Consider the following 54,359-nt stretch of genomic DNA (forward strand, 5'->3'; position numbering starts at 1 on the left):
GGCGGCCTCATTTTGGAGGCCTTGCTGCAGTACGGCGCCCGCAGTCACAACGCGACGCAATTGCGCTTTTCCGGCGCGTATGAAAGTGACGACGACGGCACCGTGTCGGCGGTCGAGGTGGTCGTGCGCGGTCGCCACAAGGAAGTCGACATGGGCAGCGCCAAGAGCGGCGACGACACCAAGCAAAAATATACGACCACCTGCAGCTACTACAAGCTGACCGTTGATAACCGGCCTATCTTTGAATTTGATTTTATCAATGGCGTCGAGAAGATCGGCGGCGAGGATCGTAACGCGTCTATCCGTCGCGCTATCGGCCTGTAACAGCAACCCCAACCCCTTTTATTTTTTTACTCTTAAAACCTTTTGAAAGCCTTTATGAAAAATACACCAGTCACTTCCAATGCCGCTACTGCTGTCTCCAAGCCGATCATGCTGGACGAACCGATCAAGCGCGGCGATACCGTCATCAGCGAAATCACCATCCGCCGCCCGAAGTCGGGAGAGCTGCGCGGCGTCTCGCTGATGGACTTGGGCAATCTGAGCGTAGCCGCCTTGCAGACCGTCTTGCCGCGTATCACACAACCGACCCTGACCGCCCACGAAGTCGCCGGCATGGACCCGGCGGACCTGACCGAAATCGGCGCGGAGGTGGCCGTTTTTTTGGTGAAGAAAGCAGATCGGCTGGCGGCCTACCGGTCCGAGTAGAAGATCCGATGGCCGACATCGCGGTGGTGTTTCACTGGCCGCCGCAGGCCATGGATGAACTGGACATATCGGACTTGATGGCCTGGCGCGAACGCGCCAGGGTGCGCAGCGGCGCGGAAGAATAGGAAACCAGGATGAGTGACAAGCAATTGCGGTTACAAGTGGTCTTTGCGGCGCTGGATAAGCTGACCGGACCGTTGAAGAAAATCACCGGCGAATCGTCCGCCCTGGGCCGCGTCATCAAGGCCAATAATGACCGGTTGAAGGAATTGAACGCCCAGCAGAAAGATGTTGGGCGCTTCCGTGAACTGAATGCCGGCTTGCAAGCGAGTTCAGGCAAGTTGCGCGAGACGCAGCAGCAGATTGCCGCCCTGGCGCAGAGGATGCAGCAAACGGCGCAGCCCACGCGTGCCATGACCCGCGAATTTAACGCCGCTGTAAAATCGGCCAGCGCCTTGAAGCAGGCCGGCCAGCAGCAAGGCGAACAAATGCAGATCCTGCGCACGCGCTTGTCCGGCGCCGGCATCGACACGCGCAAGCTGGGTTCCGCACAGACCTGGCTCAAGAACAGCATTGCCTTTACCAATGCCGAATTGACGGCCCAGCAGAAGAAGCTGGCGGCGGTCGGCGCGCAGCAGCAAAAGGTTGCTGGCGCCCGCCAGCATGCCGACAAACTGCGCACGACCGCCGGCAATGTCGCTGCCGCCGGCATCGGTGCGACCGTCACCGGCGCCGCCGTGGGCGCGCCAATAGTAAAGGGCTTGCACGAAGCGAAGCACTACCAGACCGAGAGGGGTCGCATTACGGCCCTGGGTCTTGGCCCCCAGGTCAGCGCCGACGCCGAGAGTTACGCCCGCAATATGAAAACCTACGGCACCAGCCACGCCGAGAACCTGGAGTTAGTCAGGGACAGCATGTCCGTGTTCGGCGATCTGCCGCATGCGCAGATGGTCGCGCCCATGCTGGCAAAGATGAAATTCGCCAACAAGGCGTTTTACGGCGAGGAAGCCGGCGGCGAGAACGAGCGCAAGTTCATGGACATGTTGAAGGTCATCGAGGTGCGCGGCGGTACCGCCAGCTCGGAGAAATTCCACGAACAGGCCAACATGGTGCAGAAGGTCATTTCTGCCACCGGCGGCCGGGTCGGTCCTACCGAGTGGCTGAACTTAATAAAAACCGGCGGCATCGCGGCCAAGGGCATGGATGAAAAATCCTTTTACTACGAGCTGGAACCGCTGGTCCAGGAGCTTGGTGGCTTCGGCGTCGGTAACGGCCTGATGTCGAGCTATAACAATCTGTACCAGGGCCGCACCAGCAAGCGCGCTGCGATGAACCTGGACAAGCTGGGTCTGATTGGCGACCATACCAAGGTCAAACACGACAAGGTGGGGCAGACGGCGCAGCTGGATCCTGGCGCGCTGCTGGGTGCGGACCTGTTCAAGAAAAGTCAGTTCGAGTGGATGGAAAAGATCCTGTTGCCGCAGTTGGCGAAGAACGGCATTACCGGCAAAGACAAGATCCTCGACACCATCGGCAGCCTGTTTACCAATCGCAAGGCCGGGGACTTGATGGCGAACATGTACTTGCAGCGCGCCCAGATCCACAAGAACCGGAAGTTGAACGAAGGCGCCTACGATGTGGACCAGCTCGAACCGCTGGCCCGCGAACAGGCGGCTGGCCGCGAAATGGACGCACACGCCAAGCTGGCCGACCTCCAACTGACGATGGGCGAGAAGATCCTGCCGCTGTATTCCAGCGCCATCGAGACCGTGACGAAAGCACTGGAAGGCTTGAACGGCTTCATGGAACGCAACCCGGCCACGGCCAAAGCGATGATTGTCGGCTTCGGCACACTCGCGGCCATCCTGGTGGTGCTGGGTCCGTTGATGCTGGGCCTGGCCACCTTGATCGGTCCCTATGCCATGCTCCACGTCCTGTTCGCCAAGATGGGCATTGCCGGCGGCGTGCTGACACCAATATTGCGCGGCGTGGCAAGCGCCTTCGGCGTTCTGGGAACTGCGGTTAAGGCCGCAGGCATGTTTTTCTTAACCACCCCTCTTGGGTTGATCATTCTGGCGATTGTTGCTGCTGTCGCAGCGTTAGCCGGTGCCGCTTATTTGATTTATAGCAAATGGGAGACGATCAAGGGATTTTTTACGGGCTTATGGGCCGATGTGAAACAGGCGTTCGCAGGTGGTATCGTCGGCGTGACCGCCCTGGTGCTGAACTGGTCGCCGCTGGGCTTGTTTTACCAGACGTTTGCCGGCGTGCTGCGCTGGTTCGGCATCGACATGCCGGCCAAATTTAGCGACTTCGGCCTGAACATCATGCAAGGGTTAGCCAATGGCATCACCGGCGCGCTGGGGACTGTCCGCACCGCGATTGCCGGCGCCAGCGACAGCGTGGTCGGCTGGTTCAAGGAAAAGCTGGGTATCCATAGCCCTAGCCGGGTATTTGCGGAGTTAGGCGATTTCACGATGCAAGGGCTGGCAGTCGGCTTGCAGCGCAGCCAGGACAGCCCGCTTGACCAGGTCGGTGGCCTTGCCAAGCGCTTGACCCAGTTGGGTGCCGGCATCGCTATCGGTGCAGCGACCATGCCGGCGCTGGCCTTCGATACACGTCCACCGATTGCGCCGCGTGCCGCTGGCGCCGGCGTCGTGGTCCAGGGCGACACGATCACGATCTCCGTCACTGCGGTGCCCGGCATGGATGAGCAAGCCATTGCCCGCGCTGTGATGCTGGCAATAGAGCAGCGAGATAGGCAGAAAGCAGCGCGGATTCGCTCCAGCCTGTCCGACAACCACTACTAAGGATTTTTATCATGATGATGGCCCTGGGCATGTTTGTCTTCAGTCTGCCGACCCTGGCGTACCAGGAGCTGCAACGCAAGACCGATTGGAAGCACCCGAGCACGTCGCGGGTCGGCGCCCGCAACGCCCGCCAGTACACCGGCAAGGGCGACGACACGATCACGCTGTCCGGCTGGATCGCGCCGGAACTGACCGGCAGCGTTTATTCGCTGGATGCTTTGCGCCTGATGGGCGATACGGGTAAATCGTGGATCCTCATTGCAGGGACTGGGCGCATTTACGGTTCGTTCGTCATCACCGGCATGACCGAGGGCCGCACGGTGCTGGCGCAGGACGGCGACGCCGGCAAGATCGAATTCTCCATTACCCTGGAGCGTACCGACGAATCGGTGCTGGGCTTGCTGAATACCCTGGGCGACCTGGGGAGCATCAAAAATATGCTGAGCCTGGAGGGCATCAGCAACAGCGCGAACAATGCGATGAATGCCGGCATGTCGACGTTCAACAATGTCGCCAACAGCATGCGGAGCCTATTCTGAAGGACTACCCGATTCCCGCATTTAAGATCACCCTGGACGGCCGGGACATTACGGGGAAATTCGCGCCGCGCCTGGTCAGTCTCGACCTAACCGAGTGCCGCAGCGACAACGCCGACGAACTGAGTATCACCCTGTCCGATACGGACGGTCAGCTCGCGCTGCCGGCCAAGGGCGCCAGGATCAATGTGCAGATCGGCTGGCAGGAATCCGGCCTGATCGACAAGGGCGTGTTTACGGTCGATGAGATCGAACATAGCGGCACGCCGGACGTGCTGACCTTGCGCGCCAGGACGGCTAGTTTGATCGATACCTTCCGGCAGCCGATAGAGCGTAGCTTCCACGACACCACACTGGGCGCGGTGATTGAGGTGATCGCATTTCAGCAGGAGCTGAAAGCCGGTATTGCCGAAGCGCTACGGGGTGTAAAGATTGCGCATTTGGACCAGACCCGCGAGAGCGATGCGGCATTCCTGCGCCGGCTTGGGAAGAAATACGATGCTGCTGCGACGGTGAAGAACGACACGCTGCTCTTCATGCCGGCGGGCCACAGCAAGACGGCGTCGGGCCGCGACTTGCCTGTGATCCGCATCACGCGCAACCTGGGCGACCGGCACCGCTACCATAGCGCCGAGCGCGACAGCTACAGCGGCGTGCGCGTGTTCTGGCATGACGACCGGCACGGCCTGCGCCGCAGTGTCGTCGCCGGCGCGCCGGGCAACAGCAAGCGACTACGCACAACCTACGCCAATGAGGCCGACGCCCGCACGGCGGCGGTCGCCGAATGGCAGCGCATCCAGCGCGGTGCGGCGACGTTGGAATTATCACTGGCAATTGGCGACCCGGCGCTGATGCCGCAATCGCCAGTGGAAGTCGTGGGGTTCAAAACCGATATCGACAATCAGGACTGGCTGACGGCCAAGGTCAGGCACAGCATCAGCGACGCCGGCTTTACCAGCGGTATCGAGCTGGAGACACGCACCGAGGAAGCTGCGGTCGAGCGGGAGGATCAGGTGGATCCGGATCCGGGCATTACTGGCGTGTTTGCCAAGTGGCGCAACGTCGCTACCAAAAAGACAGGCCAGGAATTCGCACCAACAACCGGCAAGGGCAAACATGCCACGCCGGCGGCTGGCGCGACGGCCAGCACAAAGACACTGCGGCACGTCTATGCCAACAAGCAAACCGCCGCACGCGCTGCAAAACTTGAATGGGGAAAAATTCGTGAGCGGCGCGAGATCATTAAGGAAAACAGCTCGATGGAGAATTTTAATTGATCTGTTTTTTGGCTACGCATTGCCATTATTTTATCGTGTCACACAGCTTACGAAATGTTGCACTTCGGTCGTTGACAACAATATTCTGGATACGGTTTACTGCCCCCATCCTCATGTCCTTAACGGTCGTGGAGATGCTGAAATAAATATTATCACTGCTAACTTTTCACAGAAGAGCATGTGCGCATCACAAAACATTTATCCGATAATCTACAACACTACTAAGAGCTATAAACATGAAAAAATTTATTTCGGTACTGTGCGCCATGACGATGACTATTACGGGCTTTGCGTATGCACAAGGCGGTACTCATTTGATGATTCGTAATGAACTAGGAGGAGACCAACTTTGTATGGATGCTGATCGTGATCATGGTATCGGAGATGGATCCCCAGTCTTTGTTTATCGCTGCCACGGACGCGAAAACCAACGTTGGACTGTAACTCAAAGTGTAGGCGGTCAAAGTGCATTGGTAGGTGTTGATGGATATTGCCTGGATGTGCGCGGCGCCTCGCGTCAAGCAGGAGCACCGGCTGAGTTATATCAATGCCATTTTGGAAAAAACCAACGATTCGTCGTTCAGCAGGAAGGTCACATCAAAGAGGTCGGCAGTGGTAAATGTTTGGCTTCAGTCGGCACCAGGGATCGGTCGCCCATCGTGCTTGATTATTGCCAAAATTCGCCTAATCAAATCTGGCTATTCGGGAGATAAAGTTGTTCCTAGCCCCCCAGTCGAATGATCGATTGTAGAGAGTTAATGGTCATTCGGGGGGCTATCTCAGATCCGCAATTATCAAAGTAAAGTGGATTGCCAATTTCTCCATTTTTGGCAGATTCCGGTTTGAACAAATCGTTAGCTTGAAACTTGCCAAGCCCAATGAACGACTGCCGCTCCGTCTATATCAATGAAGGTATGCCCTCTTGAGAACCCTAGTCGATCAACCACCTTCGAGGATGCGACGTTCCCAAGAAGTATGTGTGCAAAGACCTGCTGCACGGCCCCGTCGGAGGCTGCGAATTGCAATAATTGTCGTACAGCTGAAGTTGCAATACCGCGGCCCCGTTGACTCCTGGCCACGCCGTATCCGATCTCTACGTTGCCGTTAAGATGCTAAAGGAATACATAGTTCATTCCATGTGAAAAATCATTCAAAACCAATGCTATCGAAGTCGTGATCGTTCAACTTTGTGCCACCGTGGCGGTGCGTTTTTGATTGGGGAGAGACATTCAAGGATTTCACCTGACACCATTTTTTTTGCACTGCCGACTGAGTAACCTTTTCCATCGACGTAGCAATAGGTTTGTGTGACTGTTTCGGCCACTGCATCTGGCGGCAACTGATATAGCGACCAGCCACAAACTCCGGTCACTACAGCGAGGGCCGCGGACAATTGTCTGTGAAGCGTGGACGCCTCATGTACATCGCCCATCACAACCTGCTCGATATCACCTTGAAACGCTATTGCCTTCCTTGATCGCCACCTGGCAATCACTCCGGTAATGTTTTTTTCTTTTTCTTCTCACCCGCACCGAAGGTCAACGGGCCATTAACCGTTTGACCTCCCTCAACAACCTGTTTGACTTTGCCGGCATATTTCACGCTTGCCGTAGGTGTCGGCGTGGTGCCGACAACGCCGAGCATGCCAAGTATGTTTGCTTTGCCGCGAGCATCCAAGTCACGATATCCCGATAGTAGTTCTTTTTCGTCCTCTGTCAGCACAGACGACTTCTCGCCGACTATGTACAGATGCATCTCATTAGTCAGTTGCGATCCCTGCTTGACGTTGCCGATGACGGCTTGCGCTACGTCACCGGTGAATTCTGTTTTTTCGGTCACTCTGTCAAATCTCCCTGATGTGGATGCCAGCAATCAAATCGGCGCGCAATTGTTGAGAACTGGGCTGACGAGGATTTTTCCGCCGCCTACACACTGCCAGGTGATTTTGCCGCCCTTAGACAGCGATGCCGCCAATGCCTCGTGCTTATCATCCAACTTTGCCATTGCAGGCATGAATTCATTCGTCGTCTTCAGGTGAACCACGATATTGTTGAACACATCTTTGTCGATACTTTGGACGCTACCGGAAACACGTAGCTTTTTCCCTTTATATTTTTGATCCGCCGCCACTTCGTTTGCATCGTAATCCTTGGCAAGTTGGACCGCCGTCACAGCAAGAATAGTTTCTGCTGGCGCTGCTGGTTTTTCAGCCAACGCAGCAACGGGGCTTGCGGAAACGGCCGATGCTGACGCGTCCACATTTTGGACAGCAACCGGGGTATCCGCTTTCTTGCCCGGACCGGCAATAGCCGCGACGATTATCAATGCAACAAAGCCCCCGGCAAAGCCTGCGATATGGCGTACAAATCCCCCTTTGCCCTTGTTCTTGAAAAAACGCGCCAATGCCCACCAAACTGCGACAAAACTTGCAAATGCAATTGCTGCTTCCATTTGAATCTCCATTGTTAAGATAATTGAAATATTGTGTTTATTACATCTAATTGGGCGAACTAAAACTTAGCCCCGATGCCCATCGAATGATTTTTATGGTTTTGGTTTCTTCTTACCGCCGCCCATATGGAACGTCTGCGGCGCGTCGATATTGCCGGTAACGCTTTGACCTACCTTGCCGTGGAATTCGACATGTGGGGCACTTTGCTTGGAAGTTGTGGCCGCTGGTGCTGCGCTCATGCCATCGATCAAACCGAGTACGCCGGCTTTGCCCCGAATGTCCAGATTACGATACCCAGACAGCAATTCTTTTTCGTCTTGCGCAAGAGCTGACGAAGATTTCTCACCCGTCAGAATGTATTGCACGTCGACACCAATAGCGGCGAGCGCTCGCAAATAAAGCGCATCGGGCGCACGTTCATCTTGTTCATAGAGAGTTTGAGCGCGCCTCTTTAAACCCCCGACAGCAGCAAAATCATCTTGATTCATGCCCAGCCGCTGGCGTTCTTCCTTTAATATTTCGCCAATTGATCTCATTTGTACTCAATAATTTCTTTACATGCTCCCAAATAGGAGCTATATTTACGCCATCCCATAGCGAATACACATCATAACATCATGGAAACATTGCCCAAAGTCAGGCGTATCACCAAGGGAACAACTTCGCGGCCAAGTGGCGTGCGTTTGATGCCCGCTGAGTTGGCGGAAGTCGATCAATACGCCTTGGCCCAGGAGCGCTCACGCGCCTGGTTTCTCCGCTCCCTGATCTTGCGCGGCCTTGCCGACTACAAGCGCGAACTTGCCTCTCATCAATAACAGGACGCCACCATGTATCCCGACATCAAGCGCATTCGTACTAACCGGCTCACCCTCCGGTTTGACGATTATGAACACGATCTCATCACGGCGCTGGCCAACTATCAAGGCGAACAACCGTCCACACTGCTGCGCCAACTGGTGCTGCGGGAAGCTGCCATGGCACTGGGCATCGCCGATAGTCAAATAGTAGGCGCAAAAGCTGCATAAGCCCAGACCGCAATAAGCAGACAAAGAGCCGACGAAAAGATGCCAGATCACGAAATCACCATGAGCGAAGCAGAAACCGACTTGCTGGAACGCGTGCGCCAGCAGCAGGGGTTGGCCTCGATACAGCAAGCAGCGGAATGGCTTGCAAAGTCGCGCTTGCGCAAGCAGTCGCGTCAAATATCCGGCAGAGGTCGGGCGCTGTATCAGGTAGACAGGAAGCCGGCATGAGAGTCATCAGCATTCCTTGCCCGCATTGCCGCCACCGCGTGCGCGCCGCCAAAAGCCGCACGATGTCGGACATGATGAAGGAGATCACCTACATGTGCCAGAACCCCGATTGCGGCCATGTTTTCGTCGCCAGTTTGGAAGTGCTGCGGACCTTGTCGATGTCGGCGACGCCGAATCCTGATGTGCGCATTCATGTATCGCAGCATGTACGCAACGCCTGCGCCAATCAGTTGGCGCTATTCAAGAATGATTGAGAGCCAACTATGATTACTCACCACATCCTCGCACCACCGTAGTCGTCCGCTAGTCGTTTTACTTCCCCCGTTGTTACCTGCAACGCCTGATTTCAGGCGTGCGGGATTCGCTCACCCAGAAGAAAGGCAAACATGTCAGCTGAAACAGTTTTTATCAATATCAAGAACATCGCCATCAAGCCGCTAAAAACTGTCCGGCATGAAGATTCAGCTATCGGCGTGTACTCAACGCAACGGCTAGTCGTCCATCTTGACGATGGTGGGAAACATGAATTGGTGTTTTTCCTTGAGGCCGGCATGAACGCATTAGCCGTGGGCGACGTGGTAACGAATGAGCAGGTGACAGCATGAAAAAATTCCTGTTCGATTTCGCCGTGATGACGTTCGGCTGCCTTCTGATAATGGCAGGCCCATTGCTGCAAGCCGCCGGCATCATTGCGGGGTAATCACATGACACCATCATCTCTACAGGCGCACCAGGACATTGCGCAAACACACCTCCAGCACGCCTACGTTGTCCTGGCCGGCGACAAGGAAAGCGTCCGCGCTGCCTATTGGAAGCGCGTCTCGCAACGCGGGCGCAAGATGATTCTGTGGTCGGCAGGGCTGGACGTCAAAAAGAGCGAAGGCACATTGCAATCCTTCGACGCCCTGGAGCGCGGGAGGATGCATTGCGAGGCCCGCCGCATCATCAAGGAAATGGAACTCATCTTGCGCTGCGCACAGGGTGGTGAACTGCCTAGCCGGTTTCCACCGGCCTGTCACGAATCGGACGGTATCGCCGCATGAGTTATCGTTTCTATTCCACCGAGGCCATCACCGGCCTGCCTAAGCGCATGGGTCGCGCCCTGCGTGCGTTGTTTGAGCGCGACGGCATGGCGAAGCACGAACACAAGATCGATGTCATCGACGAAATCTGGTCCGACGACCACTTGCCGGCGCTCGATGCTTCCGACGAAGCGCTTTACCGGGCCGCCGACACCGCCGCCCGCGAGTGCTACCAGTTCTGCGCCGAACTGCAATCGCTAGACGCGATTGTGTCCGCGATTCGCAACCATTGCGACCTTCACGGCGTCACCGCGCCGGCAGGCGAAGAAGAAAGCGAAATTATCCGCCGCGCCCTAGACAAAGCGTGGTGGCTGCGCGGGATCCGCAAAGCCCATGCGCGCCGCTGCGAGCATATGGCCATCCGCCTGGGCTTTACCCACTTCAGGGCCGGCGCGTATGTCAGCAATGAAACCGTCTATCGCCAGCGCCGCCGCAACAAGCAGAATGCCAAGTTGCTTGCATCGATTGAATTGCAGAATGAAAACGGCCAGATCTATAGCCTGGAAGCGTTGGCCGCTTTAGGTTCGGCGAACAAGACCATCCGGCACGCTGAATTGATGACGCGAATCCGTGGCTTCGAGGAAATCGCCTTTGATCTGGGGCATGTCGGCGTCTTTGCCACCATCACCGCACCGAGTAAATATCATGCGGTCCTGAGCAAGAACGGCGAGCCTAACCCGAAATACATGGCGTTCGGTGAACCGACGCCACGCGATGCCCAGGCGTATCTGTGCGACGTATGGAAGCGGATTCGTTCCAAACTGCACCGCGACGGTATCCACGCCTACGGCTTCCGCATTGCCGAGCCACATCACGATGGCTGTCCGCATTGGCACATGCTGATGTTTGTGCCGCCTGAACATCGAGAGCGCTACGAAGCCGTCATCACAGCCTATGCATTGATCGAAGACGGCGACGAACGCGGCGCCGACAAGAACCGCGTCAAGCTGGTGCGTATTGAAGCCGGTAAAGGCACTGCTGCGGGCTACATTTCCAAGTACATTTCGAAGAGCATCGACGGCGAACATGTCGGCGACCACCACATGATGGAGGATGGTCAGACGCATATTGTAGTGGACGATCTGGTAGGTGATGAATTGATTACGCCGAGCCAGCGCGTCTGCTACTGGGCGCAGACCTGGGGCATTCGGCAGTTTCAGCAAGTCGGTGGCGCGCCTGTCGGTCCCTGGCGCGAGCTGCGGCGTGTCAAAAGCGAAACCATTCACAAGGCACCCGAGGCGGTCAAAGCTGCTTGGCATGCTGCGCAGAGCATCAAGGCGACGGAAATCAATATTGTCGACGGCAAGCGCGTCAAAACCGTCAAGACCATCAAACAAGCCTCCTACCGCGATTACCTGCGGGCGCAAGGCGGCCCTACGGTCGGGCGCAAGGGGCTAGTGAAAATCGCCACCCGCGCTACGGTGGTCGAAGGCAAGTACGCCACCTATGAGACCGACAAGCCATGCGGGATTTATCACGCATGGAATCCCCACGCGGTGTACGAATCAGTCCGTTATCAATGGACAGTGGTCGGCGCCGCCAAGGCTGTGGCTTTTGACCTACCTTGGACTGGTGTAAATAACTGTACGCAAAAAACCAAAAACCGAAAATCCACGTCTGTTTTAACGCCGGAAGAATCAGCCGCAATTGCCGTTCGGCTGGCTAAATTCATCGAAAAGAATCCACAACCCGCTTATCAGCCGACCGACTGGACGGCGATCGAACAAAAATCAAAAGACCTTGAGCGGGAAACCAAGAAATTTGCAGATGCGTTGAACGCGCAATGCGAAAACACGCGCCAGCAGGAAGTGGCCGCGTATGAAAACAACGACATGGCGGCACGCAAGCGCCTTGTTGCGTCCTGGGCCGCGCTCGATGCCTGCCCCTATCCACGCATTTTTATGACGAAGAAAGACCTATGAAAATACTCATGCACGCATGCCTCAATTCGCTAATGGCCTTCGCCTTGCTTGGCATCGCCGAGACTATCCAGCCGACATTTAAGCGCTTCCAGATCCGCTATCACGGCGTGCTGTCGTTCTTCGCGGCCCTGGTTATTTTCGCCGCTCTGATGGTCGGCTTGCTCCTGGGAGCCTTCCATGAATAAGATAGATCAACCTATCACCGTGAAGGTGCGCGACCGTGTGACCTTTGACACCGACGAAGGCATCCAGGCCGGCTACGTCAACGACCTGCGGCGCGACCTGGGCAACGGTGAGTTGCATGCCTGGGTCGAAGTGGATCACTTCATGCCTGGCTGCTTTCGCGCTGTACCGGTATCAGACATCCTGACTTCCGATCCTGTCGGCTCGCCTTCGTTCATCGGGACGGATTGGGCTGCAAAGCTATCGGATTTCAGCGCCATCAGATTTGCAGAACTGTACTTAAGCAATTTCGAAAATGAGCCGCGATTTCAGTGTCCCGCCTGCGGTCAAGTGAGCGCCATCGAATCTCAGTTCAGCAACTGCTGCCAAAACGATCGATGCCGCCGGATAAGCCCGCGTCAGACTCAAAGCCATATCGCAGATACCAACACGCTAGTGATGCTCGAAGCCACGGCAAACCGCCTTGCACGTGCCGAGCGTGCTTTGCTGCGCGCTGGGTTCGAAGACCTCGGCGGTCAGGAATGGAAACCGCCAATAGGACCGGCGCCGATTGTCATCATCGACAGCGAAGAGATTGCGAACGCTCATCAATCGGGCCTCGATGATGCACGGAGCGGCGGACACGAATTATTTTCGGGTAGCCGGATTAACGCGTGGAAATTGATATGAATGAACAACTTCAAAAAATGGGAGCCCGTGTGGAAACTACCGGCAAGAGTGTGCTCGACCCATGCTGCGGAAGCCGCATGATGTGGTTTGACAAGCAACATCCATCCGCCATGTTTGGCGATAAACGCAATGAGACGTTGGCGGTTACCGACCGGTCGCACCACGAGGACGGCACGCGCACCTTGCGCATCGAACCTGACCATATCATGGACTTTCGCACTATGCCATTTGAGGATGGCGTCTTCCGACTCGTGGCTTTTGACCCGCCCCATTTAGAGCGTGCAGGTCCTAAGAGCTGGCTGGCAGCCAAGTACGGGAAGCTGTCCGATGACTGGCGCGCGGACCTGCGTGCGGGCTTTAGAGAGTGCTTTCGCGTGCTGGAGTCGGGCGGCGTCTTGGTGTTCAAATGGAACGAAACACAGGTCAAGCTAAGCGAAGTGCTCGCCCTGACTCCGCACCAGCCTCTGTTCGGTCAGGTGTCCGGGCGAAGTGGTATGACCCACTGGCTCGTGTTCATGAAGCCGGTTGACGAACCAGGAGCTAATCATGTTTGATTCCCAAAGTCGCCAGGCAGTGTCCGCACAGAACAACTCGCTTCTGTTCGCCCTCACGTGCCAACAGGGTGATGTGCGGGCTGTCAAGCGGCGTCCTTCCGAACTCGATGCAGCTGTTCTGACACGTATTACCAGCGGCCGCATCGAACATTTGGCAGGTAGTTGAATGGTCCCGCACCACTCGCGGCGGCAAACAGTTTTCGCTACTCGAAAGTCTGGAAGAGCCAGCCGCATGCGCTTCTGCTTATGGATTGTGTGAATAAGCGGCAATCTTCAGCATTACCGACACGACGAATATGTCACGTAGTATTTTTATTAAAGAAAAATTGAAGGAATTGAAATGAGCGACGTTGATTTGATCAATAAACTGGCTGAGGCACTGGCAAAGCATTTTAAGCCGAGCATCCCTCTTGGGGTCGATCTCTGGGACATCGCCACCATTGGCCAATATTTGAAGCGGGATGCTTCGGTCGTTCGTGAGCGAATCGCTTGCCTACCAGACTTTCCAAAGGCAATACGCTTGCCTTCAAGCAAAGGCAGAGCACATCCGCTGTACAAAGCCTCAGAGATTATCGGTTGGTCCGAAACATACAGAGAGAAGCGTTAATCAAGCCGCTTTGCCAATTGAGCTGCCGTTTCATTGTAATAAATTTGTAGCATCTTCAGATCACGATGCCCGACCATTCTTGCTAACTCCAGGACATTGAGTTTTTTCGCAAGTCGAGTGATCGCCTCATGGCGGGTATCGTGAAACGTCAGACCTTCGATCATGCTGTTGTTACGCGCCTTGCGGAATAAGCTATCCAAAGAAACCGAGTTCAATCCGAACAGCGGCTCACCGTCCGCGACCTTTGGCAACAGAGCGAGCAATTCAAGCGCACGCGTTGACAACGGTACGTCCCTCTTCGTCCCATTTTTCGTAATTGGCAAGCGTGCTACACGCCCCGTAACATCCTCGGGCAACAAACCGCAGATTTCGCCGGCACGCATGGCGGTTTCAATAGCAAACAAAAAAGCCACTGCAACGGCCTGACTTTTTGTCTTCACCGGCGCACCATCAAAGCCGAGCGCAAAAGTAATACGGTCAATCTCATCCAACAAAATCAGGCGATCGCGAGGGCTAGGATTCGAAGGGCGCCGTACATTCGTAGTTGGGCTTGCTGCCATCCACTTCCATTCACGCGTCGCCGTCGAGAATACGTGTGACAGCAAATTAAGATCGCGATTGATCGTCGACCCCACGACCGTTTTCAGTCGAGAATCTCGCCACTGTCCGAGAAAATCAGAGGTCAGCTTAACAAGCGGCATGTCACCGATTTTGATGCCGTCGACGTCCATGTCGGCGATTGTAGATAGCCGCTGTGCTTCCCACTTAGAACCGCGCTTTGTCCTTGACACTTCTTTTTCGTACCGCTCAAACGCATCTCGGCAAGTCTTACCGGCAACGATGCCCGTTGTTTTTTCAGACCGCAAGTCTGCCTCGCGCATGGTTGCCCATGCCTGCGCCTGGGCCTTAGTAACGAACGTTGCTGATTCGCGCTTCCCTTTGATTGAAATTTGTACTCGCCAGCCGCCAGGGCTTTTTACGATCGATGCCATATGTCCCGCTCTTGCCGGAAAAAATAGCGATTACACCACGAATGGGGAGAAGCTGGGGAAATTCTGGGGAGACAGGAGCGGTAATTAGTGTCTTTTTACGGTATTTTACGAAATCCGGCGCTGATCAAAATCGGCCGAAAAGCCTTTAAGTACATGGCTTGCGGCGATTTATTGCGACTTCCGAAAAATAGGGATGGTCCCGCCAACAGGAATCGGACCTGTATCTAGCGCTTAGGAGGCACTCGTTCTATCCATTGAACTATGGCGAGATTGGATATATTTCCCTTTATATTTTAGCTATTCCTCCTATGAACCACTCACCCGAAATAATCGCGTATCACGCTGTCAGTGATACAAAGTGATGTAGAGAGTGATACATGGCAAGCATAGTAAAAATCGGCGTTTCTTGGCGTGCGCTTATGCGTCGTAAAGGATTGTGTAAGACATTCCAGACCAAAGCCCATGCCGAAACATGGGCACGACAACGCGAAGCCGAGATCAACCGCGGCGAAATTGTAGCAGAGCCAGGGGTACTTCGTGTTAATGAAGTGATACAAGCGTATCGTGAGCTCCGGGATCAGCCGACACCGCCAATGAACATTACATGCTGCGACGGCTATCTGATGGTCTGGGCGACAAGCGCGCAGGAGCGCTTTCAACCCAGGATTGATCTGCCCCCCTGCGACTGGACAAGGGGGAAGTAAAAATGGGCTCCTGGTATGAGCGATGAAAAACTGATTTTAGGTTTGACCTCGGGGAAAGGGCACCCCTGGTAACCTGTCCTATTTTCCGTTTGTAAATGCCTGATTTATATAGGTTTATGTGATCACCTTTGAAAGATAATCTTTGGTAACTTCAAAGGTAACGTATCTCTAAGCAATTGATATATAACTATTATTTTTTAGCAATACTGCCTTCCGCTATGGTAACCAGATTACCCTAGAGTTACCCCGAAATTACCTTTTATCGAAACCTGAAAAGCCTTATGCCACAAGGCTTTACGCCCGATTTTCAAAAAAGGTTGTTACCAGTGCTACCGTTTTTCCGAGGGGTACTTTATTTTAGCGACTTGCTAGTTTAACGTGGAAAAATTGCTTACTATCAATGTTTTCCATCGTGCGGAATAAGGAATGAATTTCAATCCAACATACCCATAATCGCCTCCGCAGCCGAAATGCCCATGATCCGACCCATGACCCCACAGGAGAGGAAGCACTATGTCGATTGCAAAGACGGCCGGTATCCATAGCGGATATCGCCTACCCGCAACGGTACTCACCAGCCTTGCCCTGTTTGCCGCCCATGCCGCATTCGCGGATGAGCCCGTAGTCACCAATCCTCCCTTGCTGAAGGCACTGACCCCGACGGTGCAGCCACCGGTGCTGGAAACCGGCAGCGAGCGACCGCGCCGCCTCAATCTGCTGAGCCTGCCACGCGCCAATGAGCTATCGCCCGGCGTGGCGCGCGAGGTGTATTTCGATCTGAACATCCAGTATGTGAATGGCTGGATTCGCAACCCGGCGCGCGAGAAACCGGGCGAAATCAAGTACGACAAGGTGCAACTGCGCAGCTACGCGCAAGGGAACGGCAAACCGGCCATGCCGACCGAGCCGTCCATGCAATGGCCCAAGGAAGGCTCGACCGTCTATATGGCACCGGAAATCGAGGCTTATCCGGGGCAGACCATCCGCATCAATCTGAACAACAACCTGCCGCGCGACCCCAGTTGCACGTCCACGCCCCCCAAGCCCGGCGAACCTGAGCACGGCATCAACAAGCCGCATTGCTTCAGCGGCACCAACCTGCACTCGCATGGCTTGTGGGTAAACCCGGCCGGCAATAGCGACAACGTGCTGCTGTCGATCAACCCCGGCGTGGGCTTCCAGTACGAATACAACATCCCGGCTACCCATCCGGCCGGCACTTTCTGGTATCACACGCACCGCCATGGCTCGACTGCCTTGCAGGTATCGAGCGGCATGGCCGGCCCCTTGATCGTGCGCGGTACCCGCTTGCCGACGCCGACCGAGAATGGCGATCTGGATACGCTGCTCAAGCCCTATGCCAGCAACGACAGCACCACGACCTTCCCGGAACGTGTGCTGGTGTTTCAGCAAATTCAGTATGCCTGCCGCAATGCGCAAGGCGCCATCAAGAAGGACGCCCAGGACCGCTATGTGTGCGATGCCGGCGATGTGGGCAAGATAGACGGTTACGACCAGTTCAGCTCGTGGAATACGTCAGGCCGCTATACCAGCATCAACGGCGTCGTCATGGGCACGCTCGCCAAGGCCAAGGCCGGCGAGATCGAACGCTGGCGGATGATTCACGGCGGGGTGCGGGATACCATTTCGTTCGTGATTCGCCGTCTTGCCAGCGGTGCCCCAAACCGGTCGGTTTGAAGGCGGCGGCAACCGAACAATATGTCGAAAAATATTGCACCGGCCCCAAGCTGGACATGCCGCTGGTCGCGGCGGATGGCTTGACGCTCTCCAAGGCGCTGGTCAGACAGTCCGTCACCTTCCAGCCGGGCTATCGCTGGGACGCACTGGTGCTCTTCCCTGAGGCCGGCGACTATTGCGTCATCAACGACGTCAAGGTTGCGGATACCGTCGACCAGGCAGCGCCTTCTGCACGCTTGCTGGGGCTGGTTAAGGTCGAGCCGGGCGTTCATGAGCAGATCAAGAGCATTCCATCGTATGTGGAAAGCAAACTGCTGGAAGCGGCCAAGGCCAATATGCCGGCCGATGTTCAGGCTAAGATTGGCGACGAGCTGCGTAGCGGCCTGAAGCTGAGCAGCTTCGAACCGCATCGGAGCATCGACCCGAGTGAAGTGACCGGCACGCAAACGCTGGTGTTCGATATCAAGCTCAAGACCGAGACCACGCCCACGCTCTTCCAGGTCGGCACCAATGACGACGACGTGCATTCATACGACCCCGCGCTGATCGACCGCAAGCTACGCTTGGGCGATGTGGATAAATGGGAAATGACATCAATGCTTGGCAGTCACCCATTCCACATTCACGTGAACCCCTTCCAGATCGTCAGCATCATCGCCCCGAATGGCACTGACGTGAGCCAGGACAGCCCGCAACCCGATAAATTCGACGATCAGTTCCGCGGTATGAAGGGCATGTGGAAAGACACGCTCTGGATACTGAATCAGAGTCAGAACAAGGAAAAAACTATCCCGCCAGGGCGAGTGGGTAAATACACCGTGACCTTCCGTACCCGCTACGAGCGTTACGTCGGTGACTTTGTCCTGCATTGCCACATCCTCGACCATGAAGATCAAGGGATGATGCAGAACGTCCGCATCGCCTTGCCGGATGGCGCAGGCGGCGTCGCCATGGCGCATCACTGATCGCGCGCGTCATCTCATTACCGGAGCCGCGAACGTGGCTCCGGCAGCCTCGACCATTGAAGGCATATATGCGGCCGTTGCTATCGCTCGGCATTAGCTGCAAAGGGAAGATGCCAAGCCGCTTCTCGTACCGTTGATTTCGGGCTTGTCGGAGAGCCAGTTAGTATGTAGAGAATGGCCCCTTGAACTATGGCGAGATTGGAAAATTCAGGACATCCATACTACCTGCAGGCAAACGTTGATGCGCGCAAGTTTGCATTAAAGGCAGGAGCATAGCAAAAACCTTCACGGCCAAGATGGAGAAATAGACAACCATCACCGGGACAGATATCAATTCGTGGAATGCATCAACCTTGATGCTGTTGGCCCGGACCAACGCTATGGATGACAGCACTGCGGGCCGGCCGATTTCGGTATCATTCCCCCATGCCAATTTTCCAAAGCATAAAGTTCCGCCTCATCGGACTCGGTATCTTGATTATCGTGGCCGGCATCATGTTGCGCTTATTTTTTGCCCTGCCCTTCGCCCAGGAACTGCTGCGCGACGAGGTGGCGTCTCAGCAATTATCGATTGCGTCTTATGTAGCCCGCGACATTGACCATAGTATCCAGGCACGCCGTGCGCTGATCGGCGAACTGAGCTCGGCGCTGCCGCCCGCACTGCTGTTGCAGCCCGAGAAGCTGGCGATCTGGGTTCAGGAACGGCAGCGGGTGAATCCCTTGTTTAACAGCGGCCTGCTGGTGCTGCGAGCGGATGGCAGCGGCCTGCAGGCAGAATATCCAACCGTGGCCGGACGCAGCAATCTGGTCTTTTCGCATACCGACTGGTTCCAGGCGGCACTGCATGCCGATTCCGTGGTGACGAGCAAACCGCAGCGCGGACGCGCCAACGGCGAGCCGATCTTGATCATGGCGGCGCCGGTGCGCGACACCGCCAGGCGCGTGGTGGCGGTGCTGGCCGGGGTGGTGGTGCTCAACACGCCCGGCTTTCTCGATCGCCTGCAAGAAACCCGGCTCGGCGTCAGCGGCGGCTTTCTTTTGGTCTCGCCGGCTGACAAGCTGTTCGTCGGCGCCAGCGATCCCGCGATGGTGCTGCAGCCGACCCCGGCGCCTGGCGTGAATCTGCTGCACGATCGCGCCATGGCCGGTTATCGCGGCACTGGCGTAACGATTAACGCCAAGGGCGTCGAAGAACTGTCGGCCATGGTGACGGTGCCGAGCACCGGATGGTTTGTCGTCGCCCGCATGCCAACCGCGGAGGTGTTTCACCCGATCATGGAGATGCGTAATTTCTATCTGAAGAACACGCTGCTGATAGTGGCCGGAATGATTGCCATACTGATGCTGCTGCTACCGCGCACCTTGCGGCCGCTGACCGATGCCGCGCATGCGATGCGTGAAATGGCGGATGGCAAACGCCAGTTGGCGCCGCTGCCGGTCAAGCGCCAGGACGAAGTAGGCAGCCTGATACTTGGCTTTAATTATCTGCTGGAGCGGCTGCGTGAAAAAGAAACGGCACTGAAGGCAAGCGAGGCGCACATGGCGTTCATGGCGCATCACGACGCGCTCACCGGCTTATGCAACCGGGCCATGCTGGAAGATCGTTTGCAGCAGGCTTTGGCGCGCGCCCAGCGTGACGGCACGCATTTTGCGCTGCTATTTTGCGATCTCGATGACTTTAAGCCGATCAACGATGAATATGGGCATGAGGCTGGCGACGCCATCCTGTGTCAGATCGCCGCGCGCTTGCTGGACGGACGCCGCGCCACCGATACCGTGGCGCGGCTGGGCGGCGACGAGTTTGTCGTGCTGTTGACGGATCTCCACGATACCCGCAGCGCGGCGCTCGGCGTCGCTCAGCAATTGCTGGCGGCGATCGGCATACCGTTCAATATCGCGGGCAGGATATTCGGGCTCAGCGCCTCGATCGGCGTCGCCCTGTATTCCGGCGCCAGCATCTCCACTTCACAATTGATGTCGCAGGCCGATATCGCCATGTATCAAGCCAAGCGGGCCGGAAAGAACGAGTTTCGTATTTTCGAAGAGACGCTGGAGCCCATCAACAGCTAACGCGGGAAGGAAAACGCAGACAGGGCTACTGCTATCAGCGGCAGAGCGGGCCTATGCCCGCTTGCCTGCTGATTCAAGGCACTGCTATTACTTGATTACTTGGCTGGGAGAGGGAATGCGCAAACGAAATTCATCATGACTTCGGCAACCGAATCCTTGGCCGGCGCGGCATAAGTCGAATTCTTCAAGGCGTCGCTGTGATCCACCTTGGCGCCGGCGCCGTCAGCGTCGGCAAACAGGATTTCCTTCTTCAGGCTCAAGGTCTTGGCTTTGCAATCGTATAAAGTGAAATCCTGATACGACTTAAAGGTCGGCAATACTTTTGCGTCGCCGTCATTCTTGCGCGCTTCTTTGAAATTCCACATGGACCATGCTTCGCGGATGCCTTTGTTTTCCTTGATCGAGTTCTGATCCAGCTTGAGCTCGGAGGTATCGCTGGAGCCGACAGATTGCCAGTCCGCAGCAGCCTGGGCGGCCACGCAAGCCAGGGCAAGAGTAAGGGTGAGCGCTATTTTTTTCATGTGGGTTCCTTAAAAAGTGCGAGCTTGGTTTCGACTTCGCATAGTAAACATTAATTCCTGTAACAAGGAAGCAATTTAGTAACAAAATGAAAAAAGCCCCGTCCGAGACAGGGCTTTTTACTGCGGCGGGAATGCAAGAAGAAACGTCTTATGCCTTAGGCTTTGACAAGCATTGCTTCATGAACGCCTTGCGATCGTCGCCCTTCTTGCCGGTGGCATCGGCATTGCATGACTTCATTTTCTCTTGTTGCGACATAGGAGCGGCGGCTGCCGGTTTTTTGCTCAGGCAATCTTTCATGAAAGCTTTGCGGTCGTCGCCAGTTTTACCGGTAGCATCCTTGTTGCATGCTGCCATCTTGCTTTGCTGTGCATTTTCGGCAAATGCCGGGTTAAAAATAAAGCAGCAAGCCAGCAATGCCAGACCTGTCAGTTTTTTCATGATTTTCTCCGTTTCCACAGTAGGGGTTATATCTAGCAACATCGCACTGCTCAGCGACGATGCGGCTGCTGCATTACAGCACGAAAATTGTCGGCTGCCAATATGTTAGCTATATGCTTATGCAAGCCCGACATAAAATTATATTCATACGGGCAAATCAACATGATATTCACAGATCATATGGCAAATATGTGAAAGCTAAATTGGCTTAGTCATTTCAGACTGCATATACTGCACTGCAACATAGACGATCAACTGAAAGGGAATATCATGGCCAGCATCTCTCCTCCACTGCCGCTGTCAACACGTTCGATGCAAGCACAAGCTCGCCCTGATATGTATTCCCATGGCAAGAACCCGGTGCAACAACAACCAAGCCTGCTAGACAAGATATTGACCATCTGGAGCGCCCCTTACAAACGACTGGGTAGTTCTTTCTTGCGCTTCTGAAAACAGAATGCCGCTAGACTGCCTGCCAGCCCCGCCGCCCGCGGGGCTTTTTTTTGACCGAAGAACGGACTTATTCATCCCCCCCCCAAGTTACCCACAGAAAATGTGAGCAAGCCTGTTGATAACCTTATGGTAAAAAATCCAAGCTATTGATTTATATGGATTTTCAAGCGATGCCCGCAGCAGGGTCAAACACCCCGTGGGTAAGTTCCAGCACCCGATGCGTATCGTACAGGCAAAAAAAAGCCCGCTCACCTTGCGGTTGCGGGCTGAATCCAAACCTTAGGAGGTGTTGGAGGAGACAGGTGTAACTATATGGCGACGCAGCATTCGTGTCTGCTTTATTTACCTGATAACAGATATTCCATATTCATATATCAGTACCCTCACCTGCTGTACTTGCCCGACTTGGCTGACTTTCATTTAGGCTCGTGATCGTGGCCGCGGCAAGCATCGGCGCGCGCCTTGCGCATCGCTCCATCCTTACAACGTATTACGCTGTGCGTTCCGATCCGGCGCGTTCCGTCGTAGTAAGACTCTGGATGCCTGTCATTTCTGGCATCAGGATGCCCATCCAGCCCCACTCCCGGCTCGGGCCGCGGCATAGGCTGGTTTTGCGCGTAAACCAAAGGAGTAAAAGCCAGCAATAGCGTCAGTGCACCTAGCAGCTTCTTCATATCGGGCCTTTCGTGACAAGTTGAGTAACAAGCTGAACAATAAGTTGAATAAGCAGTACAGTCTCTGCGGCAACGGCTCCGCTTCGAGTCTAGCCAGGCTGTTCCGCTCCACTATTTAAAGAAATCCTTGCCGGCCGCGATCAGGCACATAAGCTGCGATACAGCGCCTCGCCAGACAGGGGTTGCCGGCTGGCCTGTTCGGCGGCATGGATCAGCGCCGTGATACGCCGGTTGGCGGGAGCATCGCGCGCCAGCGATTCGGCCAGGTGGACAATCGCACCATTCAAATAATCCACTTCGGTCAGGCGCCCTGTTTGCAAGTCTTGCCACATCGAAGAGCGCGCTTCGAGATCGATTTTCAGCATGCTCGCTGCGACCCGTTTGAAAATGGCGTCGGGCAAACGCAACAAGGCCGGCAACAGTTGCGGCCCTACTCTAGCAATCCTGGCCGGACGAATCCCTGCAGCACGCAGCACACCCAACGCTTCTTCAATCAACAAAGCCAGGCAGCGCCGGTAGGCGCGCTGCGACAACTGGCTTTTAAGCGCCAGGCCGGATAGCGCATTCACCGCGTTATTCAAATTCAGTAACAGCTTGCCCCACTGGACTGCCGCGAAATCCTCGCATTGCTGCAACGGCAAATGGGCTTGGCGAAACAGCGTCAACCACGGTTCCAGCCCGGCGTTTGTCTCAATCATCAGCTCGCCGCCGCTGGCGCGATGAAAACGATTGCCTTCCATCTGCACCACATTAAACGGCACCATCGCCGCTAGCACCTGCCAGCCACGCATCAGGCTGCGCAATGTTTCAACGTTGCCGACGCCGTTTTGCAAACTGACGACCAGCGCCGAAGGCTTGGCGTATTCGGCAATAGAGACCGCCGCCGCAGCGCTGTCGGCGCTCTTGACGGTGACCAGGATCAGATCGGCTTCGGCCAGCGCGGCAGCGCTTTCCTGATACGGGAAATGCTCGCCCTCAAAACGTTGCCGGCGACCTTCCAGATCGCTCAACAGCACACCCTGGCTGGCAATCTGCTGACGCATCCGAGCCCGGCCTATCAACACCACGTCGCCCCCGGCGGCCAGCAGTGAAGCGCCGATATAAACGCCGATCGAGCCAGCGCCGAAGACGGCGATTTTCATCGAATCCTTGCCCGAATCGGCGCACATCAATAGGCGATATGCAAGCGGCGGTACAAGAAGCCCAGGACAAACAATGGGCCGATCAGCAGAAAACGCAAATCATCGAAAAACGAAGGCTTCTTACCCTCGATCTTGTGCCCGACAAACTGCCCGATCCAGGCGATCACAAACACGCTGACCGACAGCGGCAGCACCAGGCCGGGCGGCAAGAGGTAAAGCAGCAGCAGCATCGCACCCGACATCAGCAGCATGCCAAACGCGAGCGGCGCCGACAAGGAAAAATAATAGAGCATCGAGGCCAGCCCGGCCGCCAGCGCCAGCCATGGATGGATCGCCCACAGCAAACCCAGAAGCGTAAAGACGATGACCGGCACACAAATGAAATGAATCACTTCATTCACCGGGTTCAGATGACTTTCGGCGTATTTGGCCAGTAAAGTATCTATAGGGCGGCCCGCTGCCGGTTGCGTATGCTGGTTCATGAAGGTCTCCTATTTTTTTGATATACGACTATCTTAGACCATCATTTTTCTGCGCGCTTGAAGGTAATCGCCTCTTTTGCAGCTCGATCGGCGCCACGCGTTGCCATGCCCCGCAGGAAAACCGCGACTGCTTATCAGGCTGGATACCCGGCTAGAATTTGTGGCAGGTGCAATTACCCCAGCGATACAGATGCATTTTGTGGAAAACGTTTTTGATCTCGTTCGGCACGCCGCCAAATAATACCTCGGCGGCGGTCAGGCCAAACACGCCCAGGCTGATCGACGGCTCCAGCGATACCACCGCGTGCCAGGTGCGCTTGGGAATAAACAGCGCATCGCCCGGTTCGACCCTTGCATACAAACCCTGCGTTTTTTCGAATTCCCTGAGTTTGTCGGACTGCTGATCCAGGCGCGAAATATTGATATCGCTCAAGATCGCACCCCAATCGTATTTCCGGGAAATGCACATGTGCGGTGTCTGCTCAGGCGGGAACAGGATGAATTCCTTGCTGCCGCGCACCTGGCAAAACCAGTTATGCGGAAAGTCGTAATGCAAACCGGTGACCGTGTTGGCCGGCCCCATGAAGACATATTCCCAGGTCCAGCGCCAGCCCGGCCACAGATCCTTGATCGAGAAATCATGGCGCAGCGCTGGAAACTCGTCGAGGATATTCCATTGCGCCAGGTACATGCGATCGGGCTGAAACGATTGCATGTGCGACCAGTCGAGAAAAAATCGTTCGCCCGCCGCCAGTTGATGACGCCGCCGGTCCGGCAGCAAGCCGACATCGTCCGGCAAGGTGTTCCTGGCCAGCGTTGCCAGTTCCTGCAGATAGGGGCCGACCGGCATCACCGGCCGATGCCGGGTCTGGCCCTGTTCCACCAGGCCGTTTTGAAACTTCACCTGCGGTTCGGAACCGTCCTTGTAGCGCAGCGCCGCCATCTGTTCGAACGACCAGCTCTGCTGCGCCGGCCAGTTACGCAACGCGCCCTTGACCAGCAAGGGCCGGATGCGCGCGCCGAAACCGCCGTCGCGCTGCAGCTGCTCGGCATCGATCTGGTCGACTAACTGGAAGGAAGGACCGCGAATCGAAGTCATATGCGAGTAAAAATATGAAATAAAAAATCTGAAGGAAACCGGAGATTCCCGCACGTTATGCGAGCCTTGAGGCGGCGGGAATCCGCTAGTTTAGCAGGATGCCAGAGAATTTTTCTGCAGCGATTTTCTCTCCACGGCTTGCTTGTTCCGTCTCTTAAAAATTACGTATAGATCGTTCGGTAATAGTCCGGCAGGATCCTGTGCAAGGTCAGCCTTCCCTTTACGATGAGCACCCCCGGCAGTGGAGTGAAATTTAAAAAATGCGAAAAACCCGCAAAAAAACCGCGCTCTCATGACGAGATCGCGGTTAACCGATGCCGGGGCAACGGAGGGAGACCGAAAAAAAAGCCCGCCACCTTACGGCAGCGGGCAAAATATCAACATAGGAGAGGATAGGCTCCGATAGACGGCTTTATTCTAGTGAGAATTGGAAACTGCCACACCTGTCAGATTTAACAGGTTTACAAATCAGAAATCCTGACAATCATGTTAATTATGGCAACATCTCTCTCCATATTTTGATTAATCACCGCCGGTAACTGAAGACGACGTCGACGTGAAAACCTTTTCATTTTCCGATCTGGAAGCAGCCATCGATCATGCAGCGCAGATGCAGGGATTGCAGGCTACGGTGGCGTTGATTGCGCAATGAAATCGATGACTGTAAAGCTAGCCGCGGCTCAAGCGGCGGCTAGCGGACCATGCCATTCGCCAGAAACTCGCGCCACGGCTCGAAATATTTTTCGCGCCAGCCGATCTTGACCTCCTCGTAATCCTGATCCGGCACATCCAGATGCACCAGCTCTATGCGCCCATGTTCGCCCTGCGGGTGAAATGACAGGATCAGGATCGAGTCTGGATCGTCCGCCGTAAACGCCGGTGAACGCCAAGTCTGCACGATCAAGCGCGGCTTGACCACCTGCAGCATGACCCCGGTCAGGGCGCCGTCGAATGCCTCGAATTCAGCACCGGCTTCTGCGCCGATGGTGACCGGCAGACCGGTGATGGCCTGATGCTGTACCGGATCCACGTACATATCGAACAGCGCTTCGGGAGAGGCTTTCAAGACTACCGTTTTATAAATCACATTGCGCATGCTGGTTCTTCCTGCTGTAAGTAAGGCATCAGGTCAACAAGCGCCATGACAAATCAGGGTCTCTTCTGTAAATGGCGCACAAGGAACTCCGGAGCAACTTCAAACACCGGCACAAAACTTTACCTCATTTTCGGAAAACTCATTTCATCGCACGCCGCATGCCCACATACAAGGCTTCCACCTTCTCGCGCGCCCACTCGGTCTTGCGCAAAAATGTTAGGCTGGATTTGACGCTAGGATCGCTCTTGAAACAGCGGATGTCGATGCGCTGCCCCAATCCGTCCCAGCCGTAATGGGCTACCAGTTCCGTCAGCATCGCCTCCAGCGTGACGCCGTGCAAATGATGATGTGTGTTTTGTGTCATGCGTTTCTCACGTCAATTCTCGATCAAGGTTCAAGCCGACATTTTACGGTGCGCCGCTCGTCTCCACACAGTATTAAAGTTTTTGGAAATTCTGTCGTTATCTGAATGACAGCTACCCTGAAAGAAAATCATGATTTCGAAAGTCGGCCAGGCTCACGGTTCAGGCCAGTCCACCGCCAGCATTGCTTCTCAAATTGCGGCGTTGCAAAAGCAACTTGCCGGACTGCAAAAACAACTGGTTTCAGCGCTCAAGGAAGTGCCGGCGCAAGATGAACTCAAATTAGCCGATTTGCGGGTAAAAATGCTGCAACAGCAGATCACCTCGATTGAAAGTGAAATCAGCCGGCTGAGCCAAATGGCGGCGGCGCCTGAGCTGCAGGATGGCTTGCAAAGCGTACAAAAGACGTTGCAAGACAAGCAGAAGCAGAAACATCCGGCGTCGTCTGCTGGCGCCAACGTAGATCTGTATATCTGATGCAAGCCTTGTCCGGCGCCGCATTGCCGGGCAAGGACCGGTCAGTAAGAACTAGGGCTTCAGGTTGCCATTGTAAAAAGCGGTAACTGCATCAGCCAGCAATTTGTGAGTGTGGGTGGTGGGATGCAAGGTATCCCAGAACACATAACTATCCGGATTGCTGCACCGTGAACGCGCGGTCTGGGTGCTCAGATAGTTGGTGCTGGAATCGGTATTGATGTTCAGGCAGGACTGGGTAGTATTGCTGACCTGATAGTTGGCCGGATTGCTCAGCAAATCGTTGAACAGCGCATAGCTGTCGAACAACTGGATATGCAGGCTGGCGCCGTATTGCGCCTGCAAAGAACTGACCAGCGCAGCCAGCCGCGTATTCAAATCGATCACCTGCGCTGCTACCGTCGGACCGGTGGTCTTGATCGTGAACACTGGCGCCTTGGAAACGTCGGGTAGCTTGAGCAGCAGGATATTCCTGGCGCCAGCCTGGATCAGATTCTGCAATGCCTGGGTTTCGCCGCTGATCACCTGATCGACCGTGCTGTTGTAATTGACCAGATCATTGCCGCCGATGAGCAGGGTAAACAAGGTATTTTGCGGCTGGTAATTCTGCGCCTTCTGCATGTATTGGGTGAACGATTGCACTTGCTGGATCACGCCAGGGATCACCAGATTCTGGGTACTCACGCCAGCGCCGCCGATGGCCCAGTTATACAAGGGAAGTTGCAGATTGTCGGCCAGGTACTCGACCCAGTTCTTGCCATTGCTGAAACGGCCGAGGAACCAGCTGCCGGAATTAGGCAGCTTCCATTGCGAGGCGTTGTAGACGTTCTGAGTATCGGACAAGCTGTCGCCAAACGCCACTATCTTGTTGATGCCGTTCTGGATCACGCTGTCGGTAGTCCACACGGTGTAGTTGAACGACAGCGCATTGTCGGCCGCCGCCGCCATCGCCACCGGCTGGCTGACGCCCTTGGCCGTCAGCGTGCTTTGACATACCGATTGCAGCGTACTTTGCGCGACATCGCTGTAAAACATGTTTTCCCAATTGAGCAAGCCGCCCGCCCACCAATAACCGTTGATGCGGTAATAATCGCCGCTGGACGGATCCAGCCCCCAGACGTAGGTGGTAGCCGGCTTGGTCGGATCGCTGCCGGTGCGGTACCAGCAGCGCAGATAGGTGTAGGTACTGGCGCTGACGGCGTTGGTTGCCGCAGCCATGCTGCGCGCAGCCGGCTTTTGCGCCGGTTGTTTCAGCAATTGTTCTTTAGAGAGAGGTCCGGCGCACGTCGCTTAACTGCCGCCGGCTATAGGCGAATGGCGTTTTCCATCGAAGCAAACGATAGCAAAACGCCATTATTGATATACCCGTGACAATATTGACACAAGGGAATTATTTCAATATGACAAAAACCGCTTTAAGACCTTTTCCTCTAATTCCAGGTTACCCACAGAAATTGTGGACAGTCCTGTTGATAACTGCCAAGACTTCAGGCTATGTCATTGATACGTATAGCTTTTCTATTGCTGCACAGCGTTGTTGCGCGAGCCGCCGGCAAGGTTTAAGAATCGTTTAATTCAATCCGGCTAAACTGTCACGATTTCCGCTGTGTTGTTAGCGTGTTGTTAAGGAGCTGGTCCCATGCGTTTGCTGTTGGTGGAAGACGATCTGATGGTGGGCGAAGCCGTGCGCAAGGGATTGCGCCAGGACGGTTTTGCCATCGACTGGGTGCAGGACGGCGCCGCGGCGCTGAGCGCGCTGGCGCAGGAAGATTACCAGTTGCTGCTGCTCGATCTCGGCCTGCCGAAAAAGAACGGCCTGGAAGTACTGAAATCGCTGCGTGCCGGCGGCAACCGGATTCCGGTACTGATCCTGACTGCGCGCGATGCGGTATCGGACCGGGTGGCCGGCCTCGACGGCGGCGCCGACGACTACCTGGTTAAACCGTTTGACCTGGAAGAACTGGCGGCGCGGATCCGCGCTCTGCTGCGGCGCCAGTCGGGACGCGCCGAACCGCTGATCGAACTGGGTCCGCTGACGCTTAATCCGGCCACCCATGAAGTCTTGCTGGAAGGCCGCCAGATCAACCTGTCGGCGCGTGAATTCGCCCTGCTGCGCGCCTTCCTGGATCGCCCCGGCGTGGTGCTGTCGCGTGCGCAACTGGAAGAAAAAATGTACGGCTGGGACGACAGTATCGAAAGCAACGCGGTAGAAGTGTACATCCACGCCTTGCGTAAAAAGCTCGGCAGCGATTTCATCAAGAATGTGCGCGGCATCGGTTACATGGTGGCCAAATGAGATCGAAGCCATCGATACGCAGGAGTTTGCTGTTATGGCTGGCAGTCGGCTTGAGCGGCGCCATTCTGATGGCTGGCATTGCCCTGTATTTCCAGGCGCGTGGCGAAGCCAACGAATTGTTCGATTATCAAATGCGCCAAATCGTCGCCTCCCTGCCACGCCAGGCGTTTTCGCCGATGACTGAAAATGGCGATAGCGGGCCCGAACTGGATGACCAGATCATGATCCAGATCTGGGACAACACCGGCGTCGTCATCTATCACTCGCATGGGCAAGCCAGCTTGCCGCCGCAGGCCGAACTCGGCTTTACCAACGTCCGCCAGAGCAACGGCCTGTGGCGCGTCTACAGCGCGCAAATCGGCAATACCGTGGTGCAGATCGCCCAGCCGCAAAGCGCACGCAATCAGATCGCGGCGCAAATGGCGGTCAAGACCGTGACTCCCCTGCTGCTGCTGTTTCCGCTGCTTGGCATACTGATCTGGGTGGCGGTAGGCCGCGGACTGGCGCCGATCAAGCGTGCCGCGGCGGAAGTCCAGGCGCGAGACATGCATGCGCTGTCGCCGATTCCGGACGCCACGCTGCCGCGTGAGATCCAGCCCTTGACGCAAGCCCTGAACGATTTGCTGGCGCGCCTGGGACAATCCATCAATGCGCAACGCGCCTTCGTCGCCGACGCTGCGCACGAATTGCGCACGCCGCTGACCGCCCTGCGCCTGCAAGTCCAGCTGGCCGAACGCGCCGCCGACGACGGCGAACGGCAAGCGGCTTTCGGCGATCTGAAACAGGGGCTGGAACGCGCTACCCATCTGCTGCAACAACTGCTGACGCTGGCCCGCCAGGAACCCGGCGCCTTTGAACAAGCCCATGCCGAACTCGACTTGCGCGCACTGCTGCACAGCGTGATCGGCGACTTCGCGCTGAGCGCCCATGCGCGTCAGGTTGATCTTGGCATCAGCACGGAAACGGCGGCCAGCGTGACCGGCAACGCCGACGCCTTGCGCATCTTGTTCAACAACCTGATCGACAATGCCCTGCGTCACAGCCCTCCAGGCAGCAACATCGATGTCTCGATTGCCGCCGACACCACAAGCGTCACGGTCACGGTAGAAGACGGTGGCCCGGGTATCCCCGAGGCTGATTTGCAGCGCGTGTTCGATCGTTTCTATCGCGCCGCCGACGGTCAGTCGCTGGCGCATGGCAGCGGCCTGGGACTGGCCATCGTCAAGCAGATCGCTGACGCTCATCAAGCCAGCGTCAGCTTGCAAAATACCGGACACGGGCTGCGCGCCAGCGTGCTCTTTGCGGTTTGACGATATATTGACGCCCTATTTTTTCCTTAGGCGGTTTTTAAGTTTACTTTAATTTTCCGTGTTTATGCTGTGTGCTAGTTAATCTGCAAAGGAGCACAACATGCAACCTCAAACCCGTCAAACCTTCACCCGCAGCGCCATTGCCATCGCCGTCCTGGTGGTAGCCGGCGGCGCTTACCTGCATTCGAAGAGCAGCGATATCGGCATCGAAAACGCCAATGCGGCGATGGTGGCGCAGGCGGCGCCACCGGCCCCGGTGAGCAATGCTGCGCCCGCAATCGCAGTGGCCACCGATTTTTCCGGCATAGTCGAACGCTCCGGACCTGCCGTGGTGAACATCAGCGTCACCGGCAAAGCGAAACCGAGCGCAGTGGCTGACCAGGACGACGACTCCGACGGACTCGATCCTAACGATCCGTTCTCACAGTTTTTCAAACGCTTCGGTCCGCAACTGCAAATCCCCAGCCATCCGCAAATCATGCGCGGCGAAGGCTCCGGGTTCATCATCAGCGCCGACGGCCTGATCCTGACCAACGCCCACGTAGTCGACGGCGCGCAGGAAGTCACGGTCAAGCTGACCGACCGCCGCGAATTCAAGGCCAAGGTGCTGGGCTCCGACAAGCAGAGCGATATCGCCGTGATACGGATAGCCGCCAAAAACCTGCCGACGGTGCAGATCGGCAATCCGGCGCTGACCAAGGTGGGCGAACCGGTGCTGGCGATCGGCTCGCCTTACGGTTTTGAAAATACCGCCACCGCCGGCATCGTCAGCGCCAAATCGCGCTCCTTGCCGGACGATACTTATGTACCGTTCATCCAGACCGACGTCGCCGTCAATCCCGGCAACTCGGGCGGACCGCTGTTCAATATCAAGGGCGAAGTGATCGGCATCAATTCGCAGATCTACAGCCAGACCGGCGGTTACCAGGGCCTGTCTTTTGCGATTCCTATCGATGTCGCCACCAAGGTTGAACAGCAACTGGTCAAGCACGGCAAGGTCACCCGCAGCCATCTTGGCGTCAGCGTGCAAGAGGTGAACCAGGCATTAGCGGAATCGTTCGGCTTGAAGTCTGCCGCAGGCGCGCTGGTCAGCTCGGTCGACAAAGGCAGCCCGGCCGACAAGGGCGGCCTGCAAGCCGGCGATGTGATCCTGCGCTTCAACGGCCAGTCTATCAATCACTCGTCTGACCTGCCGAGCCTGGTGGCTGACATCGCGCCGGGCACCAACAGCACCATCGAAGTCATGCGCGACGGCCAGGCCAAGACGCTGACCGTCAAACTGACGGAAGCCGAAGCGTTGAGAACCGCAGGCAAGGATAATGGCGCCGCTTCGCAAGGACGGCTGGGGCTGGCCTTGCGCCAGCTGACGCCGGACGAACAGCAGCAGGTCGGCATCCGCGGCGGGCTGGTGGTGGAGGACGCGACAGGGCCGTCGGCGCTGGCCGGCATCCAGCGCGGCGATGTGATCCTGTCGCTCAACGGCAAGCCGGTCAACAGCGTCGAGCAGTTGCGCCAACTGGTGAGCAAGGCCGGCAAGAACGTGGCGCTGCTGGTGCAACGCGACAAAGATAAAATCTTCGTGCCTTTGAATCTGGGCTGACGCCGCGCTAAAGCGCCACCACCGCAGGATGGGAAAACTATGATCAAGCTGTCGAAAAACAATAATCTGTCGCAACACATCCTGCCCTCTTCCGCCACCATGATCGGCGTCTGCATTACCGCACTGTCGATTATCAAGCTCGCAAGATTCAGCGGGCTGGCGCTCTGGCTGAGCCACTTGCTGGCGCTCAACAGCCTGGTGTTCCTGACCAGCGGCGTGCTGTCCTACGCGGCGATGCGCTCCAACCAGAGCGCACGTCTAGAACAATACGCCGACATCGCCTTCATCTTTGGCCTGATCCTGCTGAGCCTGGCTACCGTCTTCATGGCAGTAGTGATTGACTGATTGATTGCCCCTTCCCTGATTGAATTTTCATTCCCATCAAAGTTACCCACAGAAACTGTGGATAGTCCTGTTGATAACTCCAATGCGTTTTAGCTATGTGATTGATCCATATGGATTTTTTATCCCTGCTCATTGTTGTGTAAGCAGCGGCGCTGAAATAACATCGGATGCACCTCGTCCTTCCGGCACACCGCGCCGCAACAACGCACTAATTGAGCGAGTATTCGGTTTGTAATTTGCGCAGAGCTTGCCTAAGCTGTTTACGCCTCGGCGCCCGGCGCGGCAGATTCCGGAGAAACAGCCAGCCCCGGTCGATGACGGAATTGCGATTCCCGCAAGCAAAGCGTGCCCGTCAAATATACTTACAAAAAAATATCTTCAACTTGTCGATCCCGCGGTTTTCCGTTCGACTAGTTAGCAGATCCCGGATTTAATCGGCCCCAGCCGGCGTCCGGACCATTTCAACCAAACGGAGATATCACGATGCGCTTCATGATCATACGCAAGGCGGACAAAAACACCGAGGCAGGCGCACTGCCCAGCACGGAACTGATCGCCGCCATGATGAAATACAACGAAGAATTGGTGCAAGCCGGCGTCATGCTGGCCGGCGAAGGCCTGCAACCCAGCGCCAAAGGTGCGCGCATCAAATTCTCGGCGGGCAAACCGACCGTGCTCGACGGCCCCTTCGCCGAGACCAAGGAATTGATGGCCGGATTTACCATGATCCAGGTGAAATCGCGACAGGAAGCCATCGAATGGGTCAAGCGCTGGCCGGTCCTGGATGGCGATGGCGCGGTCGAACTGGAACTGCGGCAAGTGTACGAGATGGAAGATTTCGGCGCCGAATTCACGCCTGAGCTGAGATCGGTCGAGGAGCACTTGCGGCAGCAAAGCGCCGCTAAATAGGCGAATGGGTGAATCCAAAGCCCTGAGCGCGACACCGCCATCTCGGCCTTAATGGATTTGTTTTTCAATATGGACGACATGATCGGCAAGGATTTTGCTGCCGGTCTTGCCAACCTGGAGACCGTCACCAAAAAATAAAGACGGATACCGCTGCGCCAGGCCAGGCGCAGTTTTCATCATTCATCGCGACAACAAAGGAGAACATTATGCAATTGAATCCCTACCTTAATTTCGACGGTCAATGCGACGCTGCGTTCAAGTACTACCAGCAAGTCCTGGGCGGGAAAATCGCCTTCAGATTGACCAACAAAGAAACGCCGATGGCGGAACAAACGCCGCCCGACCGGCAAGACAAGATCGCCCACATACGCCTGGAAGTGGACAACATGGTATTGATGGGCTCTGACTGCCCGCCCGGGTATTTTGAAAAAATGCAGGGCATAGTCGTGTCGCTGAATGTCGACAAGATTGCAGATGGCGCACGCATTTTTACTGCATTGGCAAAAGACGGCACGATCAAGATGCCTTACGAAAAAACCTTCTGGGCTGCCAGTTTCGGCATGCTGGTCGATCAGTTCGGCACGCCATGGATGATCAACTGTGAAAAGGATGGCTGACATCCGATGGCAACACGCGATTTTGACGTTGCAGTTGTTTTTGCTGCTGACGTGAATTCCGCATTGAGACGTTGCCAAATGTGACGGCACACACTCCGTGGCCCGTGTGCGGGGTCAGAGTAATTTTCGCAAAAACCCGCGAAAAAAACTCCGGCCCCATTCAACTCCGCCGGCTCACTCATCCTGCAGCGCGTAGCGCGCGCAGTATTCGTCGGTAATCAATCCCGACCACCAGCCACCCCGCAACACTGCCCGAATCGCCTCCGCCTTCTTGGCGCCTCCCGCCATGCCGATCACTGGCCTTGCCGGCGGCGAGGTCAGCGGCAGGCTGGTGACGCGCTCTTCAAGCGGCGATGCAATCAAGCGGCCGTCGCCGGCAATCGCATGTCCGATCATCTCCCCCACCGCCCCATGCGCCTGCAATTGCGCCACTTCCTCGGCCGTAATGAAACCGTCCACATGCATCGGGCAGCCGGGCGCAATGGTGCCGACGCCGATGAAGGTGACATCCGCCTGCTGCGCCAGATCGGCAACGATCCGGTACACCCGATGGCTGCACCACTGCCGCATGTCCTCGGCATTGTCAGCCACCAGCGGCGCCGGCAGGAAAAAGAAACGGGCCTGGATCTTGTCGGCGGCGGTAAGCGCCACGTCATAGCGATTCGATGAACCGTCGGCAGCGATCGCACCGACCATCGACACGATCCGGTGCTGCGGCCGTTCCATTTCAGTGACCGCTTCCAGCGCCGCTTTCAAGGTCCGCCCTGAACCGACATTGACCACCAGCGGCGTCTCCTGCTGCAGATAACGCTCCATCACCTCAGCCCCGACCACCGCCAGCATCTGCTGCACGCCGGCGTCGTCGACCACGCTATCGCCGGCGCCTTCGCTCGGCACCACGTAGCATTGCTCCAGGCCGTAACGCTGCTGCAAGGCGGCCGCCAGTTCCAGGCAGCTCGACACCGGATGCTCTACCCTGACTTTGACCAGGCCGGATTCGCGCGCGTAAGCCACCAGCCGCTGCGCCATCTGGCGCGAGATGCCAAGGTGATCGGCGATTTCGTTTTGCGTATTGCCGGCCACGTAATACATCCACGCCGCACGCGCGGCGAGATCCAGCTTTTCATTTCTTGATGCCATCTGATTTCCTTTTTTCGGCATGAGACGCTGGGCATACGGATTCACGACATGCATCGCCAGCGTCGGCCCCGTTTTTTTGGCATTCGACACCGGGATTGTCCCAGATAGCACAGCGCCGCAGAACTATTCGACACACATTTATTCAGCAAAAAGACCTTGACATGCATTGAATCATGAATGATTATTTGCTCAACGAAAAGTCTTTTGCTCAATATTTTCATCGTCATGAATCAAAAGACAACGTTATAAATTTTCCAGGCAGAAACCATGAACACCGCCTGAGAAAGTGATAACGCGAAGCCGCGCAAGTCGGCATGGCGTATTGATCATTCCAACCATGGAGACAAACATGAAACGTCGCAGCATTCGCGCCAGCTCGTTTTCGGCCGTCCTGGCTTCATCCCCACTTCCGCTCAGCCTGATCTCGATGGCCATGCTTTGCAGCAGCGCCTGGGCCGCACCGGCCACCCTGAACATCGCAACGATCAACAATCCTGACATGATCGAATTGCAAAAACTCTCATCGAATTTCGAAAAAGCCAACCCTGACATCAAGTTGCGCTGGGTAGTGCTGGAAGAAAACGTATTGCGGCAGCGGGTCACCACCGACATCGCCACAGGCAGCGGCCAGTTCGACCTGATGACGATAGGCGCATATGAAGCGCCGATCTGGGCCAAGAAGGGCTGGCTGGCACCGATGGAAGGTCTGCCTGCCGACTACGATGAAGCCGACCTGATCAAAACCGTGCGCGAAGGCTTGACCGAAGGCGGCAAGCTGTACGCCCTGCCGTTCTACGCCGAGAGTTCGATGACCTATTACCGCAAGGACCTGTTTGCGGCAAAGGGGCTGAAAATGCCTGAGCACCCGACTTTCCAGGATATCGCCGGCTTCGCTGAAAAGCTGACCGACAAGCAAAACGGCGTCGCCGGCATCTGCTTGCGCGGACGAGCCGGCTGGGGTGAAAACATGGCGCTGGTCAGCACCATCGCCAATACCTACGGCGCCCGCTGGTTCGATGAAAAATGGCAGCCGCAACTCAATTCGCCCGAGTGGAAAAATGCGGTCACCACCTATGTCGACCTGCTGCACAAATACGGCCCGCAAGGCGCTACTTCGAACGGCTTCAACGAAAACCTGGTGCTGTTCTCCAGCGGCAAATGCGGCATGTGGATCGACGCCACCGTGGCGGCCGGCATGATCTACAGCAGCAAGGAATCGAAGGTAGTCGGCAAGGTAGCGTTTGCGCCCTCTCCGGTGGCCGTCACGCCGAAGGGTGCGCACTGGTTGTGGATCTGGTCGCTGGCGATTCCTAAATCGTCGAAATCGCAGGACGCCGCCAAGAAATTCGCCGCCTGGGCCACCTCCAAGGAATACGTGCAACTGGTGGCCAAGGAGAAAGGCTGGGGCCTGGTGCCTCCCGGCACCCGCATGTCGACCTATGCATCGCCTGAATACAAGCAGGCCGCGCCCTATTCCGATTTCGTGCTGAACGCGATCCAGTCGGCCGACACCAAAGATGCGACGCTGCAAAAAGTGCCCTACACCGGCATCCAGTTCGTGACGATTCCTGAGTTCCAATCGCTGGGCACGGTAGTCGGCCAGGCGATTGCCGGTGCACTGGCTGGCAAATCGACCGTCGAAGTAGCGCTGCAGACTTCGCAGGCGCAGGCGGATCGGGTGATGCGTCAAGGACGCTATATCAAGTAACTATCCTGAAGCAGGGTGGGCAAGTTTTTTTTACCCGCCCTGCGCTCCCCGCCAATCGGCACGCAAAAATGTAACGAGGTAAATCATCATGCTTACTCCTTCCGTCCAGGTCGCCGGCGCGGCTCTGCCGGTGCGGCCAAACCCCAGCAAATTCAAGCCGGTACGGCTGTTGCAAACACCCTCGGTCTCATTGCTGCTGCTGTGGATGATCGTGCCGCTGGCAATGACGCTGTACTTCTCGGTCATCCGCTATAACCTGATGATGCCGGACGTCACCGGCTTTGTCGGGCTCGACAACTATGCCTTCCTGTTCAACGATCCGGCGTTCTGGCCGGCTATCCTCAATACGCTGGTGCTGATCGGCTCGGTGCTGGTCATCAGCGTGGTCGCCGGCACACTGCTGGCGGTGCTGTTCGACCAGCCGTTTTTCGGCCGCGGCATTGCCCGCCTGCTGGTGATCGGGCCGTTCTTCGTGATGCCGACGGTGGCCGCCCTTATCTGGAAAAACATGATCCTGCATCCGGTGTACGGCTTGCTGGCATGGGCCATGCGCCTGGTGGGCCTGGAGCCGATCGACTGGCTGGCTGAATATCCGATGCTGTCGGTCATCATGATCGTCGCCTGGCAATGGATTCCGTTTGCCTTCCTGATCCTGCTGACGGCGCTGCAATCGCTCGACATGGAACAGAAAGAAGCGGCGCAGCTGGACGGCGCCGGACCTATCCGCGTGTTCTGGTACGTGGTGCTGCCCCACCTCAAGCGTGCGATCACGGTGGTGATCATGATCGAAACCATTTTCCTGCTGTCGATTTTCGCCGAAATTTTCACCACTACCGCCGGCGGTCCTGGTACTGCGACCACCAATCTGGCCTACCTGGTGTATTCCATCGGCTTGCAACAGTTCGATATCGGCATCGCCTCGGCCGGCGGTATCTTCGCCGTGATCCTGGCCAATATTGTGTCGTTCTTCCTGGTACGGATGATGGCCAAGAACCTGAAAGGAGCGAACGAAAAATGAACGCCAAAAATAAAAGCCGCCTGTGGCTGGGCTTGGTCGCGTGGGCTTGCGCCATCGTCCTGTTCTTTCCTATTTTCTGGGTTGCGATCACCGCCTTCAAGACCGAGCATCAAGCCTACGTGCCGACCCTGATCTTCTGGCCGACACTGGAAAGTTTCCACGAAGTGCTGGCACGCAGCAGCTACATGAACTTCGTCAGCAACTCGCTGATCGTCTCGCTCGGCTCGACCGTTCTAGCGCTGCTGATCGCGGTGCCGGCAGCGTATTCGATGGCGTTCTTCCCCACCGCGCGGACCCAAAAGCTGCTGCTGTGGATGCTGTCGACCAAGATGATGCCCGCCGTCGGTGTGCTGATCCCGATCTACCTGCTGGCCAAGAATACCGGCCTGCTCGATACGGTGACCGGCCTGACCATCATCTACACCCTGATCAACTTGCCGATCGCGGTGTGGATGGCGTTTACCTACTTCAACGATGTGCCGAAGGAAATCCTGGAAGCGGCGCGCATCGACGGCGCCAACGCCTGGCAGGAAATGCTGTACCTGCTGCTGCCTACCTCCATGCCGGGCCTGGTCTCGACCGCCTTGCTGCTGATCATCCTGTCGTGGAACGAAGCGTTCTGGAGCATCAACCTGACCAGCGTCAGCGGTGCGCCGTTGACGGTATTCATCGCCTCCTATTCGAATCCCGAGGGGCTGTTCTGGGCCAAACTGTCAGCCGCCTCACTGCTGGCGATTGCCCCGATCATGGTGCTCGGCTGGCTGGCGCAAAAGCAACTGGTGCGCGGTCTCACCTTTGGCGCGGTGAAATGACGCATTTCAATGGATAAAACGATGAATATTCAGATTAGCCACCTCATCTGCGACTGCGACGGCGTTTTGCTGGATAGCGAAAGCATTGCCCTCAATGTTTTGCATCGCGAGCTGACGCCGTATCTGTCTCAGCCAGAGTCGCAGGCCGAAGTCAAATCCGCGTTGCACAGCGCAATCGCCGACCGGCTGGGCATGATGACCGACCTGCTGCTGGATGAAATAGACAGCAAGTTCAAATTGGGACTGGCGGCAGCGGACTACAGCGCGATCAACCAGGCCGTGAGTCGCGCCTGCAGCGACGAAGTCAGCTCGGTGCCCGGCGTCAGGCAAGCGTTGGCGGCAATCTCGTTGCCCAAAGCGGTGGCCAGCAACAGCAGCCTGGATCGCATCGTTGCCGGCTTGCGGCGCTGCGATTTGCTGGACTTGTTTGAGGGCCATATCCATAGCGGCCATGAGATAGGCAATCCCAAGCCAGCGCCCGACGTCTACCTGGCCGCTGCTGCCGGCTTTGGCGTGGCGCCGCAGCAATGCATCGCGATTGACGACAGCACCACCGGTGTCCGTTCGGCCGTCGCCGCCGGCATCCGCGTCATCGGCTTCACCGGCGTTGCGCACGACCGCAAGCAAGCCGGCGCGAGATTGCTGGCAGCCGGCGCCGAGCGGATATTCGACGACATGCGACAGCTGGCAGAACTGCTCGGAACACAAACAGTGTAATTCCACGGAACCGCCGCGGCACCTGACATCGGTGAATGGTGAATACGCGGCGGCACTCTACGAACAAAACAGAAGGAGACCATCATGGCAGGCGTAACGATCAGAAATCTTATCAAGAGCTACGACGACAATGAAGTCATGCGCGATATCAACCTCGACATCGACGACAGCGAATTCGTCGTCTTCGTCGACCCCAGCGGCTGCGGAAAATCCACTCTGCTGCGCATGATCGCCGGCTTGGAAGACATCAGCAGCGGCGACCTGTTCATCGGCGATACCCGCATGAACGATGTGCCGCCAGCCAAGCGCGGCATCGCCATGGTGTTCCAGTCATACGCGCTGTATCCGCACATGACGCTGTACGACAACATGGCTTTCGGCCTCAAGATCGCCGGCAAATCGAAACAGGAAATCGACACGGCAGTGCAGCGCGCCGCCAAGACCTTGCACATCGATCATTTGCTGGATCGCAAGCCAAAGGCCTTGTCGGGCGGCCAGCGCCAGCGGGTCGCCATCGGCCGCGCCATCACGCGTGAGCCTAGCGTATTCCTGTTCGACGAGCCATTGTCGAATCTGGATTCTGCCTTGCGGGTCAAGATGCGCCTTGAATTTTCGCGGCTGCACGATCAGCTCAAGACCACCATGATCTACGTCACCCACGACCAGATCGAAGCCATGACGCTGGCCGACAAGATCGTGGTGCTGTCTGCCGGCCGGGTCGAACAGGTCGGCTCGCCGCAGCAGCTCTACCATCACCCTGCGAATCGTTTTGTTGCGGGTTTCATTGGTTCGCCAAAAATGAATTTCATCGACGGCAAAGTGGCGGCTGTCGCCAGTCACGGCGTGCTGGTCCAACTCGCCACCGGCGGCCGTCAATCGGTAGCGGTCGATGGCAGCGGCTTGCAGATCGGCGCTCCGGTCAGCATCGGCGTGCGGGCCGAACACCTGATGCTTGACTCGCACAAACCGATGCTGAAAGCAAAATTCACGGTGCTGGAAGCGCTCGGCGATTTTTCCTATCTGTACGCCGATTCGTCGGTGTCCGGAGAACCGTTGGTGCTGCGCGTGGCCGATACCGTGAACATGCAGCACGGCAGCGAGATCGGCGTGTCTGCCGATCCGCAGCGTTGCCATCTGTTCGATCAAAACGGCCGCGCCTTGCGCCGGCTGGATGCAACTGCGTCCGTGGCACAGGCGGTGACGGCTGCGGCGCAAACCGCATAAAGCATTATTTACAAAAGCGGCGTTCGCCATTATTTATTCAGGACACACCATGCAAGTCACTTCCTCCGCTACCGCTGCTGAACCTGCCGATAATCTCTGGCTGCACATCGGCGCCGGCTCCTTCCATCGCGCGCACCAGGCGGTGTATCTGCATCATTTGAGAGAAGCCGGCGGCGCCGGCTGGTCACTCGCCCTGGCCAATATCCGTGACGACATGACACCGCTGCTGGATGCGCTGGAGCGGCAAGGCGGCGCCTATACGCTGGAAACCGTGACGCCAGGCGGCGTGCGCAACTACGAAACGATCCGTTCGATCAAGACCATCGTGCCCTGGGATGCGGCGCTGCTTGAGTTGACAGCGTTTGGTGCAAAAGCCGCCACTAGGATAATTTCATTCACGGTCACCGAAGCTGGTTATTATCTCGATCATCATCACCGTCTGGACACCGGCAATCCGGATCTCGCCGCCGATCTGCAAGGCGAACTGAACACGATCTACGGCGCGCTGACCGCCATCCTGCGCGCGCGCGCCGCTGCCAACGGCGGCCCGCTCACCCTGCTCAATTGCGACAACCTGCGGCACAACGGCGAACGTTTCCACGACGGCTTGCTGCAGTTCCTGGCGTTGCGCGGCGAAACCGAGCTGCAGCAATGGGTGGCCGCACACACCAGCAGCCCCAACTCGATGGTCGATCGCATCACGCCGCGCCCTACCGAAGAAGTCAGGACACGCGTGGCGCAAGCATGCGGCCAGGCCGATCCCTGCGCGCTGATGGCGGAGTCGTTCATCCAGTGGGTGATCGAAGACAAGTTTGCCGCAGGCCGTCCCGCGCTGGAAAAAGTCGGCGTCGAAATGGTGCAGTCGGTGCTGCCCTACGAAGAAGCCAAGATCCGCATACTCAACGCCACCCATAGCTGCATCGCCTGGGCCGGCACGCTGGTCGGGCTGAGCTATATCCACGAAGGCTGCGCCCGCGCGGATATCCGCAAGATGGCCTACGACTATGTCACGCAAGACGTCATTCCTTGCCTGACGCCGAGCCCGCTCGATCTGGAAAATTATCGCGACGTGGTGCTGGAACGCTTCGGCAATCCGAATATCCAGGACAGCAACCAGCGGGTTGCCGCCGACGGCTTCTCGAAAATCCCCGGCTTCATCGTGCCGACCCTGCAGGAATGTTTCGCACGCGGCGTGGTGCCGCACGCCACCCTGATCTTGCCGGCGCTATTCTTCATATTCCTGCAACGCTGGGCCAAAGGCCAACTACCCTACGCTTATCAAGACGGCATCTTCGATAAAGCCGCCACCCGGGCCATGCTGGACAGCGCCGACCCGGTGCGCGCCTATTGCGCCGATCCGGCCTTATGGGGCACACTAGCTGGCAGCTCGCAGCTTGAGTTTCAGCTGCGGGAAGCGTTGGTCAAGGTTCAGAACTGGCTTGCTGGAAAAAATAATAGTGACTTAACAGCGCCTCTATAAACCGTAGCGAGCATCGCAGACCAGAGATTGGGCCGCGCAGTAGGTTTATAGAAGTGCAATCGCGTAAGGGTGGAGACATGTATCTGGGCATCGACCTGGGCACCTCGGAAGTCAAGGTAGTCCTGATGGATCAGGCCGGCAATCTGCTGGCCGACGCCGGTTGTGCGTTAACCGTATCGCGGCCGCAACCGCGCTGGTCGGAACAAGATCCCGAACAATGGTGGCAAGCCACCTGCGACACCATCGCCAAGCTGCGTGCAAAAGCGCCGGCGCAGTTTCGCGCCGTGCGCGCCGTCGGCCTGTCGGGCCAGATGCATGGCGCGGTGCTGCTCGATGTGCAAGATCGCGTATTGCGGCCGGCGATTTTATGGAACGACTTGCGCAGCATCAGCGAATGCGCCGAGCTGACCGAGCGCGCACCGCAATTGCACCAGATCGCCGGCAATCTGGCCATGCCCGGTTTTACCGCTCCCAAGCTGCTATGGCTGGCGCGGCATGAACCGGAAGTATTTGCCGCGATGCAGATGGTGTTGCTGCCTAAGGATTGGCTGCGCCTGAAAATGACCGGCAACAAGGTTTCCGAACCGTCCGATGCGGCCGGCACCCTTTGGCTGGATGTCGCCAAGCGCGACTGGTCGGACCAATTGCTGGCCGCCACCGGCATGCGCCGCTCGCACATGCCGCGCCTGGTGGAAGGCGGAGAATCGTCCGGTACGCTATTGCCTGAAGTGGCGGAGGCCTGGGGCTTGTCGCGCGAAGTGATCGTCGCCGGCGGCGGCGGCGACGGCGCCGCCAGTGCGGTAGGCATAGGCGCGGTGAATCCCGGCGACGGTTTCGTCTCGCTCGGCACCTCGGGCGTGTTGTTCGTCGTCAACGACCGTTTCCGTCCTAATCCAGCCCAAGCGGTACATGCCTTCTGCCACGCCCTGCCCGGCCGCTGGCACCAGATGAGCGTGATGCTGTCGGCGGCCAGCTGCCTGCGCTGGTTCTGCCGGCTGGTCAGCGTCGACGAAGCCACATTGCTGCAAGAAATCGCCGAGCTCGCCTCAAGCGCGCTGGAAAACGCGCCGCTATTCCTGCCCTACTTATCCGGTGAACGCACGCCGCACAACGATCCCTATGCGCAAGGCGTATTCCACGGCCTGTCGCACGCCCACGGCCGCGCCGCGCTAGGTTACGCCGTGATCGAAGGCGTCACCTTCGGGATGGCCGACGGCCTGAACGCCTTGCACACCGCCGGCACCGAAGTCACGGAATTGTCGCTGGTAGGCGGCGGTTCGCGCAGCCCCTACTGGGCGCAACTGATCGCCGATGCCTTGAATGTACGCATGGTGACCCATGTCGGCAGCGAAACCGGCGGCGCGCTGGGCGCGGCCCGCCTGGCTTGGCTAGCGGCCAACGACCAGCCCGGCAAGGAAGCCGTGATCTGCGCCAAGCCGCCGTTACGGGAAGCATTTACGCCAAATGCGCAGCGCCACGCAGCATTGCAGCCGCGCTTGGCGGCCTTCCGCGAAATTTACCGCTGCCGTCCGGAGCGGAGCGTAGATCTCGACCAGGCAGAGCATTGATTTGATTTTCAGGCGCTATGGACGGCGTCGTCTTAGCCGACTGCTAAGCGGCCTGCACAACCTCTGGATTCCGGTTCCCTGACAGAGCTTCGCTTTCCGCTAAATTCCTTGCTACAATTGGCAAATCCGCCAGATATGGCGGCGACGCCGATGTAGCTCAGTTGGTAGAGCAACGCACTCGTAACGCGTAGGTCACCAGTTCGATTCCGGTCATCGGCACCAATTTGAAAAGAGGCTCCAGCTTCCCCAGGAACCTCTTTTTGATCCCACCACCACCTCCGTTACCAAGACGCATGGGAAGAGCTCGCCAGCCAATCCCGCACTTGTTCCGCCACCCAATGCCCGGCATCCAGCGGCAGGTCGTGACCAGCGCTGGCTTGTGTCGCCAAGGATGCCTGCCATCGATGCGCCAGCTGCTGTGAGCAGCGTGGATCGATCAAGCGGTCCGCGCCGCTGGCAAGAATCAGCAGCGGCGGCGGCGGCGCGTGCGCGGGCGCGCGATAACGGATTGCCGCGCATAGCTGGCGCAAGGCGTTCCGATAGGTGACCGGATGGTCGCGTTGATAACTGATCCAGTCAGCCAGCACCTCCGCTTGCTGCGCGCATTGATTGCTGGTCAAGCGCAACAGGAGACTTTCCTGCCGCCCGACATTGCGCTTATGCAGACCTAACAGACCAAGAGCCAGCAGTGCCGGATAATTGCGCGGCCTCAGGCGTCGATAGAATGGGCTGACAGGACGTAAGCTGGTATTGAGCAGAACACAGCCATCGACTTCATCCGGATAACGCGCAGCCCAATCGGTTGCGACCATTCCACCCAAAGATAAGGCTAACAAATAATAGGGCGGCGCGATATGCTGGCTCAACAGCTGTCGGCGGCAGGAATCTGTCATCTGCTCCACTCGCATCGGGCTTTTGAGCGCGTGCAGGCTGCCGTTTCCGGGTAAATCGAGAAGTGTGATATCGGCCTCCGGCACCATCGAACGGAACAGCTCCGGAAACTTTCCCCAGTGCCGCGTCTCCCGCATCAGCCCTCTCAGAAACACCCATTTACTCATGGCGCGCCTCGTGTTGTTCCGGTCGCTCAGGATTGCCTGGCACCCAATACTGATGCGCGCCGGCGGCCCTGGTCAGAAAATCGAGCCATACCAGGTGGCTGCGCAGCACGCGATGCAAACGTCCGGGTGATTTGGGATTGAACATGCCCAGGCGGGAAAACAGCTGACGCGGATTTTCTTTTACCCAAAGCCAGGATCCCATCTCCAGCGTGAGCGGCAGAAAAACCCGATCACTGCTGGCTGATACTTGCAGGTAAAGGTAGTCCCACAAATCGCCATGGGTCAGATACTGGCAGTTTTGCGCCTCGAACAAATAATCGTGTTCGCGGTAGGTTTGATTAAACAGATCCTTGAGAGCGAGAACTTGCGGCAAGTGCCGCATCGGCGTCCGGCTGCAGGCGTAGGGAAACCAGATGCGATCCTTCAATCCGAAACCGGAGTGGCAATCCAGCGCAATGCTGAATGGGCGGCTCAGCAGCTCTTGTTGCACGACGTTGCACAGTGCCTGGGCCTCGGCTTCCATCGGCATGTTGCTTGCCCCGCGGTACCAGGGCAAATGCGAGCTGATGCGTTGTCCGCCCAGCAGAAAAAAGACTTTCTCGCTGGAGTTTATCGGCGCATTGCGCATCAGGTCCACGCCTCTCGGGTTGCTGCGGGTACTGTCCCACATCCCGGCAGGATTCACCAAAGGCATGAAAATCAAACGTACCGACGCCAATTGGTGATGCAATACCGCATCCCATTTCAAGCGTGCCAGCAAGCTGTGCAAGAAGGCCAGGAGAACTCGGGTGCCGATGCGTTCCAGACCGTGAACGCCGCCGAAAAAACCGACCGCCGGCGCCTCCGGATTTTTGCTGCCGATAGACAAGACATAGATCGGAAAGTGATGGCCCTTCAATTCGATTTCGCACACTGAGCGAGCTTCCAGGTAAGGTTGTCCCTCCTGAATAATGCTCTCCAGCTCGATCAATTCCGGCAAATTGAAGTCCATTTTTTGCCTCCAACGCCCATTTATTTCATGGATGGGACAAAGAAAACTTTTGCGCTTTGTTTGACGTATTGTCAAGGGAATATCTAAAAAAACCGAACCTTCAACGAGACTGGTTTGCTGCAATTTACCTGCTAGAATTTCCCTCTTATCAGAACAGCAGGTTTTCTATGACCACCTACGCCTTCCGCATCCTCAACGTCTTTGCAGAATCCACTTTCGGCGGCAATCAGCTGTGCGTATTTGAAGACGCGCGCGGCATGGACGACGCCACCATGCAAGCGCTGGCACTGCAGTTCAACCTATCGGAAACCACGTTTATCCTGCCCTCCGAGCGCGCCGACGCCCGCGTGCGAGTTTTCACGCCCGGTTATGAAATGCGGTTTGCCGGCCATCCGACGCTGGGCACTGCGCATGTGGTGCGCGACCTGGCCGGCACCGGCGACGCACTCTCGCTGGAATTCACGGCTGGCATAGTCCCGGTACGCGCCGCAGGCGATATCTGGACTTTCACCGCCCCTCAGAGTGGTGAACCGAAGACAGCGCCGGCAAACCTGACACAAGCGAAAATGGCGGAATTACTCAGCTTGAACGAGCACGATTTGCTAGCCCCGCCTGTGTGGGTCGACACCGGCGCCGATCAGTTGCTGGTAGCGTTGCGCAGCACGGACGCTGTGCGCCGCGCGCATCCCGAAAGCGCGCAGCTTGACGCCTGGCCTGAAAGCAGCCTTGAGCGCAAGACCGTATACGTGTTTGCTTTCGATCCAGATCAGCCTGGCCGGGTGCTCTCCCGTTACTTCTTTTCCAAGCAAGGCGGCGGCGTGGCCGAAGATCCCGGCACCGGATCGGCTTGCGCCAACCTTGGCGGCTGGCTGATCGCCAATCGCCATGCGCTGCCTGTGGAATATGAAATCGAGCAAGGCGAAGCAGTGCAGCGGCCCTGTCTGTTGCGGCTTAAAGTGACGGCCGACTCTGCCATCCAGGTGGGCGGCAAGGTCATCGAAATCGGCCGCGGCAAGATCAGTCTGTAGCGATCAAATCCGGCCGCATGGACGCGGCGACTTACTCAAGCCCGCGCCTGCGACCAGCGCCGATAGCGCCGTGTCAGACGGCGCGTGCGCAACTGATCGATAATTAAACTCACTAGCGGCGAATGATTGGCCGCCGCCGTGCGACTGGCGCCGAGCAAACGCAAGCGGCGTTTGACCAGGGCCATGCGCGCCACTGCCGCCATCACCTGATCCTTCCAATCGACTTGCGGACTGTGTGCAGTCTGATCACCGCCCGCCAGCCATTGCGCCGGCAAATCGGGAACAATCGCCAACGCCGTCGCCATGCCCGCCACCGCCACGCCGCTGGCGAGAACTTGCTCTGCCACCGCCTTGCGGCTGATCCCGCCAGTGGTCATTACCGGCATACGGGCGACGGCGGCCAGTTCTTTGGCAAACTCCAGGAAATAAGCTTCACGCGCCAAGCTACGGCCATCTGCGGTACGTCCTTGCATCGCGGGACTTTCGTAACTGCCGCCAGACAGTTCGACCAGATCCACCTGCAAGTCATTGAGCCACAGGATGACTTGCCTGGCGTCGTCTTCGCTAAAGCCGCCGCGCTGAAAATCGGCGGAGTTGAGTTTTACCGCGATGCAAAAGCTGGCCGAGACTGCGGCGCGCACTGCGCGCACCACGTCCAGCAACAAGCGCGCCCGGTTGGCCAGGCTGCCACCCCATTCATCCCTGCGTTGATTGCTCAAAGGCGACAGGAATTGTGAAATCAGATAACCATGGGCGGCGTGGATCTCGACCCCGGTAAATCCTGCCCGCTCGGCAGCGGCGGCACTGGCGGCAAAGCGCGTGATGACTTCCTGGATCTCGGCATCGCTCATGGCTTTGGGCTGTACGAACAGCTTGCTGTGCTTGCCCATGTCCAGCGCCAGCGCTGACGGCGCCCAAGCCGCGCCGCCCATGGCGGCCATCACCTGACGGCCGGGATGATTGAGCTGCATCCATACCTGTGCGCCCTTGTGTTTTGCAGCCTCGGCCCATTGCATGAAAGGTCGCAATGGCGTCTCGGCTTCCAGCACTATGCCGCCTGGGCCGGTCAGCGCCCGGCCGTCGATCATGACATTACCGGTGATGATCAGGCCGACGCCGCCGTCGGCCCAGGCCCGGTATAAGCGGTGGATGGCAGCGCCGGGCAGTTGGCCACGGTCAGCCATATTTTCTTCCATGGCGGCCTTGGCCAGGCGGTTGGGTAGGAGGCTGCCGTTCGGCAGTTGCAAAGATGAAAACATGATTGAGGTCATGGCGGGCTCGCTAGCGAGAGTAGGAAATACTGTATGCTAAGCTTGAAGTCAACTTTAAGGTCAAGCGATATGAAGATTGGTGAACTGGCGGACAAAACCGGCATGGCGCCCTCGGCGATCCGCTATTACGAGCAAAGCGGTTTGCTGCCCAAGCCTGAACGCGGGAGCAACGGCTATCGCGACTATGCAGAGGCGGCCGTCGAACGCCTGCGCCGGATCCAGATGGCGCAGAGCCTGGGATTTTCGCTGGACGCTATCCGCAGCGTGTTCGCCAGCGATGAGGAACTGTCCAAGGATGAGTTGCTGCGCAAGCTGGACGGCCGGCTGCAGGAGATCAAGCAACTCATGGATACGCTGCGTGAGCAGCAGCAACATCTGCGCACCTTACGCACTACGCTGCGGGAAACCTGGGCAGAGGGTGAGTGCCTGAACACGACTGCCTTGGCAAACGGCAAGCTGGCCAAACCTTGAAAACCCTAACTGGATTGCCAGCGCTTGAGAGACGTGAAAATCAAGGATTGCTGCCGTTGACCGCTAGTTGCTAGTCCTTGTATTCCGAGTATTTGCGCGCATCGCCACGCACCTTATCTGCCGGATATTTGATCCGGTTGAGCACCATTTTTTCTGACACTGCCGCACTGAGATCGACATCGAGCTTATCGGCCAGACGGATCAGGTAAACCAGTACATCAGCCATTTCATGCCGGACCTGCAGCAACTTGGCCGGACCGAGTTCGTCGGCACTTCCGCTTGGCAGCCATTGAAAATGCTCAAGAAGTTCAGCCGCTTCAACACACAGCGCGGCGGACAGATTTTTGGGAGTATGAAACTGATCCCAGTCGCGTTCGCTAACGAATTGGCGGATTTGATCGCGTAAGTTGGCAAACTCGCCGCTCTTTGACTGCTCACTCATGTAGCTCTCCTTTTAATGCCGTATATGCAATCTTGCCAAAATCCCGGCGATGCTTGAAATATTTTTTTGCGTGGGCCTGTTTTCTTACGAGAATGTTTGTTACCTTGCTTACAGGAACTTGTTTTCGGCAATAATTTTGTGGACTGACATGCCGCCGTTTAATGACGGAACCATCATCTCGGTGAGGATGCATATGGACATGAGTGCAAATATCGGTGACAGGCCAGAGCCAATTCGCCGGGTGACCAAAATTTACGCGGCCTTCCTGATCGCCGCTTTCGCATTATCCCCCGCTGTTCTGATTGCCTACCTGTATTTCTTCCAGGATCCGGCGCTCAAATTTGAAAATCACCTGTTCCACGAAATCGCGATTGCCGCCGCCACTCTCGAAGGTCTGTTCGTTACCTATGTGAGTTGGCGCTGTTACCTGTCGTCGGGAGAGCCGCTGCTGCGCTGGCTGACTTTGGGGTTTCTCGGGTTTACCTTGATTTATGCCCTGCACGGCGTCTTTACCGGCATGGCGCATCACAACATCTGGTTGTTCCTGCTGTACGGCCCGGCGTCCCGGCTGGCGATGGCGATCTTGCTGCTGATTGGCTTATTGTCGTTCAACCAGGAGTCGGACACGCCTGAACAACGTCTCAATCCGCGCTCATGGCTGATATGGATAGCGATGTTTTTACTGGCCGACATCGCGGTGGCGATTCTCGCCTATTCGGCGATTGCCGGCAATCCGGCGGTCCGTCTGACGATGGAAGGCGGTGCGCTGTTCTTTTCGGCGGTCAACCTGGCTATCATGCTGGCCGGCCGGATCCGCTCGCCGATGATGACGATTTTCGGCATTTCGATCGCCCTGTTCGGTTTGTCATCGCTGGCCTTCATTTTTGGCCGCCCCTGGAATCATATGTGGTGGCTGGCCCACGTCATTTTTGCCGGCGGATTTTTCTTCCTCAGCTACGGCATCATCCAGGCATTTCACACCACCCGTTCATTCGCCAATATCTACAATCAGGAAGAAATGGTGAATCGTCTGGCGATGGCGATGGTGAGAACGGAAAATGCGCTGCAAGAGTTAAAGCATAGCAACCAGATGCTGGAACATCTGGCATCCACCGATCCCTTGACCGGCGCCGCCAACCGCCGCAATTTTATCGAAAGAGTGGACGCCGAAATCGCCAGGGCGAAGCGTGACCGCCTGTCGTTCGCCTTGCTGGCTCTTGATCTGGATAATTTCAAGGCCATCAACGATCATTACGGTCATCAGGTGGGTGATGAAGTGTTGCAGGGCTTCGTCCAGAAATGCCTGGAAGAGATTCGTCCCTATGACGTAGTGGCGCGCATGGGCGGCGAAGAGTTCATGGTCTTGCTGCCGCAAGCGACGCTGGAAGTGGCTGTGGCGATCGGCGAGCGCATCAGGTCGGCAACGGAAAACACCATGTTCGCCAGCATCGTCATTCCCAAAGTGATACTCACGGTCAGCATCGGGGTAGCGCAATTTGGCCACGACGGCAGCACCATTGATACGATTTTCCGTGCCGCGGACGAGCGTCTTTATCGCGCAAAAAACCAGGGCCGTAACTGTGTGATTACGGTATAAAGCAGCAAGCTGTATAGGTTTTCCAACTCGCCTCAGCCGGCGCCGGTATTGCGATATTTGCCTATGCCTATTCCGAATATGCTGGTTTGACGGCTTTTACTTTTCACCACTCTCAGTTTTTTGCTCGGATCCAGCAGTGTGAATCGCTCGCGGATGTCGGCTTCGCTCGGCAGCGAATTTGCGCGCCATCTGATGATGTCGATGCCCGCTTTTTTCAGCGCCTTGTACTTTCTTTCATCCTCTTTGCTGAGAATCTTGCTGTTGTAACTCTTGTTGTCTATTTCAATCACCGCCACCACATCGCTGGCCTTATCGCAAATCACGAAATCCAGGTTCTTTGATGTCAGGGCGTCGAGGCCGCCGCTGCCCTTGGTGCCTAGGCAACGGCTCAAACCGACTTGCGCCAGCACCATATAGTCCGGCAAGGCGCCGACCAGCCGCCAGTACATGATCTGTTCGTTGCTGGATAGAGGCTTTTTCTTGATGTACTCGCGGCGTTTCTGTTGCGCCGCCTGCTTCTCCCTGGTGACCACGGCAATCACCGCCATGATAATGATCGTTAGCACCGTCAGTGCAATGACTGCTTTCATTATTCTGTTCCCTAGTTGAATGCAGCGGCCATTATATTTCCATACGGGAATATAATGAAGTCAAAATTGCAGCGCTTTTTGCTGGCTTATTCTGATCGCAAGTAGAAGAGCGGGATGAACGAAGGAGGAAAGGGAGGAGAACGGAAGGCAGATAGCTTCCAGGTTAAATCCTGTCAGCCCATCGAGCTGACAGTATCTGCAGGCCGGATGTTACCCGGTCAAACCGAAAATCGCGTCGTAGCCATTCTTGTCGCGATCGACTTCGTCCAGTTCATTAATCAAACCCAGGTCTTCCAGCTCTTCCGAAGCGTTGTTGAATTGTTTGCTGCTGGAAGCGCCGATAACACGGTAAATTTCCTGTTTCGCATTGCGGATGCCGAGCAACATCTGCTCTTGCCTGACGACGTTCAGTTCGACCGTCTTGATCAGCAGATTGGTCATGATGTCGTGATCGAACTCGGGGATGTCCTTATCTCCGATTAGTGCAGTTTTCAATCTTTTCCTCTTGTCTTCATATTGATAAATATTGCTGCAGGCACGCCGGCTTACAGGTATGCGATTTTACTAGGTCTGACGCCTGACCGTCGTGGCGCTCCGTAAAACCTGGTCCCTACCCTGTATCAGACCTGATCTCACGGAGCGGGTTCCTGCCTATTCTTGATGATAACGCGTCACCAGTTCGACTTCGCTTTTCGAACCGAGAAACACCGGCACGCGCTGGTGCAATTTCTCCGGCTGGATATCCAGGATCGCCTGCTTGCCGTCGGTGGCGGCGCCGCCTGCTTGCTCGACGATGAAAGCCATCGGATTGGCTTCGTACATCAGGCGCAGCTTGCCTGGCTTGTCCGGCTCACGGGCGTCGGCCGGGTACATGAAGATGCCGCCGCGGTTCAGGATGCGATGGACGTCGGCCACCATCGATGCAATCCAGCGCATGTTGAAATCTTTTTGGCGCGGCCCGGTGCTGCCGGCCAGCATCTCGTTGACGTAACGCGTGACCGGCGGGTGCCAGTGGCGGGCATTGGATGCATTGATCGCAAATTCCTTGGTCTCGGCCGGGATCTGCATGTCGCGCTGGGTCAATACCCACGAACCCATTTCACGATCCAGGGTAAAGCAATGCACGCCGTTGCCGGTAGTCAGCACCAGCATGGTTTGCGGGCCGTAGACGGCGTAGCCGGCGGCAACCTGCTTGCGGCCTGATTGCATGAAATCTTTTTCGGTTGGCGATTTCATGCCGTCCGGTGCTTTCAGTACCGAGAAAATGGTGCCGATCGAGACATTGACGTCGATATTGCTGGAGCCGTCGAGCGGGTCGAACAGCAACATGTATTCGCCTTGCGGATAGCGGTTTGGAATCGGATGAATCGATTCCATTTCTTCCGAAGCCATGGCCGCCAGATGGCCGCCCCATTCATTGGCTTCCAGCAGGATTTCATTGGAAATGATATCCAGTTTCTTCTGCACTTCACCTTGCACGTTTTCGCTGTCGGCGCTGCCCAGCACTTCACCCAGCGCACCCTTGCCGACCGCGTGACTGATGGTTTTGCAGGCGCGCCCGACTACTTCAATCAACAGGCGCAGTTCTGCCGGAATGCTGTTATGCAAACGCTGTTGCTCGATCAGGTGCTGGGTAAGACTAATACGTTTCATATTGCTCTTTCTTTGTTGTGGCTTTTCATGGCCGATCGCCGGGCAAACCCGCCATCGGCCGCGAAATTGCAAAAACGGCAAAAACCGCAAAAATCAATTGGCGAGCGCTTTGCCGATGACTTCCAGTACGTCCTTCGATAAGTGTGGTGCTTCTGCGACACGCTGCAAGGCGGCACGCATTTTTTCCTGCAGCACGGGCGCATATTTGCGCCAGCGATCCAGGCTGCGCGCCAGGCGCGCAGCCACTTGCGGGTTGACGCCGTTAAGTTCGATCACCTGGTCTGCCCAGAACTCATAACCGCTGCCGTCGACCGCGTGGAAATTGACCGGATTGCCGCTGCAGAAACTGAAAATCAGGCTGCGCGCGCGATTCGGATTTTTCAGCGTGAAGGCTGGATGTTCCGACAAAGCGCGGATCGCCGCGACATCGGCGGTGTGAGCCGTAGCTTGCAGGGCGAACCATTTGTCGATGACCAATGCTTCCTGTTCGAAATCTTTATAGAATTTTTCCAGGGCGGCAGCCTTGCCCGGCGCGCTGCTGTTGGTCAGCGCAACCAGTGCGGCCAGGCGGTCGGTCATGTTGTTGGCGTTATCGTATTGCTGCTGCGCCAGTGCATGCGCAACAGCGTCGTCGGCCTGGATCAGATACGCCAAGGCGACGTTCTTCAAGCCGCGCTTGCCGGATGCTTCTGCATCGGGACTGTAAGCGCCCGGCGTTTGATTGGCGTGATAAGCCGCCAGCAGATCGTCCTTGAGCGCCTGCCCCAGTTTGCCACGCAGATACTGGCGCGACTTGTGGATCGCTTGCGGATCAATCACGTCAGTCTGTTCTGCCAGCAGCGCTTCCGACGGCAGCGTCAAGGTTTGCTCACGGAAAGCGGCGTCGAGTGTTGCATCGTTGAGGATCAGGCTAAATGCTTCGCTTAGTGCGCCGCTGTTGGAAGCTGCATTGTCCAAGACATCTTGCAGCGTCGCCACATGGCCGGCTTGCGAGGCATCCTGGGCCGCTGCAGTCAGCGCCAGCAAGCTACGCGTAGCCAGGCGCTGGCCGGCTTCCCAGCGATTGAATGGATCGCTGTCGTGCGCCAGCAGGAAAGCCAGCTCGGCGTCGCTGTATGCGGCGTCCAGCACCACCGGCGCAGAAAAATTACGCAAGATCGAAGGCACCGGTTGTTCGGCGACATCGACAAAACGGAAGGTCTGCTGCGCTTTGGTCAGTTCGAGTACGCGAGTGGTTGCGGCACCGGCGTCACCGCTGGCCTTGCCCTTGCCGTCTGTCTGCAAACGCAA

General features: G+C 56.9%; 64 protein-coding genes, 2 tRNA genes and 2 pseudogenes (1 of these 68 running past the window's edge). 43 read left to right on the top strand and 25 right to left on the bottom strand.

Annotated elements, in window-relative coordinates; genetic code table 11:
* From KHU33_RS06945 to KHU33_RS06975, 7 genes are all read left to right on the top strand, one after another.
* Positions 1-324 (top strand): phage major tail tube protein (locus KHU33_RS06945; RefSeq protein ID WP_211461788.1); only part of this gene is annotated, 324 nt, incomplete at its 5' end.
* Between the two features lie 54 nt (positions 325-378).
* Positions 379-708: a phage tail assembly protein gene (locus KHU33_RS06950; protein ID WP_211461789.1), complete on the top strand. Its 330-nt coding sequence runs from the start codon at positions 379-381 to the stop codon at positions 706-708.
* Between the two features lie 8 nt (positions 709-716).
* Positions 717-833 (top strand): GpE family phage tail protein, encoded by a 117-nt coding sequence (locus KHU33_RS06955; RefSeq protein WP_211461790.1) that lies wholly within the window; start codon positions 717-719, stop codon positions 831-833.
* Positions 834-842: 9 nt separating this feature from the next.
* Complete coding sequence (locus KHU33_RS06960; RefSeq protein WP_211461791.1) at positions 843-3,518, top strand: phage tail tape measure protein; 2,676 nt, start codon at positions 843-845, stop codon at positions 3,516-3,518.
* A gap of 11 nt (positions 3,519-3,529) precedes the next feature.
* On the top strand, positions 3,530-4,057 hold the full coding sequence (locus KHU33_RS06965) for a phage tail protein (RefSeq protein WP_211461792.1): 528 nt from the start codon (positions 3,530-3,532) through the stop codon (positions 4,055-4,057).
* Between the two features lie 185 nt (positions 4,058-4,242).
* Positions 4,243-5,331, top strand: a complete 1,089-nt coding sequence (locus KHU33_RS06970; RefSeq protein WP_329956033.1) for a contractile injection system protein, VgrG/Pvc8 family — start codon at positions 4,243-4,245, stop codon at positions 5,329-5,331.
* A 236-nt stretch (positions 5,332-5,567) separates the two neighbouring features.
* Positions 5,568-6,044, top strand: coding sequence for an RICIN domain-containing protein (locus KHU33_RS06975; protein ID WP_211461793.1), 477 nt, complete (start codon positions 5,568-5,570; stop codon positions 6,042-6,044).
* A gap of 141 nt (positions 6,045-6,185) precedes the next feature.
* On the opposite strand, the gene KHU33_RS26825 is transcribed toward KHU33_RS06975, so the two are convergent.
* From KHU33_RS26825 to KHU33_RS06995, 4 genes are all read right to left on the bottom strand, one after another.
* Positions 6,186-6,422 (bottom strand): GNAT family N-acetyltransferase, encoded by a 237-nt coding sequence (locus KHU33_RS26825; RefSeq protein WP_407928253.1) that lies wholly within the window; start codon positions 6,420-6,422, stop codon positions 6,186-6,188.
* Positions 6,423-6,822: 400 nt separating this feature from the next.
* A complete protein-coding gene (locus tag KHU33_RS06985; RefSeq protein ID WP_211461795.1) occupies positions 6,823-7,170 on the bottom strand; it encodes a hypothetical protein in 348 nt (115 codons plus the stop codon).
* A gap of 33 nt (positions 7,171-7,203) precedes the next feature.
* Positions 7,204-7,782, bottom strand: a complete 579-nt coding sequence (locus KHU33_RS06990; protein WP_211461796.1) for an OB-fold protein — start codon at positions 7,780-7,782, stop codon at positions 7,204-7,206.
* 93 nt (positions 7,783-7,875) lie between these two features.
* Positions 7,876-8,319 carry a helix-turn-helix domain-containing protein gene (locus KHU33_RS06995; RefSeq protein ID WP_211461797.1) on the bottom strand — a complete coding sequence of 148 codons (444 nt, stop codon included), beginning with the start codon at positions 8,317-8,319 and terminating at the stop codon, positions 7,876-7,878.
* Positions 8,320-8,400: 81 nt separating this feature from the next.
* Between KHU33_RS06995 and KHU33_RS07000 the strand changes: the two genes are divergently transcribed.
* The 13 genes and pseudogenes from KHU33_RS07000 to KHU33_RS07055 all read left to right on the top strand — a co-directional run bounded on the left by KHU33_RS07000 (position 8,401) and on the right by KHU33_RS07055 (position 14,053).
* Complete coding sequence (locus KHU33_RS07000) at positions 8,401-8,598, top strand: hypothetical protein (RefSeq protein WP_211461798.1); 198 nt, start codon at positions 8,401-8,403, stop codon at positions 8,596-8,598.
* Positions 8,599-8,610: 12 nt separating this feature from the next.
* Positions 8,611-8,808: a hypothetical protein gene (locus KHU33_RS07005; protein WP_211461800.1), complete on the top strand. Its 198-nt coding sequence runs from the start codon at positions 8,611-8,613 to the stop codon at positions 8,806-8,808.
* Positions 8,809-8,868: 60 nt separating this feature from the next.
* Positions 8,869-9,036 (top strand): hypothetical protein, encoded by a 168-nt coding sequence (locus KHU33_RS07010; protein ID WP_407928252.1) that lies wholly within the window; start codon positions 8,869-8,871, stop codon positions 9,034-9,036.
* Positions 9,033-9,290: an ogr/Delta-like zinc finger family protein gene (locus KHU33_RS07015; protein ID WP_211461804.1), complete on the top strand. Its 258-nt coding sequence runs from the start codon at positions 9,033-9,035 to the stop codon at positions 9,288-9,290. Before KHU33_RS07010 ends, KHU33_RS07015 begins: the two co-directional genes overlap by 4 nt.
* Positions 9,291-9,422: 132 nt before the next feature.
* Positions 9,423-9,641, top strand: coding sequence for a hypothetical protein (locus tag KHU33_RS07020; protein ID WP_211461806.1), 219 nt, complete (start codon positions 9,423-9,425; stop codon positions 9,639-9,641).
* A 99-nt stretch (positions 9,642-9,740) separates the two neighbouring features.
* Positions 9,741-10,079: a hypothetical protein gene (locus tag KHU33_RS07025; RefSeq protein ID WP_211461808.1), complete on the top strand. Its 339-nt coding sequence runs from the start codon at positions 9,741-9,743 to the stop codon at positions 10,077-10,079.
* Positions 10,076-12,040 (top strand): replication endonuclease, encoded by a 1,965-nt coding sequence (locus KHU33_RS07030; protein WP_211461810.1) that lies wholly within the window; start codon positions 10,076-10,078, stop codon positions 12,038-12,040. The genes KHU33_RS07025 and KHU33_RS07030 overlap by 4 nt, the downstream gene beginning before the upstream one ends.
* Positions 12,037-12,225 (top strand): hypothetical protein, encoded by a 189-nt coding sequence (locus KHU33_RS07035; RefSeq protein ID WP_211461812.1) that lies wholly within the window; start codon positions 12,037-12,039, stop codon positions 12,223-12,225. The genes KHU33_RS07030 and KHU33_RS07035 overlap by 4 nt, the downstream gene beginning before the upstream one ends.
* Complete coding sequence (locus KHU33_RS07040; protein ID WP_211461814.1) at positions 12,218-12,892, top strand: hypothetical protein; 675 nt, start codon at positions 12,218-12,220, stop codon at positions 12,890-12,892. Before KHU33_RS07035 ends, KHU33_RS07040 begins: the two co-directional genes overlap by 8 nt.
* Positions 12,889-13,446 carry a class I SAM-dependent methyltransferase gene (locus tag KHU33_RS07045; RefSeq protein ID WP_230414102.1) on the top strand — a complete coding sequence of 186 codons (558 nt, stop codon included), beginning with the start codon at positions 12,889-12,891 and terminating at the stop codon, positions 13,444-13,446. Before KHU33_RS07040 ends, KHU33_RS07045 begins: the two co-directional genes overlap by 4 nt.
* Positions 13,439-13,612, top strand: coding sequence for a hypothetical protein (locus tag KHU33_RS07050; RefSeq protein WP_211461816.1), 174 nt, complete (start codon positions 13,439-13,441; stop codon positions 13,610-13,612). The genes KHU33_RS07045 and KHU33_RS07050 overlap by 8 nt, the downstream gene beginning before the upstream one ends.
* A pseudogene (locus KHU33_RS26330) lies at positions 13,590-13,709 on the top strand (phosphoadenosine phosphosulfate reductase family protein); the annotation flags it as partial. The gene KHU33_RS07050 and the pseudogene KHU33_RS26330, both read left to right, overlap by 23 nt.
* Before the next feature lie 77 nt (positions 13,710-13,786).
* Positions 13,787-14,053, top strand: coding sequence for a hypothetical protein (locus KHU33_RS07055; protein WP_211461818.1), 267 nt, complete (start codon positions 13,787-13,789; stop codon positions 14,051-14,053).
* Here KHU33_RS07055 and KHU33_RS07060 read toward each other — a convergent pair.
* Entirely contained in the window at positions 14,050-15,045 is a 996-nt protein-coding gene (locus tag KHU33_RS07060; protein ID WP_211461820.1) for a tyrosine-type recombinase/integrase, read from the bottom strand. The genes KHU33_RS07055 and KHU33_RS07060 overlap by 4 nt on opposite strands.
* Before the next feature lie 194 nt (positions 15,046-15,239).
* A tRNA-Arg gene (locus KHU33_RS07065) sits at positions 15,240-15,314 on the bottom strand.
* 108 nt (positions 15,315-15,422) lie between these two features.
* Here KHU33_RS07065 and KHU33_RS07070 point away from each other — a divergent pair.
* From KHU33_RS07070 to KHU33_RS07085, 4 genes are all read left to right on the top strand, one after another.
* Positions 15,423-15,749: a hypothetical protein gene (locus KHU33_RS07070; protein ID WP_211461822.1), complete on the top strand. Its 327-nt coding sequence runs from the start codon at positions 15,423-15,425 to the stop codon at positions 15,747-15,749.
* A 513-nt stretch (positions 15,750-16,262) separates the two neighbouring features.
* A complete protein-coding gene (locus KHU33_RS07075; RefSeq protein WP_211461824.1) occupies positions 16,263-17,447 on the top strand; it encodes a multicopper oxidase family protein in 1,185 nt (394 codons plus the stop codon).
* A complete protein-coding gene (locus KHU33_RS07080) occupies positions 17,444-18,412 on the top strand; it encodes a multicopper oxidase domain-containing protein (RefSeq protein ID WP_211461826.1) in 969 nt (322 codons plus the stop codon). Before KHU33_RS07075 ends, KHU33_RS07080 begins: the two co-directional genes overlap by 4 nt.
* A 426-nt stretch (positions 18,413-18,838) precedes the next feature.
* On the top strand, positions 18,839-20,482 hold the full coding sequence (locus KHU33_RS07085) for a diguanylate cyclase domain-containing protein (protein ID WP_211461827.1): 1,644 nt from the start codon (positions 18,839-18,841) through the stop codon (positions 20,480-20,482).
* Between the two features lie 95 nt (positions 20,483-20,577).
* Here the strand turns inward: KHU33_RS07085 and KHU33_RS07090 are convergent, their stop codons facing one another.
* Positions 20,578-21,003 (bottom strand): surface-adhesin E family protein, encoded by a 426-nt coding sequence (locus KHU33_RS07090; RefSeq protein ID WP_211461828.1) that lies wholly within the window; start codon positions 21,001-21,003, stop codon positions 20,578-20,580.
* A 148-nt stretch (positions 21,004-21,151) separates the two neighbouring features.
* On the bottom strand, positions 21,152-21,442 hold the full coding sequence (locus KHU33_RS07095) for a PsiF family protein (protein WP_211461829.1): 291 nt from the start codon (positions 21,440-21,442) through the stop codon (positions 21,152-21,154).
* Positions 21,443-21,712: 270 nt separating this feature from the next.
* On the opposite strand from KHU33_RS07095, the gene KHU33_RS07100 reads away from it, so the two are divergent.
* The gene (locus KHU33_RS07100; RefSeq protein ID WP_211461830.1) at positions 21,713-21,892 is read left to right on the top strand and encodes a hypothetical protein; all 180 of its coding nucleotides are present in this window, start codon (positions 21,713-21,715) and stop codon (positions 21,890-21,892) included.
* A gap of 419 nt (positions 21,893-22,311) precedes the next feature.
* Here the strand turns inward: KHU33_RS07100 and KHU33_RS07105 are convergent, their stop codons facing one another.
* The 6 genes from KHU33_RS07105 to KHU33_RS07130 all read right to left on the bottom strand — a co-directional run bounded on the left by KHU33_RS07105 (position 22,312) and on the right by KHU33_RS07130 (position 26,752).
* Positions 22,312-22,569, bottom strand: a complete 258-nt coding sequence (locus KHU33_RS07105) for a hypothetical protein (protein ID WP_211461831.1) — start codon at positions 22,567-22,569, stop codon at positions 22,312-22,314.
* Between the two features lie 140 nt (positions 22,570-22,709).
* Positions 22,710-23,711 (bottom strand): 2-dehydropantoate 2-reductase, encoded by a 1,002-nt coding sequence (locus KHU33_RS07110; protein WP_211461832.1) that lies wholly within the window; start codon positions 23,709-23,711, stop codon positions 22,710-22,712.
* A 26-nt stretch (positions 23,712-23,737) separates the two neighbouring features.
* A complete protein-coding gene (locus KHU33_RS07115) occupies positions 23,738-24,193 on the bottom strand; it encodes an Mpo1 family 2-hydroxy fatty acid dioxygenase (RefSeq protein ID WP_211461833.1) in 456 nt (151 codons plus the stop codon).
* Positions 24,194-24,344: 151 nt separating this feature from the next.
* Positions 24,345-25,292: a cupin-like domain-containing protein gene (locus tag KHU33_RS07120; RefSeq protein WP_211461834.1), complete on the bottom strand. Its 948-nt coding sequence runs from the start codon at positions 25,290-25,292 to the stop codon at positions 24,345-24,347.
* A gap of 691 nt (positions 25,293-25,983) precedes the next feature.
* Positions 25,984-26,388 (bottom strand): SRPBCC domain-containing protein, encoded by a 405-nt coding sequence (locus tag KHU33_RS07125; RefSeq protein ID WP_211461835.1) that lies wholly within the window; start codon positions 26,386-26,388, stop codon positions 25,984-25,986.
* A gap of 139 nt (positions 26,389-26,527) precedes the next feature.
* Positions 26,528-26,752, bottom strand: coding sequence for a VF530 family protein (locus KHU33_RS07130; RefSeq protein ID WP_211461836.1), 225 nt, complete (start codon positions 26,750-26,752; stop codon positions 26,528-26,530).
* A gap of 130 nt (positions 26,753-26,882) precedes the next feature.
* Here KHU33_RS07130 and KHU33_RS07135 point away from each other — a divergent pair, with 130 nt between their 5' ends.
* The gene (locus KHU33_RS07135) at positions 26,883-27,227 is read left to right on the top strand and encodes a FlxA-like family protein (RefSeq protein WP_211461837.1); all 345 of its coding nucleotides are present in this window, start codon (positions 26,883-26,885) and stop codon (positions 27,225-27,227) included.
* A gap of 51 nt (positions 27,228-27,278) precedes the next feature.
* Here the strand turns inward: KHU33_RS07135 and KHU33_RS07140 are convergent, their stop codons facing one another.
* A complete protein-coding gene (locus tag KHU33_RS07140) occupies positions 27,279-28,481 on the bottom strand; it encodes an SGNH/GDSL hydrolase family protein (RefSeq protein ID WP_211461838.1) in 1,203 nt (400 codons plus the stop codon).
* 382 nt (positions 28,482-28,863) lie between these two features.
* Between KHU33_RS07140 and KHU33_RS07145 the strand changes: the two genes are divergently transcribed.
* From KHU33_RS07145 to KHU33_RS07165, 5 genes are all read left to right on the top strand, one after another.
* Positions 28,864-29,520: a response regulator gene (locus tag KHU33_RS07145; protein WP_211461839.1), complete on the top strand. Its 657-nt coding sequence runs from the start codon at positions 28,864-28,866 to the stop codon at positions 29,518-29,520.
* Positions 29,517-30,830 carry a sensor histidine kinase gene (locus tag KHU33_RS07150; RefSeq protein WP_211461840.1) on the top strand — a complete coding sequence of 438 codons (1,314 nt, stop codon included), beginning with the start codon at positions 29,517-29,519 and terminating at the stop codon, positions 30,828-30,830. The genes KHU33_RS07145 and KHU33_RS07150 overlap by 4 nt, the downstream gene beginning before the upstream one ends.
* A gap of 100 nt (positions 30,831-30,930) precedes the next feature.
* Entirely contained in the window at positions 30,931-32,430 is a 1,500-nt protein-coding gene (locus tag KHU33_RS07155; protein ID WP_211461841.1) for a DegQ family serine endoprotease, read from the top strand.
* A gap of 39 nt (positions 32,431-32,469) precedes the next feature.
* Positions 32,470-32,775 carry a hypothetical protein gene (locus tag KHU33_RS07160; RefSeq protein ID WP_211461842.1) on the top strand — a complete coding sequence of 102 codons (306 nt, stop codon included), beginning with the start codon at positions 32,470-32,472 and terminating at the stop codon, positions 32,773-32,775.
* Positions 32,776-33,258: 483 nt separating this feature from the next.
* A complete protein-coding gene (locus KHU33_RS07165) occupies positions 33,259-33,684 on the top strand; it encodes a YciI family protein (protein ID WP_211461843.1) in 426 nt (141 codons plus the stop codon).
* 48 nt (positions 33,685-33,732) lie between these two features.
* Here the strand turns inward: KHU33_RS07165 and KHU33_RS26670 are convergent, their stop codons facing one another.
* A complete protein-coding gene (locus KHU33_RS26670; protein WP_268907115.1) occupies positions 33,733-33,864 on the bottom strand; it encodes a hypothetical protein in 132 nt (43 codons plus the stop codon).
* A 26-nt stretch (positions 33,865-33,890) separates the two neighbouring features.
* Between KHU33_RS26670 and KHU33_RS07170 the strand changes: the two genes are divergently transcribed.
* Positions 33,891-34,301: a VOC family protein gene (locus KHU33_RS07170; RefSeq protein ID WP_211461844.1), complete on the top strand. Its 411-nt coding sequence runs from the start codon at positions 33,891-33,893 to the stop codon at positions 34,299-34,301.
* Between the two features lie 174 nt (positions 34,302-34,475).
* Here KHU33_RS07170 and KHU33_RS07175 read toward each other — a convergent pair whose 3' ends face one another.
* Positions 34,476-35,441, bottom strand: a complete 966-nt coding sequence (locus KHU33_RS07175; RefSeq protein ID WP_211461845.1) for a sugar-binding transcriptional regulator — start codon at positions 35,439-35,441, stop codon at positions 34,476-34,478.
* Positions 35,442-35,868: 427 nt separating this feature from the next.
* Between KHU33_RS07175 and KHU33_RS07180 the strand changes: the two genes are divergently transcribed.
* From KHU33_RS07180 to KHU33_RS07215, 8 genes and pseudogenes are all read left to right on the top strand, one after another.
* Complete coding sequence (locus KHU33_RS07180; RefSeq protein WP_211461906.1) at positions 35,869-37,149, top strand: ABC transporter substrate-binding protein; 1,281 nt, start codon at positions 35,869-35,871, stop codon at positions 37,147-37,149.
* An 88-nt stretch (positions 37,150-37,237) separates the two neighbouring features.
* Complete coding sequence (locus KHU33_RS07185) at positions 37,238-38,167, top strand: carbohydrate ABC transporter permease (protein WP_211461846.1); 930 nt, start codon at positions 37,238-37,240, stop codon at positions 38,165-38,167.
* 29 nt (positions 38,168-38,196) lie between these two features.
* Positions 38,197-38,979 (top strand): annotated as a pseudogene (locus KHU33_RS07190) (carbohydrate ABC transporter permease); the annotation flags it as partial.
* A gap of 21 nt (positions 38,980-39,000) precedes the next feature.
* Positions 39,001-39,696 carry an HAD-IA family hydrolase gene (locus KHU33_RS07195; RefSeq protein WP_211461848.1) on the top strand — a complete coding sequence of 232 codons (696 nt, stop codon included), beginning with the start codon at positions 39,001-39,003 and terminating at the stop codon, positions 39,694-39,696.
* A gap of 84 nt (positions 39,697-39,780) precedes the next feature.
* The gene (gene ugpC / locus KHU33_RS07200; RefSeq protein ID WP_211461850.1) at positions 39,781-40,920 is read left to right on the top strand and encodes a sn-glycerol-3-phosphate ABC transporter ATP-binding protein UgpC; all 1,140 of its coding nucleotides are present in this window, start codon (positions 39,781-39,783) and stop codon (positions 40,918-40,920) included.
* Positions 40,921-40,969: 49 nt separating this feature from the next.
* Positions 40,970-42,400: a D-arabinitol 4-dehydrogenase gene (gene dalD, locus KHU33_RS07205; RefSeq protein ID WP_211461852.1), complete on the top strand. Its 1,431-nt coding sequence runs from the start codon at positions 40,970-40,972 to the stop codon at positions 42,398-42,400.
* Between the two features lie 77 nt (positions 42,401-42,477).
* On the top strand, positions 42,478-43,968 hold the full coding sequence (xylB, locus tag KHU33_RS07210; RefSeq protein ID WP_211461908.1) for a xylulokinase: 1,491 nt from the start codon (positions 42,478-42,480) through the stop codon (positions 43,966-43,968).
* 146 nt (positions 43,969-44,114) lie between these two features.
* Positions 44,115-44,190: transfer RNA gene (locus KHU33_RS07215), tRNA-Thr, on the top strand.
* Between the two features lie 59 nt (positions 44,191-44,249).
* On the opposite strand, the gene KHU33_RS07220 is transcribed toward KHU33_RS07215, so the two are convergent.
* Both KHU33_RS07220 and KHU33_RS07225 read right to left on the bottom strand, forming a co-directional pair.
* The gene (locus tag KHU33_RS07220) at positions 44,250-45,026 is read right to left on the bottom strand and encodes an alpha/beta fold hydrolase (RefSeq protein WP_211461854.1); all 777 of its coding nucleotides are present in this window, start codon (positions 45,024-45,026) and stop codon (positions 44,250-44,252) included.
* Complete coding sequence (locus tag KHU33_RS07225) at positions 45,019-46,017, bottom strand: M14 family zinc carboxypeptidase (RefSeq protein WP_211461856.1); 999 nt, start codon at positions 46,015-46,017, stop codon at positions 45,019-45,021. The genes KHU33_RS07220 and KHU33_RS07225 overlap by 8 nt, the downstream gene beginning before the upstream one ends.
* A 167-nt stretch (positions 46,018-46,184) precedes the next feature.
* On the opposite strand from KHU33_RS07225, the gene KHU33_RS07230 reads away from it, so the two are divergent.
* Positions 46,185-47,045, top strand: a complete 861-nt coding sequence (locus KHU33_RS07230; protein ID WP_211461858.1) for a PhzF family phenazine biosynthesis protein — start codon at positions 46,185-46,187, stop codon at positions 47,043-47,045.
* Positions 47,046-47,080: 35 nt separating this feature from the next.
* Here KHU33_RS07230 and KHU33_RS07235 read toward each other — a convergent pair whose 3' ends face one another.
* Positions 47,081-48,316: an NADH:flavin oxidoreductase/NADH oxidase family protein gene (locus tag KHU33_RS07235; RefSeq protein ID WP_211461860.1), complete on the bottom strand. Its 1,236-nt coding sequence runs from the start codon at positions 48,314-48,316 to the stop codon at positions 47,081-47,083.
* Between the two features lie 69 nt (positions 48,317-48,385).
* Between KHU33_RS07235 and KHU33_RS07240 the strand changes: the two genes are divergently transcribed.
* Entirely contained in the window at positions 48,386-48,787 is a 402-nt protein-coding gene (locus KHU33_RS07240; protein WP_211461861.1) for a MerR family transcriptional regulator, read from the top strand.
* Between the two features lie 70 nt (positions 48,788-48,857).
* Here KHU33_RS07240 and KHU33_RS07245 read toward each other — a convergent pair whose 3' ends face one another.
* Positions 48,858-49,229, bottom strand: a complete 372-nt coding sequence (locus KHU33_RS07245) for a nucleotide pyrophosphohydrolase (RefSeq protein ID WP_211461863.1) — start codon at positions 49,227-49,229, stop codon at positions 48,858-48,860.
* 187 nt (positions 49,230-49,416) lie between these two features.
* Here KHU33_RS07245 and KHU33_RS07250 point away from each other — a divergent pair, with 187 nt between their 5' ends.
* The gene (locus tag KHU33_RS07250) at positions 49,417-50,826 is read left to right on the top strand and encodes a GGDEF domain-containing protein (protein ID WP_211461910.1); all 1,410 of its coding nucleotides are present in this window, start codon (positions 49,417-49,419) and stop codon (positions 50,824-50,826) included.
* A gap of 32 nt (positions 50,827-50,858) precedes the next feature.
* Here KHU33_RS07250 and KHU33_RS07255 read toward each other — a convergent pair whose 3' ends face one another.
* The 4 genes from KHU33_RS07255 to pepN all read right to left on the bottom strand — a co-directional run.
* Positions 50,859-51,416: a DUF2726 domain-containing protein gene (locus KHU33_RS07255; RefSeq protein ID WP_211461865.1), complete on the bottom strand. Its 558-nt coding sequence runs from the start codon at positions 51,414-51,416 to the stop codon at positions 50,859-50,861.
* A 210-nt stretch (positions 51,417-51,626) separates the two neighbouring features.
* The gene (locus tag KHU33_RS07260) at positions 51,627-51,911 is read right to left on the bottom strand and encodes a hypothetical protein (RefSeq protein WP_211461867.1); all 285 of its coding nucleotides are present in this window, start codon (positions 51,909-51,911) and stop codon (positions 51,627-51,629) included.
* 156 nt (positions 51,912-52,067) lie between these two features.
* The gene (locus KHU33_RS07265; RefSeq protein WP_211461869.1) at positions 52,068-53,069 is read right to left on the bottom strand and encodes a class 1 fructose-bisphosphatase; all 1,002 of its coding nucleotides are present in this window, start codon (positions 53,067-53,069) and stop codon (positions 52,068-52,070) included.
* Positions 53,070-53,162: 93 nt separating this feature from the next.
* Positions 53,163-54,359, bottom strand: the end of a protein-coding gene (pepN, locus tag KHU33_RS07270) for an aminopeptidase N (protein WP_211461871.1). Its footprint extends 1,527 nt past the window's final position; 1,197 of the gene's 2,724 nt are visible here — the last part of the coding sequence; its start codon lies beyond the right edge, outside the window; the stop codon is at positions 53,163-53,165.

This window comes from Collimonas silvisoli, assembly GCF_018305005.1.
Lineage (GTDB): Bacteria > Pseudomonadota > Gammaproteobacteria > Burkholderiales > Burkholderiaceae_D > Collimonas > Collimonas silvisoli.

Excerpts from the sequence above, each read along its gene's own strand:
- KHU33_RS06965 (WP_211461792.1), top strand. The coding sequence starts at position 3,530 with ATGATGATGGCCCTGGGCATGTTTGTCTTCAGTCTGCCGACCCTGGCG.
- KHU33_RS07055 (WP_211461818.1), top strand. The coding sequence starts at position 13,787 with ATGAGCGACGTTGATTTGATCAATAAACTGGCTGAGGCACTGGCAAAG.
- KHU33_RS07050 (WP_211461816.1), top strand. The coding sequence starts at position 13,439 with ATGTTTGATTCCCAAAGTCGCCAGGCAGTGTCCGCACAGAACAACTCG.
- KHU33_RS07180 (WP_211461906.1), top strand. The coding sequence starts at position 35,869 with ATGGCCATGCTTTGCAGCAGCGCCTGGGCCGCACCGGCCACCCTGAAC.
- KHU33_RS07045 (WP_230414102.1), top strand. The coding sequence starts at position 12,889 with ATGAATGAACAACTTCAAAAAATGGGAGCCCGTGTGGAAACTACCGGC.
- KHU33_RS07115 (WP_211461833.1), bottom strand. The coding sequence starts at position 24,193 with ATGAACCAGCATACGCAACCGGCAGCGGGCCGCCCTATAGATACTTTA.
- dalD (WP_211461852.1), top strand. The coding sequence starts at position 40,970 with ATGCAAGTCACTTCCTCCGCTACCGCTGCTGAACCTGCCGATAATCTC.
- KHU33_RS07235 (WP_211461860.1), bottom strand. The coding sequence starts at position 48,316 with ATGACCTCAATCATGTTTTCATCTTTGCAACTGCCGAACGGCAGCCTC.
- KHU33_RS07185 (WP_211461846.1), top strand. The coding sequence starts at position 37,238 with ATGCTTACTCCTTCCGTCCAGGTCGCCGGCGCGGCTCTGCCGGTGCGG.
- KHU33_RS07025 (WP_211461808.1), top strand. The coding sequence starts at position 9,741 with ATGACACCATCATCTCTACAGGCGCACCAGGACATTGCGCAAACACAC.
- KHU33_RS06975 (WP_211461793.1), top strand. The coding sequence starts at position 5,568 with ATGAAAAAATTTATTTCGGTACTGTGCGCCATGACGATGACTATTACG.
- KHU33_RS07150 (WP_211461840.1), top strand. The coding sequence starts at position 29,517 with ATGAGATCGAAGCCATCGATACGCAGGAGTTTGCTGTTATGGCTGGCA.
- KHU33_RS06955 (WP_211461790.1), top strand. The coding sequence starts at position 717 with ATGGCCGACATCGCGGTGGTGTTTCACTGGCCGCCGCAGGCCATGGAT.
- KHU33_RS07145 (WP_211461839.1), top strand. The coding sequence starts at position 28,864 with ATGCGTTTGCTGTTGGTGGAAGACGATCTGATGGTGGGCGAAGCCGTG.
- KHU33_RS07240 (WP_211461861.1), top strand. The coding sequence starts at position 48,386 with ATGAAGATTGGTGAACTGGCGGACAAAACCGGCATGGCGCCCTCGGCG.
- KHU33_RS07030 (WP_211461810.1), top strand. The coding sequence starts at position 10,076 with ATGAGTTATCGTTTCTATTCCACCGAGGCCATCACCGGCCTGCCTAAG.
- KHU33_RS07160 (WP_211461842.1), top strand. The coding sequence starts at position 32,470 with ATGATCAAGCTGTCGAAAAACAATAATCTGTCGCAACACATCCTGCCC.
- KHU33_RS07090 (WP_211461828.1), bottom strand. The coding sequence starts at position 21,003 with ATGAAAAAAATAGCGCTCACCCTTACTCTTGCCCTGGCTTGCGTGGCC.
- KHU33_RS07070 (WP_211461822.1), top strand. The coding sequence starts at position 15,423 with ATGGCAAGCATAGTAAAAATCGGCGTTTCTTGGCGTGCGCTTATGCGT.
- KHU33_RS07095 (WP_211461829.1), bottom strand. The coding sequence starts at position 21,442 with ATGAAAAAACTGACAGGTCTGGCATTGCTGGCTTGCTGCTTTATTTTT.
- KHU33_RS07020 (WP_211461806.1), top strand. The coding sequence starts at position 9,423 with ATGTCAGCTGAAACAGTTTTTATCAATATCAAGAACATCGCCATCAAG.
- KHU33_RS06960 (WP_211461791.1), top strand. The coding sequence starts at position 843 with ATGAGTGACAAGCAATTGCGGTTACAAGTGGTCTTTGCGGCGCTGGAT.
- KHU33_RS07010 (WP_407928252.1), top strand. The coding sequence starts at position 8,869 with ATGAGCGAAGCAGAAACCGACTTGCTGGAACGCGTGCGCCAGCAGCAG.
- ugpC (WP_211461850.1), top strand. The coding sequence starts at position 39,781 with ATGGCAGGCGTAACGATCAGAAATCTTATCAAGAGCTACGACGACAAT.
- KHU33_RS07250 (WP_211461910.1), top strand. The coding sequence starts at position 49,417 with ATGCATATGGACATGAGTGCAAATATCGGTGACAGGCCAGAGCCAATT.
- KHU33_RS06950 (WP_211461789.1), top strand. The coding sequence starts at position 379 with ATGAAAAATACACCAGTCACTTCCAATGCCGCTACTGCTGTCTCCAAG.
- KHU33_RS07170 (WP_211461844.1), top strand. The coding sequence starts at position 33,891 with ATGCAATTGAATCCCTACCTTAATTTCGACGGTCAATGCGACGCTGCG.
- KHU33_RS07100 (WP_211461830.1), top strand. The coding sequence starts at position 21,713 with ATGGCCAGCATCTCTCCTCCACTGCCGCTGTCAACACGTTCGATGCAA.
- KHU33_RS07165 (WP_211461843.1), top strand. The coding sequence starts at position 33,259 with ATGCGCTTCATGATCATACGCAAGGCGGACAAAAACACCGAGGCAGGC.
- KHU33_RS07125 (WP_211461835.1), bottom strand. The coding sequence starts at position 26,388 with ATGCGCAATGTGATTTATAAAACGGTAGTCTTGAAAGCCTCTCCCGAA.
- KHU33_RS26670 (WP_268907115.1), bottom strand. The coding sequence starts at position 33,864 with ATGATGAAAACTGCGCCTGGCCTGGCGCAGCGGTATCCGTCTTTATTT.
- KHU33_RS07060 (WP_211461820.1), bottom strand. The coding sequence starts at position 15,045 with ATGGCATCGATCGTAAAAAGCCCTGGCGGCTGGCGAGTACAAATTTCA.
- KHU33_RS06990 (WP_211461796.1), bottom strand. The coding sequence starts at position 7,782 with ATGGAAGCAGCAATTGCATTTGCAAGTTTTGTCGCAGTTTGGTGGGCA.
- KHU33_RS07225 (WP_211461856.1), bottom strand. The coding sequence starts at position 46,017 with ATGGACTTCAATTTGCCGGAATTGATCGAGCTGGAGAGCATTATTCAG.
- KHU33_RS07195 (WP_211461848.1), top strand. The coding sequence starts at position 39,001 with ATGAATATTCAGATTAGCCACCTCATCTGCGACTGCGACGGCGTTTTG.
- KHU33_RS07110 (WP_211461832.1), bottom strand. The coding sequence starts at position 23,711 with ATGAAAATCGCCGTCTTCGGCGCTGGCTCGATCGGCGTTTATATCGGC.
- KHU33_RS07105 (WP_211461831.1), bottom strand. The coding sequence starts at position 22,569 with ATGAAGAAGCTGCTAGGTGCACTGACGCTATTGCTGGCTTTTACTCCT.
- KHU33_RS06995 (WP_211461797.1), bottom strand. The coding sequence starts at position 8,319 with ATGAGATCAATTGGCGAAATATTAAAGGAAGAACGCCAGCGGCTGGGC.
- KHU33_RS07085 (WP_211461827.1), top strand. The coding sequence starts at position 18,839 with ATGCCAATTTTCCAAAGCATAAAGTTCCGCCTCATCGGACTCGGTATC.
- KHU33_RS07035 (WP_211461812.1), top strand. The coding sequence starts at position 12,037 with ATGAAAATACTCATGCACGCATGCCTCAATTCGCTAATGGCCTTCGCC.
- KHU33_RS07175 (WP_211461845.1), bottom strand. The coding sequence starts at position 35,441 with ATGGCATCAAGAAATGAAAAGCTGGATCTCGCCGCGCGTGCGGCGTGG.
- KHU33_RS07230 (WP_211461858.1), top strand. The coding sequence starts at position 46,185 with ATGACCACCTACGCCTTCCGCATCCTCAACGTCTTTGCAGAATCCACT.
- xylB (WP_211461908.1), top strand. The coding sequence starts at position 42,478 with ATGTATCTGGGCATCGACCTGGGCACCTCGGAAGTCAAGGTAGTCCTG.
- KHU33_RS07135 (WP_211461837.1), top strand. The coding sequence starts at position 26,883 with ATGATTTCGAAAGTCGGCCAGGCTCACGGTTCAGGCCAGTCCACCGCC.
- KHU33_RS07040 (WP_211461814.1), top strand. The coding sequence starts at position 12,218 with ATGAATAAGATAGATCAACCTATCACCGTGAAGGTGCGCGACCGTGTG.
- KHU33_RS07005 (WP_211461800.1), top strand. The coding sequence starts at position 8,611 with ATGTATCCCGACATCAAGCGCATTCGTACTAACCGGCTCACCCTCCGG.
- KHU33_RS07265 (WP_211461869.1), bottom strand. The coding sequence starts at position 53,069 with ATGAAACGTATTAGTCTTACCCAGCACCTGATCGAGCAACAGCGTTTG.
- KHU33_RS07220 (WP_211461854.1), bottom strand. The coding sequence starts at position 45,026 with ATGAGTAAATGGGTGTTTCTGAGAGGGCTGATGCGGGAGACGCGGCAC.
- KHU33_RS07130 (WP_211461836.1), bottom strand. The coding sequence starts at position 26,752 with ATGACACAAAACACACATCATCATTTGCACGGCGTCACGCTGGAGGCG.
- KHU33_RS07255 (WP_211461865.1), bottom strand. The coding sequence starts at position 51,416 with ATGAAAGCAGTCATTGCACTGACGGTGCTAACGATCATTATCATGGCG.
- KHU33_RS07120 (WP_211461834.1), bottom strand. The coding sequence starts at position 25,292 with ATGACTTCGATTCGCGGTCCTTCCTTCCAGTTAGTCGACCAGATCGAT.
- KHU33_RS07000 (WP_211461798.1), top strand. The coding sequence starts at position 8,401 with ATGGAAACATTGCCCAAAGTCAGGCGTATCACCAAGGGAACAACTTCG.
- KHU33_RS07245 (WP_211461863.1), bottom strand. The coding sequence starts at position 49,229 with ATGAGTGAGCAGTCAAAGAGCGGCGAGTTTGCCAACTTACGCGATCAA.
- KHU33_RS07155 (WP_211461841.1), top strand. The coding sequence starts at position 30,931 with ATGCAACCTCAAACCCGTCAAACCTTCACCCGCAGCGCCATTGCCATC.
- KHU33_RS07015 (WP_211461804.1), top strand. The coding sequence starts at position 9,033 with ATGAGAGTCATCAGCATTCCTTGCCCGCATTGCCGCCACCGCGTGCGC.
- KHU33_RS07075 (WP_211461824.1), top strand. The coding sequence starts at position 16,263 with ATGTCGATTGCAAAGACGGCCGGTATCCATAGCGGATATCGCCTACCC.